The 57152-nt window shown below is 65.1% G+C and carries 50 protein-coding genes, 1 tRNA gene and 2 pseudogenes (1 of these 53 running past the window's edge); 17 read left to right on the top strand and 36 right to left on the bottom strand.

Going from position 1 to position 57152, the window contains the following annotated elements; genetic code table 11:
* The 5 genes from ftsL to dinB all read right to left on the bottom strand — a co-directional run.
* Window positions 1–305: the 5' portion of a cell division protein FtsL gene (ftsL, locus tag ABIA70_RS09710; RefSeq protein WP_354147400.1), read on the bottom strand. Its footprint begins 397 nt before the window's first position; only the first 305 of its 702 coding nucleotides appear in the window; it begins with the start codon at window positions 303–305; its stop codon lies beyond the left edge, outside the window.
* Complete coding sequence (gene rsmH, locus ABIA70_RS09705) at window positions 302–1294, bottom strand: 16S rRNA (cytosine(1402)-N(4))-methyltransferase RsmH (protein WP_354147399.1); 993 nt, start codon at window positions 1292–1294, stop codon at window positions 302–304. Before rsmH ends, ftsL begins: the two co-directional genes overlap by 4 nt.
* A 165-nt stretch (window positions 1295–1459) precedes the next feature.
* Window positions 1460–1888, bottom strand: a complete 429-nt coding sequence (gene mraZ, locus ABIA70_RS09700) for a division/cell wall cluster transcriptional repressor MraZ (protein WP_066285792.1) — start codon at window positions 1886–1888, stop codon at window positions 1460–1462.
* Window positions 1889–2312: 424 nt separating this feature from the next.
* The gene (locus ABIA70_RS09695) at window positions 2313–2687 is read right to left on the bottom strand and encodes an SCO2097 family morphological protein (protein WP_354147398.1); all 375 of its coding nucleotides are present in this window, start codon (window positions 2685–2687) and stop codon (window positions 2313–2315) included.
* A gap of 258 nt (window positions 2688–2945) precedes the next feature.
* Window positions 2946–4103 (bottom strand): DNA polymerase IV, encoded by a 1158-nt coding sequence (gene dinB, locus ABIA70_RS09690; protein WP_502917199.1) that lies wholly within the window; start codon window positions 4101–4103, stop codon window positions 2946–2948.
* Window positions 4104–4243: 140 nt separating this feature from the next.
* On the opposite strand from dinB, the gene ABIA70_RS09685 reads away from it, so the two are divergent.
* Together ABIA70_RS09685 and ABIA70_RS09680 are read left to right on the top strand one after the other, a co-directional pair.
* Complete coding sequence (locus ABIA70_RS09685) at window positions 4244–4771, top strand: hypothetical protein (RefSeq protein WP_354147396.1); 528 nt, start codon at window positions 4244–4246, stop codon at window positions 4769–4771.
* Entirely contained in the window at window positions 4768–5862 is a 1095-nt protein-coding gene (locus tag ABIA70_RS09680) for a polyprenyl synthetase family protein (protein ID WP_354147395.1), read from the top strand. The genes ABIA70_RS09685 and ABIA70_RS09680 overlap by 4 nt, the downstream gene beginning before the upstream one ends.
* Window positions 5863–5887: 25 nt before the next feature.
* Here the strand turns inward: ABIA70_RS09680 and ABIA70_RS09675 are convergent, their stop codons facing one another.
* Complete coding sequence (locus ABIA70_RS09675; protein WP_354147394.1) at window positions 5888–6241, bottom strand: Rv2175c family DNA-binding protein; 354 nt, start codon at window positions 6239–6241, stop codon at window positions 5888–5890.
* 237 nt (window positions 6242–6478) lie between these two features.
* Between ABIA70_RS09675 and ABIA70_RS09670 the strand changes: the two genes are divergently transcribed.
* On the top strand, window positions 6479–7885 hold the full coding sequence (locus tag ABIA70_RS09670) for a LysM peptidoglycan-binding domain-containing protein (RefSeq protein ID WP_354147393.1): 1407 nt from the start codon (window positions 6479–6481) through the stop codon (window positions 7883–7885).
* 108 nt (window positions 7886–7993) lie between these two features.
* Window positions 7994–10075, top strand: a complete 2082-nt coding sequence (gene pknB / locus ABIA70_RS09665; RefSeq protein ID WP_502917193.1) for a Stk1 family PASTA domain-containing Ser/Thr kinase — start codon at window positions 7994–7996, stop codon at window positions 10073–10075.
* 47 nt (window positions 10076–10122) lie between these two features.
* On the opposite strand, the gene ABIA70_RS09660 is transcribed toward pknB, so the two are convergent.
* Both ABIA70_RS09660 and ABIA70_RS09655 read right to left on the bottom strand, forming a co-directional pair.
* Complete coding sequence (locus tag ABIA70_RS09660) at window positions 10123–11517, bottom strand: class II 3-deoxy-7-phosphoheptulonate synthase (RefSeq protein WP_354147391.1); 1395 nt, start codon at window positions 11515–11517, stop codon at window positions 10123–10125.
* Window positions 11518–11585: 68 nt separating this feature from the next.
* Window positions 11586–12305 (bottom strand): lysophospholipid acyltransferase family protein, encoded by a 720-nt coding sequence (locus tag ABIA70_RS09655; RefSeq protein ID WP_354147390.1) that lies wholly within the window; start codon window positions 12303–12305, stop codon window positions 11586–11588.
* A 112-nt stretch (window positions 12306–12417) separates the two neighbouring features.
* On the opposite strand from ABIA70_RS09655, the pseudogene ABIA70_RS09650 reads away from it, so the two are divergent.
* The 3 genes and pseudogenes from ABIA70_RS09650 to ABIA70_RS09640 all read left to right on the top strand — a co-directional run.
* Window positions 12418–13164, top strand: a pseudogene (locus ABIA70_RS09650) (alpha/beta hydrolase); the annotation flags it as partial.
* A gap of 54 nt (window positions 13165–13218) precedes the next feature.
* Entirely contained in the window at window positions 13219–14058 is an 840-nt protein-coding gene (locus tag ABIA70_RS09645; RefSeq protein ID WP_354147804.1) for an alpha/beta hydrolase, read from the top strand.
* Entirely contained in the window at window positions 14051–14683 is a 633-nt protein-coding gene (locus ABIA70_RS09640; RefSeq protein ID WP_354147389.1) for a hypothetical protein, read from the top strand. Before ABIA70_RS09645 ends, ABIA70_RS09640 begins: the two co-directional genes overlap by 8 nt.
* Before the next feature lie 27 nt (window positions 14684–14710).
* On the opposite strand, the gene ABIA70_RS09635 is transcribed toward ABIA70_RS09640, so the two are convergent.
* Window positions 14711–15802, bottom strand: coding sequence for an ROK family glucokinase (locus ABIA70_RS09635; RefSeq protein ID WP_354147388.1), 1092 nt, complete (start codon window positions 15800–15802; stop codon window positions 14711–14713).
* A gap of 177 nt (window positions 15803–15979) precedes the next feature.
* Here ABIA70_RS09635 and ABIA70_RS09630 point away from each other — a divergent pair, with 177 nt between their 5' ends.
* On the top strand, window positions 15980–17788 hold the full coding sequence (locus tag ABIA70_RS09630; protein WP_354147387.1) for an AMP-dependent synthetase/ligase: 1809 nt from the start codon (window positions 15980–15982) through the stop codon (window positions 17786–17788).
* A gap of 88 nt (window positions 17789–17876) precedes the next feature.
* Here ABIA70_RS09630 and ABIA70_RS09625 read toward each other — a convergent pair whose 3' ends face one another.
* Complete coding sequence (locus ABIA70_RS09625; protein WP_354147386.1) at window positions 17877–21272, bottom strand: pyruvate carboxylase; 3396 nt, start codon at window positions 21270–21272, stop codon at window positions 17877–17879.
* Between the two features lie 307 nt (window positions 21273–21579).
* Between ABIA70_RS09625 and ABIA70_RS09620 the strand changes: the two genes are divergently transcribed.
* Window positions 21580–22401 carry a ParA family protein gene (locus tag ABIA70_RS09620; protein WP_354147385.1) on the top strand — a complete coding sequence of 274 codons (822 nt, stop codon included), beginning with the start codon at window positions 21580–21582 and terminating at the stop codon, window positions 22399–22401.
* A gap of 96 nt (window positions 22402–22497) precedes the next feature.
* On the opposite strand, the gene ABIA70_RS09615 is transcribed toward ABIA70_RS09620, so the two are convergent.
* The 5 genes from ABIA70_RS09615 to gcvH form a co-directional block, all read right to left on the bottom strand.
* Window positions 22498–23091 (bottom strand): MerR family transcriptional regulator, encoded by a 594-nt coding sequence (locus ABIA70_RS09615; protein WP_354147384.1) that lies wholly within the window; start codon window positions 23089–23091, stop codon window positions 22498–22500.
* 237 nt (window positions 23092–23328) lie between these two features.
* On the bottom strand, window positions 23329–23832 hold the full coding sequence (locus tag ABIA70_RS09610) for a bifunctional nuclease family protein (protein ID WP_108599257.1): 504 nt from the start codon (window positions 23830–23832) through the stop codon (window positions 23329–23331).
* Window positions 23832–24548 carry a transcriptional regulator FtsR gene (gene ftsR, locus ABIA70_RS09605; RefSeq protein WP_354147383.1) on the bottom strand — a complete coding sequence of 239 codons (717 nt, stop codon included), beginning with the start codon at window positions 24546–24548 and terminating at the stop codon, window positions 23832–23834. The genes ABIA70_RS09610 and ftsR overlap by 1 nt, the downstream gene beginning before the upstream one ends.
* A gap of 23 nt (window positions 24549–24571) precedes the next feature.
* Entirely contained in the window at window positions 24572–25048 is a 477-nt protein-coding gene (locus ABIA70_RS09600) for an FHA domain-containing protein (protein ID WP_354147382.1), read from the bottom strand.
* Window positions 25049–25192: 144 nt separating this feature from the next.
* Window positions 25193–25579, bottom strand: a complete 387-nt coding sequence (gene gcvH, locus ABIA70_RS09595; protein WP_354147381.1) for a glycine cleavage system protein GcvH — start codon at window positions 25577–25579, stop codon at window positions 25193–25195.
* Between the two features lie 118 nt (window positions 25580–25697).
* Here gcvH and ABIA70_RS09590 point away from each other — a divergent pair, with 118 nt between their 5' ends.
* Together ABIA70_RS09590 and ABIA70_RS09585 are read left to right on the top strand one after the other, a co-directional pair.
* Window positions 25698–26303, top strand: a complete 606-nt coding sequence (locus ABIA70_RS09590) for a hypothetical protein (protein WP_354147380.1) — start codon at window positions 25698–25700, stop codon at window positions 26301–26303.
* Window positions 26304–26307: 4 nt separating this feature from the next.
* A complete protein-coding gene (locus tag ABIA70_RS09585) occupies window positions 26308–27177 on the top strand; it encodes an Fpg/Nei family DNA glycosylase (protein WP_354147379.1) in 870 nt (289 codons plus the stop codon).
* Between the two features lie 69 nt (window positions 27178–27246).
* Here the strand turns inward: ABIA70_RS09585 and ABIA70_RS09580 are convergent.
* From ABIA70_RS09580 to ABIA70_RS09535, 10 genes are all read right to left on the bottom strand, one after another.
* Window positions 27247–27323, bottom strand: a tRNA-Pro gene (locus ABIA70_RS09580).
* Between the two features lie 147 nt (window positions 27324–27470).
* The gene (gene der / locus ABIA70_RS09575) at window positions 27471–29021 is read right to left on the bottom strand and encodes a ribosome biogenesis GTPase Der (RefSeq protein ID WP_354147378.1); all 1551 of its coding nucleotides are present in this window, start codon (window positions 29019–29021) and stop codon (window positions 27471–27473) included.
* A 10-nt stretch (window positions 29022–29031) separates the two neighbouring features.
* Entirely contained in the window at window positions 29032–29712 is a 681-nt protein-coding gene (locus ABIA70_RS09570) for a lysophospholipid acyltransferase family protein (RefSeq protein WP_354147803.1), read from the bottom strand.
* Window positions 29713–29743: 31 nt separating this feature from the next.
* Window positions 29744–30457: a (d)CMP kinase gene (gene cmk, locus ABIA70_RS09565; protein ID WP_354147377.1), complete on the bottom strand. Its 714-nt coding sequence runs from the start codon at window positions 30455–30457 to the stop codon at window positions 29744–29746.
* Window positions 30457–31566, bottom strand: a complete 1110-nt coding sequence (locus tag ABIA70_RS09560) for a prephenate dehydrogenase (RefSeq protein ID WP_354147376.1) — start codon at window positions 31564–31566, stop codon at window positions 30457–30459. The genes cmk and ABIA70_RS09560 overlap by 1 nt, the downstream gene beginning before the upstream one ends.
* A gap of 3 nt (window positions 31567–31569) precedes the next feature.
* Window positions 31570–32811, bottom strand: coding sequence for a pseudouridine synthase (locus ABIA70_RS09555; protein WP_354147375.1), 1242 nt, complete (start codon window positions 32809–32811; stop codon window positions 31570–31572).
* 109 nt (window positions 32812–32920) lie between these two features.
* Window positions 32921–33583 (bottom strand): SMC-Scp complex subunit ScpB, encoded by a 663-nt coding sequence (gene scpB / locus ABIA70_RS09550; RefSeq protein WP_354147374.1) that lies wholly within the window; start codon window positions 33581–33583, stop codon window positions 32921–32923.
* Window positions 33580–34392 carry a segregation and condensation protein A gene (locus ABIA70_RS09545; protein WP_354147373.1) on the bottom strand — a complete coding sequence of 271 codons (813 nt, stop codon included), beginning with the start codon at window positions 34390–34392 and terminating at the stop codon, window positions 33580–33582. Before ABIA70_RS09545 ends, scpB begins: the two co-directional genes overlap by 4 nt.
* Window positions 34393–34398: 6 nt before the next feature.
* On the bottom strand, window positions 34399–35298 hold the full coding sequence (locus ABIA70_RS09540; RefSeq protein WP_354147372.1) for a ParA family protein: 900 nt from the start codon (window positions 35296–35298) through the stop codon (window positions 34399–34401).
* A 230-nt stretch (window positions 35299–35528) separates the two neighbouring features.
* Complete coding sequence (locus ABIA70_RS09535; RefSeq protein ID WP_354147371.1) at window positions 35529–36878, bottom strand: cation:dicarboxylate symporter family transporter; 1350 nt, start codon at window positions 36876–36878, stop codon at window positions 35529–35531.
* 141 nt (window positions 36879–37019) lie between these two features.
* Between ABIA70_RS09535 and ABIA70_RS09530 the strand changes: the two genes are divergently transcribed.
* Window positions 37020–38660 (top strand): sensor histidine kinase, encoded by a 1641-nt coding sequence (locus tag ABIA70_RS09530; protein WP_354147370.1) that lies wholly within the window; start codon window positions 37020–37022, stop codon window positions 38658–38660.
* On the top strand, window positions 38657–39370 hold the full coding sequence (locus ABIA70_RS09525; protein ID WP_354147369.1) for a response regulator: 714 nt from the start codon (window positions 38657–38659) through the stop codon (window positions 39368–39370). Before ABIA70_RS09530 ends, ABIA70_RS09525 begins: the two co-directional genes overlap by 4 nt.
* A gap of 1 nt (window position 39371) precedes the next feature.
* On the opposite strand, the gene ABIA70_RS09520 is transcribed toward ABIA70_RS09525, so the two are convergent.
* Complete coding sequence (locus tag ABIA70_RS09520; protein WP_354147802.1) at window positions 39372–41273, bottom strand: propionyl-CoA synthetase; 1902 nt, start codon at window positions 41271–41273, stop codon at window positions 39372–39374.
* Between the two features lie 187 nt (window positions 41274–41460).
* Between ABIA70_RS09520 and ABIA70_RS09515 the strand changes: the two are divergent.
* The 4 genes and pseudogenes from ABIA70_RS09515 to ABIA70_RS09500 form a co-directional block, all read left to right on the top strand.
* Window positions 41461–42116 (top strand): annotated as a pseudogene (locus tag ABIA70_RS09515) (GntR family transcriptional regulator); the annotation flags it as partial.
* Window positions 42112–43632 (top strand): MmgE/PrpD family protein, encoded by a 1521-nt coding sequence (locus tag ABIA70_RS09510; protein WP_354147367.1) that lies wholly within the window; start codon window positions 42112–42114, stop codon window positions 43630–43632. The pseudogene ABIA70_RS09515 and the gene ABIA70_RS09510, both read left to right, overlap by 5 nt.
* Entirely contained in the window at window positions 43633–44538 is a 906-nt protein-coding gene (gene prpB, locus ABIA70_RS09505) for a methylisocitrate lyase (RefSeq protein ID WP_354147366.1), read from the top strand. It begins immediately after the preceding gene.
* A gap of 66 nt (window positions 44539–44604) precedes the next feature.
* Window positions 44605–45744, top strand: a complete 1140-nt coding sequence (locus ABIA70_RS09500; protein WP_354147365.1) for a bifunctional 2-methylcitrate synthase/citrate synthase — start codon at window positions 44605–44607, stop codon at window positions 45742–45744.
* A gap of 211 nt (window positions 45745–45955) precedes the next feature.
* On the opposite strand, the gene ABIA70_RS09495 is transcribed toward ABIA70_RS09500, so the two are convergent.
* From ABIA70_RS09495 to ABIA70_RS09450, 10 genes are all read right to left on the bottom strand, one after another.
* A complete protein-coding gene (locus ABIA70_RS09495) occupies window positions 45956–46441 on the bottom strand; it encodes an 8-oxo-dGTP diphosphatase (RefSeq protein WP_354147364.1) in 486 nt (161 codons plus the stop codon).
* Between the two features lie 55 nt (window positions 46442–46496).
* Window positions 46497–47513, bottom strand: coding sequence for a site-specific tyrosine recombinase XerD (gene xerD, locus ABIA70_RS09490; RefSeq protein WP_354147363.1), 1017 nt, complete (start codon window positions 47511–47513; stop codon window positions 46497–46499).
* Complete coding sequence (locus tag ABIA70_RS09485; protein WP_354147362.1) at window positions 47513–48175, bottom strand: NUDIX domain-containing protein; 663 nt, start codon at window positions 48173–48175, stop codon at window positions 47513–47515. Before ABIA70_RS09485 ends, xerD begins: the two co-directional genes overlap by 1 nt.
* 26 nt (window positions 48176–48201) lie before the next feature.
* On the bottom strand, window positions 48202–49947 hold the full coding sequence (pyrG, locus tag ABIA70_RS09480) for a CTP synthase (RefSeq protein ID WP_354147361.1): 1746 nt from the start codon (window positions 49945–49947) through the stop codon (window positions 48202–48204).
* A gap of 87 nt (window positions 49948–50034) precedes the next feature.
* Window positions 50035–51774 carry a DNA repair protein RecN gene (gene recN, locus ABIA70_RS09475; RefSeq protein WP_354147360.1) on the bottom strand — a complete coding sequence of 580 codons (1740 nt, stop codon included), beginning with the start codon at window positions 51772–51774 and terminating at the stop codon, window positions 50035–50037.
* 3 nt (window positions 51775–51777) lie between these two features.
* Window positions 51778–52803, bottom strand: a complete 1026-nt coding sequence (locus ABIA70_RS09470) for an NAD kinase (RefSeq protein ID WP_354147359.1) — start codon at window positions 52801–52803, stop codon at window positions 51778–51780.
* A 13-nt stretch (window positions 52804–52816) separates the two neighbouring features.
* Window positions 52817–53629, bottom strand: a complete 813-nt coding sequence (locus tag ABIA70_RS09465; protein ID WP_354147358.1) for a TlyA family RNA methyltransferase — start codon at window positions 53627–53629, stop codon at window positions 52817–52819.
* 2 nt (window positions 53630–53631) lie between these two features.
* Window positions 53632–53880, bottom strand: coding sequence for a hypothetical protein (locus tag ABIA70_RS09460; protein WP_354147357.1), 249 nt, complete (start codon window positions 53878–53880; stop codon window positions 53632–53634).
* A 9-nt stretch (window positions 53881–53889) separates the two neighbouring features.
* A complete protein-coding gene (locus ABIA70_RS09455) occupies window positions 53890–54879 on the bottom strand; it encodes an HAD-IIA family hydrolase (RefSeq protein WP_354147356.1) in 990 nt (329 codons plus the stop codon).
* Between the two features lie 6 nt (window positions 54880–54885).
* A complete protein-coding gene (locus tag ABIA70_RS09450; RefSeq protein ID WP_354147355.1) occupies window positions 54886–56829 on the bottom strand; it encodes a hypothetical protein in 1944 nt (647 codons plus the stop codon).
* Window positions 56830–57152: the final 323 nt, after the last annotated feature.

Below are 57152 nucleotides of genomic sequence, written 5' to 3'. Positions count from 1 at the left end.
TCGAAGTTCTGGACCTGCTGTGTCAGATCCTGGTTCTGCTTGGTGAGGCTGCTCTGCTTGCCCTTGAGTTCGACAAGCTGATACTGCGAGGTGGATACCGAGATGTTCAGGACCAGCACGGCCACCAGTGCAACGGCAAGCATCGCGAAGCACATCACAACGAAGGGAGCGCGGCGCTTCTTCGGGGCAAAACGCACCACGGACAACGGAGTGCGTTCCTTGCGGCTGGTCCCGGGCGCCGGGGGCCTGATGGCCGGGGCGGTGCTGCCGGAGATCACCGGGAAGTTCTTGACGGCGGTGCTCATGCTTCTCTCCTGGCTCTGATGCGTTCCACTGCCCGCAACCTTGCGGAGGCTGCGCGCGGGTTCTCTGCGATTTCGACGGCGGTGGGGACCTCGGTGCCCTTTGTCAGGGTCTTGAGGATGGCTTTGTGTTCCTCGAGTTCCACCGGGAAGCCGAGCGGTGCGGAGGATTTCGAGCCTGCCTGGAAAACAGCCTTGACGATCTTGTCCTCCAGGGAGTGGTACGACATCACCACGATGCGCCCGCCCAGGGCGAGGGCTTCGACGGCGGCCGGAACAGCACGCTCCAGCACATCCAGTTCCTCGTTTACTTCGATCCGGAGGGCCTGGAAGGTCCGCTTGGCTGGATGGCCTCCCGATTTTGCGGCGGCCGCCGGGACAACAGAGCGGATCTGCTCCACCAGCTCGCCGGTGGTGGCAAAGGGCTTGACGGCCCTCGCCGCGACGATCCTGTTCGCTATGCGGCCGGCGAACTTCTCCTCGCCCCACTTCCGGATAATCCTGACCAGGTCCTCTTCGCTGTAGTTGTTGACCACGTCGGCGGCTGTCTGGCCGCGGCTGGTATCCATCCGCATGTCCAGGGGCGCGTCAAAGGAGTAGGCGAATCCGCGCTCACGCTCGTCCAGCTGCAGCGAGGACACACCCAGGTCCATCAGGATGCCGTGGACCTCAGTGACGCCAAGGTCTTCGAGGACGTCTGCGATTTCGTCGTACACGGCATGGACGAGGTCCGTCCGTGCTGCGAAGGGAGCCAGCCTTTCCCCTGCCAGGGCCAGGGCTTCCTCGTCGCGGTCGATGCCGATCAGGTGCAGGTCCGGGAAACGCTGGAGCATGGCCTCGGCATGCCCGCCCATTCCGAGTGTTGCGTCGATGGCGATGGGTGTTTCGCCCCTCAGGCGGGCGGCTTCAAATCCTGGTGCCAACAAACTGATGCACCGGTCCCGCAGGACCGGCACATGGCGTTCAGACGTCGGCTTCGGGTTTTCATTCATGCCTTCGTCCTTCCTGCCGTTGGGGTGGTTGTTGCTTCTTAAGCCAGATCCCCATCCGCGCCTGTCATCCGGCCGGCCTGGCTCCGGGGAAGTGAGCCAGGTTGACTGTCCGATGGGCGGCTGGAGATCTCGTTCAAGAAGCGCTCTGCCGGGCCGTTCAGGTGATCACAGGATCCCCGGAATGGCGTCGTCGGTTTCAGAGAAGGCGGTTTCCTTCTCCGCGAGGTACTCGTTCCAGGCTTGGGCATCCCAGATCTCGGCGCGGGTTCCTGCACCGATGACGGCCAGTTCCCTGCCGAGGCCTGCGTACTCCCGGAGTGCGGCCGGAATGGTCACGCGCCCCTGCTTGTCAGGTACCTCGTCAGAGGCTCCAGAGAGAAAGACGCGGATGTAGTCACGGGCTTGCTTGGAGGAAATGGGCGCCTCCCGCATCTGCTCGTGAACACGTGCAAATTCCTGCTCACTGAAGACGTAGATGCAACGCTCCTGGCCCCTTGTGAGCACCAGACCGCCGGCAAGTTCCTCACGGAACTTTGCGGGGAGGATAATCCGGCCCTTTTCATCCAGACGCGGCGAGTGTGTGCCCAGAAACACTGGCCCACCGCCTGTCTGCCGAAAGGAACTGCACATCCCCTGTGTTGCAACTACCCTCTTATGTCCTCCACATTACTCCACTTTCCCCCACAGTCAACGCGGAATGGCCCCAACTTCCCCCTTTTAGCGGTCTTCGAACCCCGAAAGGCACGGAAGTGCGGGGTGGTGGCGGGTGGAGGAGATGCCGGGGGCAACCTGCGGCATCTGCGGGTTAAAAGCAAAAAACCCGCCGTAGCGGGTCTTTTGCGCAGTCAGCCTGGCCGGGGGGAGCAAAGTGGAGCAGCGGGGAATGGAGTGAAAGGGGTTCAGATCATCCCGGGGCGCGATCCCGGCGGGGCGATCCTGCCCGGTGCGTGCGCGCGCCGAGGCGCGGTGAACGTCCCTTGCACATCAGGCCGAATAACGGCCCTCTGGCATCAGGTCCTTAGGATTCGTCCCTGCGGCGCTCGTCCCAGCGCTCTTCCAGGCTGCTCATGAAGGAACTCCGTGGCTTTCCGGACTTGCCGGCGCCCGAGCCGGGGCGCTGGTTGGGCGCGGAGGCGTTACGCATCGTCGCGAAGTAGACACCGCCACCCATGACAACAAAGCCAAGAACCCCGACAAAAATATTCTGGAACGTGACGCCGACCAGGAGCAGGGCAACCCCCGCCAAGGCGCAAAGGACGCCGATGACCACGTGCCGGGTGGACCATGTGCGTCCCGGGTCCGACCCCATGGAATTCGCGAACTTGGGATCGTCCTCGTGCAGCTGCTTCTCCAGCTGCTCCAGCAGCTTCTGTTCGTGCTCCGAGAGCGGCATCACGACCTCCTTAAGTAGGCCAACGTCCGGGCTGGTCCATCCAGTACCACTGCTCCAACAACGACCGGCATGCCCAGGTGGTTCCCGCCCCGCCGACAATGGCGGAATGCGAACACCGGCATGGAGCCAATGGAGCGGCAGCACGTCTAAGAGGTCCGGCAGTAACTGAAAACTATGTACATATAAGGATAGTTTGTCGGGGGCCGTTCTGAAAGACGGCAATGACTTTCCCGGGGCCGCCGGCCCGCGCCGATCGCCTCAGTTTCCGTTTCGGGAATCCATGAGGCTGGCGGGGAGGATCGATTTGTTTCCGAACTTCCGGCTGACCTCGTCCAGCGCCTGCTCTGCGGCCCGCCAGTTGTCATCCCTGCGGTCAAGGCTCAGCTGCAGGGACGTCTGTGCGGTCTCCTCCAACTGCTCCGCGCGGATGCCCACCAGCCGGACGGTCATGGGCCGCTGTCCCAGTGACTCCAGCATCTGGAGCGCCACGGCGTGGATCAGCTGGGCGCTGTCAACGGGCGTGTGGACGGTCCGGCTCCTGGTGATGGTGGAAAAGTCCGCATAGCGGAGTTTCAAGGCCACGGTCCGGGCCACCATCCCTGAACTCCGCAACCGTCCTGCCGTTCGATGGGCAAGCCGCAGCAACTCGCGGCTGATGATGGCGTCGTCGCCGGTATCCACGGCGAAAGTCTCTTCGGCCCCTATGCTCTTTTCCAGCCTGACCGGCGTCACCGGGCGCGGATCGATCCCCCACGAAAGCCGGTGGACGTGCTCACCCGTTGCGCCCAGGACCTTCTTCAAGGAGGACAAAGGAGTGGCCGCCACATCGGCCACGGTGTTGATACCCATCCGGGCAAGGACGTCGGTGGTCTTCGCACCGATTCCCCACAGGGCGCCAACGGGGAGGCTGTGAAGGTAGGGCACTGTCTCGTCAGGTCCGATGAGCTGCAAACCGTCGGGTTTGCAGCGCGTCGAGGCTATCTTGGCAACGAACTTGCTTGCAGCGATCCCCACGGAGGCGGTGATGCCCAGCTCGGTTGCCACCTGCTGCCGGATTTGTTCACCGATTGCGCGCGGCGGGCCCAGCCGGCGGATCGCGCCCCCAACATCCAGGAAGGCCTCATCGACGCTGAGCGGCTCCACGAGGTCGGTGATGGAATGGAAAATCTCCATAAGCTGCCCGGAAACCTCGTAGTACAGCTTGTGGCGGGGTTCGATCATGACAGCCTTCGGGCACATCCGCGCCGCGACCACCATGGGCATGGCTGACTTCACGCCGAAAGCACGCGCCTCGTACGACGCCGAGAGGACCACCGAACGGTCGGCCGGAAAGCCGACAATCACGGGTTTGCCCCGCAGCTCCGGACGGGTACGCAGCTCCACGGACACAAAGAATGCGTCCATATCCACATGCATGATGCAGTTGCGCCGGAGCTCCCGAAGACCCGCTTCGGTGTACTGGTTGTTCCGCTCTGGCCCCACACCGGCAATCCTATCGGTTGGTACTGACTAAACTGGAGGCTGAATCCGGCATCAACCCCAGGAGGAAAGTCCCTGTGACGGTCATGAGAAACCTTAAGGCAACAGGATTGGCGGCTCTTGCCGCCGGTGCCATGCTGGCCGTCGCAGCCTGCACCCCTTCGGTTCCCGGGGCGACGGCGTCGTCCGGCAGCGCCCCCTCCCCGGAGTCCGGCAGCGCCAGCATCACCGCTTCCGCCAGCCCGACTGCGTCGCCCGGCACCTCCGCAACTGTAGGAAAGATCGTCGAAGGTTTTCCGGCGAAGCTGCTCCCCCTGATCCCCGGAGCCACGGTCATTTCAAGCAGTTTTGACAAGGCTGCAACGCCGGCCACCGCGGCACTGGTGGCCAGCATCCCTTCCCCGGCCGCCGCCGTCGTGGATTTCTATTCACAGCACCTTCAGGCGCAGGGATTCAAAGCCGTCCCGGGCGATGCCGTGGGCGCGGTGGCTTCGAAGGACTTTGTCCGCAATGAGACGGAGACGGTCAACGTCGCCGTAGTCGAGGCGGCAGGTGTGGCCACGTTCACCATTGGAGCCAACGTGGCAGCCGAGTCCGCCAAGTGACCGTTTCTGAGCAGCTGAGGCTCGAACAGACGGCGTTCGTGGCGGCGGTTGCCGGCGAGCTGACCGATTTCCTCACCCAGCGGCAAGCGCTCATGGCCGCGATTTCCCCGGACATCGATCCCATCATGGGCTCCATCTCCAACCTGGTGACCGGGGGGAAGAGACTCCGGGCCCTCATGTGCTACTGGGGCTGGCGCGGCGCGGGCGGCGATCCTTCGGCCGCCCAGATCGTCACGGCAGGGTCAGCCCTGGAACTGTTCCAGGCAGCCGCCCTGATCCATGACGACATCATCGACCGCTCGGACACCCGCCGGGGCGGACCCAGCGTCCATCGCCGCTTCAGCCAGCTGCACCTCGCACAGGGCTGGGCCCTGGACAGCGAGCGGTTCGGGCACGCTGCCGCCATCCTTACCGGAGACCTGTGTTTGTCCTTCAGCGAGGAGGCCTTCACCGAGATCGGCGGAAAAGCGGCGGCAGGCACGCGGGCACGGCTGATTTTCAACCTCATGCGTGCAGAGGTGATGGCAGGGCAGTACCTGGACATCCTGGAGGAAGTAGCCGGGCCGGTCCGCGACCGAGCGGGTGCGGTGACCCGTGCGCAGTCCATCATCAGGTTCAAGTCGGCCAAATATTCCACCGAACACCCGCTGGCGCTTGGCGGCGCACTGGCCGGGGCCCCGGACGAGTTGCTGCGCGGCTACTCGGCTTTCGCGTTGCCCCTGGGTGAGGCGTTCCAACTCCGCGACGACGTCCTGGGGGTTTTTGGCGACCCCGTCACCACCGGCAAACCGGCAGGAGACGATCTCCGGGAAGGCAAACGTACAGTGCTGATTGCGCTGGCATTGGAACAGGCAACTGCCGCCGAATCGGCTTTCATTGATGCCAAACTCGGCAGCCCTGAACTGGGCGAGGGCGATGTCGCCGAGATTCGCCGGATCATCGAGGAGTCCGGGGCGCTCCAGGCGACCGAAGTGCTGATCAGCGAATTCGGGTCCGAGGCCTTTGACGCACTGGAACGGCTGCCGCTGGACGACCTGCCGAAGACTGCCCTGCGCCGGCTGGCGGAAGCAACCGTCAGCCGCGCCTCCTGACCCCGCCCTGCAACCGGCTCCGGCCCTACCAGGCCAGAGTCTGGGCCCTGCGCCTTATCTCGGTTTTGCGGCCTTCCCGCAACGCGTCGATCGGCCGGCCACGCAATGAATCGTCGGCGGTGAACAGCCATACGATCAGGTCTTCATCGGAGTACCCTGCGTCAGCCAAAACCACAATCGTGCCCTTGAGGCTGTCAACAACCTGGCCGTCCTGGATGAACGCTGCGGGAACTGAACGTATCCGGCGTTCCCCGACGCGCAGTGCTGCGAGGGCCCGTTCATCTATCAGGCTGTGGACTTTCGTAATCGAAACGTTCAATAACTGCGCGACATCCGGCAGGGGCAGCCACTCGCCCACAAGGCTTTCTACGTTACTCACGGATCTAGGTTGCCATGGCCGGAGCCCTTGCGCCTAGTCAGTTTCTCCGCCGCCGGGACAAATAGGGCGACACTCCGGAAAACTCCTGAACCGGGCAAGGCTGAATTCTTGTGCTATGGAGAATTTCGTGAGAGATTCACATAGATCACATTTGCAACACGAACAACGTAAGTAACATTAGTATCAGTAGTCACACGTTCATTCCTTCCCGGCAGTTGTAAGAAGAGGATTTTTTCCATGACGACGTCCCGCTCGCCAAAGCAGCCCCCCAGGCCGAGTCTGCCCATGATTGCCGTCACGACGGCGGCACTGCCTGCGGTTGTCTTGTCGTCACTGGCGCTCGCCCAACCCGCAGCTGCCCAGGCTCCGGCACGCCCCGTTCCGGCGACGCTTGCCGCCGCCATGAAGGCACAGGCAGCCGAAGCCAAGGCGGGCCTGATTCCGGCCGCCGCCGTGTCCACCACCATTCCGGCGGCCTTCCAGCCTGCCCAGCCGGCGGCACCAGCGGAGTACACCGTCGCCCGCGGCGACACCATCAGCGCGATCGCCGGCAAGTTCGGCCTCGACACGTACGAGATCCTCAAGCTGAACAACCTTCAGCCGAACACCATCATTTACCCCGGCCAGAAGATCAAGCTCTCCGGTTCAGCCGCAGCACCGGCATCGGCTCCTGCACCGTCACCCGCGGCGGCAGCCCCGGCCGGCACCGGAGGCAGCTACACAGTTAAGTCCGGCGATACGCTCAGCGCCATCGCCGGACGGCACAACGTCAGCCTGTCGGATGTCTTCAGCTGGAACGGGCTGAATATGCGCTCCATCATCCACCCGGGCCAGAAGATCAAGGTGGGTGCGGGCGAGTCCGCCACCCCGGCCCTCCAGCCCGCCTCCGCTCCCGCAGCGCCGGCACCGGCCGCCCCCGCTCCGGCGGCCCCCGCACCGGCACCTGCGCCCGCTCCGGCTGGTTCATACACGATCAAGGCCGGTGACACCCTCTCTGCGATCGCGTCACGGCACGGCGTCAAACTTTCTGATCTCCTGGCGGCCAACCAGCTGAGCATGACCTCTGTCATCTACCCCGGCAACAAGCTGGCGATACCCGGCGCTTCGGTTCAGCCGGCATCCTCCGCCCCTTCGGCGCCTGCCGCCAACGTGACTCCCCTGGTTCCGGGCACGTTCCTGGGCTTCAGTTACCCTGCGGCCGTGGTCAGTTCAGCCAACGAGAACAAGGCGTTGCTTAACGCTTCTCCGGTCCCTTCCCGGGAGCAGATGCGCACCATCGTGGCAGACACGGCCCGCCAGATGGGCGTGGAGCCGTCCCTGGCCCTCGCATTCGCGCACCAGGAATCGGGCTTTAACCAGCGTGCGGTTTCTCCCGCCAACGCCATTGGAACAATGCAGGTCATTCCGTCCTCCGGCCAGTGGGCTTCCGACCTGGTGGGGCGGAAGCTCAACCTGCTGGATCCTTACGACAACGCGACCGCAGGGGTGGCAATCATCAAGCGGCTGATTGCCACGAGCAAGGACCAGGACACAGCAATCGCCGGCTATTACCAGGGCCAGTACTCGGTCAGCAAGTACGGCATGTACGACGACACCAAAGCCTATGTAGCAGCCATCAAGGCCCATCAGAAGAACTTCGGCTAAGCCACCCGGCAACACAGCCAAGGCCTGCTGAGCAGACATTGGCGCCCTGAAGGGTCCGGACCGCAGGTCGGTTCGGACCCTTTTTCATTGCGGGATTAGGATCGTAGGGTGCAGGAATACGTGTCTGACCGTCTAGTCGGAACGCTGGTGGATAACCGCTACGCCGTCCGCTCCAAACTCGCGCGCGGCGGCATGTCCACTGTTTACCTCGCCACCGACCTGAGGCTGGAACGCGACGTCGCACTCAAGGTGCTGCACCCGCACCTTGCCACGGATGAAACCTTTCTGGGACGGCTTGGCAGGGAAGCAAAGGCAGCCGCCAGGTTATCCCACCCCCACGTGGTGGGCGTCCTGGACCAGGGAAACGATGGCCAGACTGCCTACCTGGTCATGGAGTACATCAAAGGCCATACCCTCAGGGACGTCATCACGTCCAAGGGCGCATTGCCTCCGCGGCTGGCACTGGCGCTCATCGATCCGGTGATCGAAGGGCTGGGGACCGCGCATGCCGCCGGGATGATCCACCGCGACATCAAACCCGAGAACGTCCTCATTGCCGACGACGGCCGGATCAAAGTGGGCGACTTCGGCCTCGCACGTGCTGTCACCACGTCCACCAGCACCGGTGCGCTGATCGGCACCGTGGCCTACCTCTCCCCCGAGCTTGTGCTCGGAAAGCCGGCTGATGCGCGCAGCGATATCTACTCGGTCGGAATCATGCTCTACGAGATGCTCACCGGCAAGCAGCCGTTCGACGGCGACGTGCCCATCCAGGTCGCATACCAGCACGTGAACGGGCGGGTGGGTCCGCCGTCGGCCCTGGTTCCCGGCCTGGCCGCCGAAGTGGACGAGCTGGTGCAGTGGTGTACAGACAACGACCCGGAGAACCGCCCCGTGGATGGCAACGCGCTGCTTCAGGAACTCCGCCATATCCGGACCAACCTCACGGACCGTGAACTGGACCTCCAGCCGCCCGCAGCCATCGTCGCCGGCGCGCAGAGTCCTACGGAAATCATCGCCCGCACCAACAACCCCACCAGTGCAATGTCCCCGCTGGCTCCTCCCACGCGGCAGCCCCGGGTGCAGGAACAGGCCCGGCCGGACTGGCAACATACTTCTGTCTTCCCCGGCGTCGCGGCACCCCTGACTTCCGGCCCTCCGGCGACTGGCGGGTACGGCCCCTATCCGGATACCGACGCCGCTCCCCTCAGCAAACGAGCCCTGCGCAAAGCCGATAAAGAGGCCGAGAAGGCCAGATCACGCGCGGCAGCCACACCGCTCAGGTCCCTCCGCGAAGGAAACCCGCGAAGGCGCGGGGCCCTGTGGGTGGTGGTCCTGATTATCATCGCTCTGCTGGCTACCGGCGCAGGGTGGTTTTTCGGCATGGGCCCCGGCTCGCCTGGCACCATCCCTGCGGTTTCCAACAAGACGGTGGCTCAGGCGCAGCTGCTGCTAAGCGAGGCCGGCTTCCAGTCCAGCACCCGCGACGTTTTTCACGACGATGTTCCCTCCGGCCTGGTGGTGGGCTCGGACCCCACGGCCGGAACACAGGTCAGGCGATTCCAGCCCGTGGCCTTGTTTGTCTCAAAAGGCCCGCAACTGTTCGAGTTGCCGAAACTTACCGGCATGACGCTGGAACAGGCCAAGAATGAACTGAACCGGGCGCAGATGGCCTTGGGAACCATCAGTGAACGCTTCGACGAGGGTATTGCCGCCGGCGTGGTTCTGGCCCAGGACCCGGCATCCGGAACGGCTGCGCGGCATGGCACGCCGGTGGCTCTGACGGTCTCCAAAGGTCCCGAGCCCATTGCAGTGCCCTCTGTTATCGGGCTGGATGAGAAAAAAGCCGTTGATGCCATAGAGGCCGCCGGCCTCAAAGCAGTGGTGGCACCTGGTGAAGTCAACGACCGGAAGGTGCCCAAGGGCGCCGTGCTCAGCCAGGCGCCGGCGAACGGAACACTCACCCGCGGCGGCACCGTCACTCTGACCATCTCCAAGGGACCCAAACTCGTGAAGGTGCCCAGCTTCGTGGGCAAACAGGCCGGCGAGGCCCGCAGGGAACTGGAGAAGCTCGGCTTTGAGGTCCGGGTGAACAATATCCTCGGCGGGTTCTTTGGAACGGTCAGGGATCAGGACCCGGTTAATAAAGAGGTTGCGGAAGGCTCAGTCGTCACCCTGACCGTGGTGTAGCCGGTATCCACCGGCCGCACCACCGCCAGGTCGAAGGAGACCGGCGGTCAGTGCTTGGCCAGGGCGCCGGCCACCAGGAAGGCCATCTCGAGCGACTGCATGTGGTTCAGGCGCGGATCGCAAACCGACTCGTACTTGTCCAGGAAGGATTCCTGGTCAACAGGATCGGCGCCGCCAAGGCACTCGGCGACGTCGTCTCCGGTCATCTCCACGTGCAGGCCACCTGGCACGGTGCCCAGCGCGTGGTGCACTTCGAAGAACCCGCGCACCTCGTCAATGACGTCGTCGAAGTTGCGGGTCTTGTAGCCATTGGGCGACGTGACGGTGTTGCCGTGCATCGGGTCGGTGACCCACAGGACCTGGGCCCCGGACGCGGTGACCTTCTCGACGACGGCGGGGAGCTTCTCGCGGATGTTCCCTGCACCCATGCGCGTGATGAACGTCAGCCGGCCGGGCTCGCGCTCCGGGTCCAGCTTGTCGATGAGCCGCAGGGCGTCGTCACCTGTTGTGGACGGGCCCAGCTTGACGCCAATCGGGTTCCGGACGCGGGACAGGAAGTCGACATGGGCGTGGTCAAGCTCGCGGGTGCGTTCCCCGATCCACAGGAAATGGGCCGACGTGTCGTACGGGAACCCCGTGCGGGAGTCGATGCGCGTCAGGGCACGCTCGTAGTCCAGGAGCAGCGCCTCGTGGCTGGCAAAGAACTCCACGCGCTTGAGTGCTTCGAAGTCAGCGCCGCACGAGGCCATGAACTTAATCGCCCTGTCGATGTCACGGGCCAGGGACTCGTAGCGTGCGTGCGCGGGGTTTTCGGTGAAACCCTTGTTCCACTGGTGAACCGAGCGGAGGTCCGCGAAACCGCCCTGGGTGAACGCCCTGATGAGGTTCAGCGTCGAGGCTGAGGTGTGGTACGCCTTGAGCATCCTGGAGGCGTCGTGTGCACGGGATTCGGGGGTGAACTCATAGCCGTTGACGATGTCGCCGCGGTACGCGGGGAGCGTCACGCCGTTGCGGGTCTCGTCGTTCGAAGAACGCGGCTTGGCGAACTGGCCGGCCATGCGGCCCATCTTGATGACCGGCATGGCGGCACCATAAGTCAGGACCACAGCCATCTGGAGGATGGTCTTCACCCTGGCGCTGATCTTGTCCGCGGTGGCCGCTTCAAAGGTCTCAGCGCAGTCGCCGCCCTGGAGCAGGAACGCCTTGCCCTGCGCAGCAGCCGCAAGCCGTTCGCGGAGGATGTCCACCTCGCCGGCGAAGACCAGCGGGGGAAGCACGGACAGTTCCTTGACCGAGGCTTCGAACACGTCCTTGTCCTGCCAGCTCGGCTGCTGGGAAACGGGAAGGTCCCGCCAGTCATCAAGGCCGGGATAGTTGGCGGCTCCGCTCTGGGCGGTGCTGGACAGCGGAAAGACAGGTTTCGCAGATAGCTCAGTCACCATCTAAGACTAATGTGCGTGGCGGGCTTCGGAACACCTGTCCGTCACGCGTCCCGGGAGGGCCGTCACAGTCACCCGGCTGCAGCGTCCTTGCCCTTGGCCTCAGTTGCTGCACCGGCGAGCCGGAGCTTCACGACGGCCGCGTACTCGTCCACGTACTCCTGGCCGGAAAGCCGCATGATCTCGGACATGATCTCATCGGTGACTTTGCGCTGGATCTCGCGGTCCTCGGCCTGGTCCGCGTACTGGCTGAAATCCAACGGAGCTCCGAAGATCATGCCGATCCGGCGTATGTTCGGCATCCGCTTGCCGATGGGCTGGACCTTGTCCGTTCCTATCATGGCCACCGGGATTACCGGCACCCCCGCCTGCAGGGCAAGCCTGGCCACCCCCACTTTGCCGCGGTAGAGCCGGGCGTCCGGGCTGCGGGTACCTTCAGGGTAAATCCCCAGTAGCCCGCCGCCGGTCAGGACGTCCATGCCGGCATTGAGCGAGACCGCAGATGCCGCGCCGCCGGATCTGTCCATGGGCAGCTGGTTGGTGAGGCGGAAGAACATGGCCGTCAACCGGCCTTTAATCCCGGTGCCCGTGAAGTACTCGGACTTGGCCAGGAACACGACCGGCCTGCGGACGGTGAGCGGCATGAAAATGGAGTCGGAGAAGGAAAGGTGGTTGGAGGCAATGATCGCTGCCCCCTCCGCTGGAACGTTGTCCAGGCCCTTGACCCACGGACGGAAAAGCAGCCGGAGGACCGGCCCCAGGAAGATCCTCTTCATGACCCAATAGAACACGTGACGAACCTCTCCGAGAGCTGGCCGGCCAGCCCTTTCGTCGGGTCAGGCAGGCACTCCAATGCAACCCTACTCTAGTGAGATTTGTCCCGAACAGTGACACGATGGTGTCATGACAGAAAGCAGCATCCCGCCCCGGCCTGCTGCTTTCAGCTACCCCGGCCACGGGCCCAACGCGCGGACCGGGATCGCCATCTGCCACGGCTTTACCGGCAGCCCGCTCAGCGTCCTTCCGTGGGCCGAGCACCTCGCAGCCCAGGGCTTTGCCGTTTCCGTGCCACTCCTGCCCGGGCACGGCACTGACTGGACCCAGCTGGCCCGTTCCAGCTGGCCTGACTGGTTCGCCACTTTTGAAACCGCGTACCTGGAGCTGGCAGCCCGGACGGACCGGTGCTTTGTGGCCGGTTTGTCTATGGGTGGCGCCATCGCCCTCCTGACGGCTGCCAGGCATCCCGTGGCCGGAGTCTCGGTGGTTAATCCCGGGCTGAGCTTTTATGACCGGCGGGTGCGGGTCATTGGAGTGCTCAAGTATTTCCAGCGCACCACGTTGCCCATCCAGGAGGAACAGCCGACGGCGGCAGCAACCGAGGACGGCGACTACTCCCGGACACCGCTTGCAGCGGTGCATGAGCTGAAGAAGCTCTTCGGCGCCGCAACCCGCGGGCTTCACCGGGTGAATGCCCCGGTGCAGGTCTTCAAGTCGCGGACCGACGCCGTTGTGCCTCCCACCTCGCTGGCGACGTTGCGGCGACACCTCGGACCGAAGCTGGTGGAGGTGGTGGACCTGCACAGCAGCGGCCACGTCGCCACCCTGGATGTCGATGCGCCGGAGATCTTTGCCCGTTCCAGTAAGTTCTTTCTCGACTATTCGGCGCACAATGATGGCGCCGCCCAACATCACCTCGGAGATTCCATGGTTAGCCTTCCGGACCACAGTCCCTTCAGCAGCGCCATCCAGGGAGACGGTTCCCGGATCGGCGTCGTGCTCGCACATGGATTCACGGCCAGCCCCCACGGGCTCCGGGCGTGGGCGCAGTCGCTCGCGGACGTCGGTTTCGCTGTGCGGATGCCGCTGCTGCCGGGCCATGGAACCACCTGGCAGGAACTTGCACAGACCCGCTGGCCGCAGTGGCACGCCGCCGTGGACGAGGCCTATCTGGACCTCGATTCGGAATGTGACCACGTCTTCGTCGCCGGACTGAGCATGGGCGGCGCGCTGGCCCTGAGGATAGCGGCCACCCGGCCCGTTGCCGGCGTGGTCCTGGTCAACCCCGGACTGGTGATAGATGACCCCCGCGCGCCGCTGGCCGGCATCCTGAAACTGGTGATGAAGTCCACCAAGGCAATCTCGAACGACATCCTGAAGCCCGGCATGGATGAAGGCGCCTACCAGCGCACTCCTGTGGCAGCAGCCCACGAGGTGAACAAGCTGTTCAAGGACACCATCAGGCTCCTCCCCCGTGTCACGGCACCGGTCCTCGTTTTCCGCTCAAGCGTGGACCATGTCGTCTCGGACTCGAGCATTGCAGCGCTGCGCCGCGGACTCACGAACGCGCCCCTCACGCTGACCGCACTGGAGAACAGCTACCACGTGGCAACGTTGGATAACGACGCCGAAGAGATCTTCCGCGGGTCCGTCGAGTTCATCCGTACGGTGGTCGCCGCTGCGGCACCCCCGGAGGCATCCCCGGCAGACACCGCTGCTGCAGGTTCAGGGACTGACACACTGCAGAGGGGCATCGCCAATGACTAGGCCGGACCCGGGCTCACCGGACCAGGGCGCAAACCAGGACGACGCCGTCTGGCTTGACCTGGTGGCGCGGCTTGAGGCGGACTCCAGCACCGACTCCAGCACTGGCGGCGCCGCTGATGGCGGGCCCACCGGTCCTGGCGATTCCGCCAACTCCGGCAAAGACGGGGGTTCCGCGGACGCCCCGGGCCGTTCGGCAACCTTCCGCGACTTCGACCCCCTGGGCCTCGCGGGAACGGCCCCCACAGAACTGTCCGCGGCCGAGCGGCTCTCGCCGGCTCCGGAGGCCGGCGACAGCGGTCAGGCGGGCACGGGGTATGGCGCCAACACTCCCTGGCAGTCCGGCTCTGCGGCGGGAGGTCCCCGCGACTATGGAGTGGAAAACGACGCCGGTGAATTCGTTCCCGAAGAACCCCCCAGCCTCGCGGGAACAGATCCGCTGACCATGCTGGCTTGGCTGGGCGCCGTTGGGGCGCCGGTTGCGCTGGTGCTGGCCGCCATGTTCTGGCGGTCCGCACCTGTTCTGGCCACCGTGGGCATGGTGGCGGTGTTTGTCCTTGCCGTCATCTACCTGGTCATGAAGCTGCCGCAGGAAAAAGACGAGAACGACGACGGCGCGCGTGTTTAGCGCGCGCGTCGGGCCTGCACCGTGCCCTTAGCTGCGCATCCGGCTGCTGACGCGGGACAGGTCCGCGGCTCCGATGAGGCCGGCGTTAGGTCCGAGTGCAGCCAGTTCGATCCCCGCGGCCGGGCGGAAGCCCCTGCCCGTAAGATTTCGGGCAAACGCCTTGCGGGCCGGCTCCAGGAGGAGATCACCGGCGGAGCAGAGGCCACCGCCGATCACAAACAGGCCCGGGTCAAGGGCAGCCGCCAGGTTCGCCAGCCCCATGCCCAGCCACCCGCCCACTTCATCCAGAAGCTCACGGCAGGCAGCGTCGCCGGCCAGTGCAAGGTCGGTGACGATCGCCCCGGTAATCTGTTCCGCGTTTCCGTCCACTGCAGCCAGCAGATCCTGCGCGACCGGAGAATTGGCCCGTGCCAGGATCCTTGCTTCACGGCCCAAGGCGTTCCCTGAGGCGTACTGCTCCCAGCAGCCCCTGTTCCCACACTCGCAGCGGTGTCCGCCCGGCATGATGATCTGGTGGCCGAATTCGCCCGCAACGCCAAACCTGCCGCGCTCAACCCGGCCGTCCATGACCATGGCGCCGCCGATTCCGGTGCCCAGAGTAATGCACACCAGCCTGTCCTCGCCCTGCCCGGCACCGAAGCGCCATTCCGCCCAGGCTGCAGCGTCGGCGTCGTTCGTGAGCAGGACCGGCCGGCGCAGGAGCCGTTGCAGATTTGCCCGCAGCGGCTCATTGCGCCAGGCAAGGTGCGGGCTGAAAAGCACCGTGCCGCCGTCGAGGTCCATCCACCCGGCGGCGCCGATGCCTACCGACCAGATCCGGTGGCCGGCGCTCAGTTCCTCCACGACGTCGACGATGACCCGCTCCACGGCCCGGGGGTCACTGCCGGGGGTGGAGCGCCTGGTCTCGCTGAGGATCCGGCCTTCAGCGTCCACCACGCCGCCGGCGACCTTCGTCCCGCCGATGTCAATGCCGATCGCCAGCCCCTTGCGGCCCAGCCGGAGGTGCTCGCGGAACCCTTGCCCCGGCCGCGGCCGCGCCTGCAAGGACTGTGGCCGCCGCCGCCAGGGCGCTGGACGTCTGGGCGGACCGGCCTGGTCGCCGGAGGGCGGTGCATACATAGTCCCTCATTGTAGGCGGGCAGGTCAGCTGGCCGCGGGAGGCCCTCCGAATAGGCCTACCCCATCCTTTGACTCCTAAGTTACTGGCCAGTAGGTTTATTACTGCACGGCCACGATGCGGGCGTATTAGTCTTTAGGCATACCCTGTGCGGGTCTATGGATATCAAAGGAGCTATAGTGCGCGAATTCAGTGTTCCGCCACTGGTTGTTGTCCCCCCGGAAACCAACATCACCGATCTGCTGCTGCGGCAGGCAACCAAGCCCAGCAACCCTTCGCTGTTCTCACGGCTCGACTCCGCAGGCGCCTGGCAGGATGTCTCCGCCAAAGACTTCCTGGCCGACGTTTCCGCGCTTGCAAAGGGCCTGATCGCCAGCGGAGTAGGAGCCGGTGACCGAGTGGGCATCATGTCCCGCACACGCTACGAATGGGCATTGATCGACTTCGCCATCTGGTTCGCCGGTGCGGTTCCGGTCCCGATCTACGAAACCTCGTCACCGTCCCAGGTCGCCTGGAACCTTGGTGACTCCGGCGCCGTCGCGGCGTTCGGCGAGGCCGCACACCACGAAGACATCATCAGGCAGGCTGCCACCTCAGAAGGACTCACAGCACTGCAGCACGTCTGGCAGTTTGAAGGCGGCGGCCTGGATGCCGTCCGCCAGGCCGGCAGCGCGGTCAGCGACGCCGAGCTTGAAGCCCGCCGGACGTCGGCCAAGCTGGACGACATCGCCACCATCATCTACACCTCCGGTACAACCGGCCGGCCCAAGGGCTGCGAGCTCACCCACGGGAACTTTGTGGAGCTCTCCGACAACGCGCTGGCCATCCTGAGCGACGTCGTCAACGAAAACGCCAAGACCATCATGTTCCTCCCGCTGGCGCATGTGTTTGCCCGCTTCATCTCCGTCCTGGCAGTGGCGGGCGGCGCCACCGTTGCGCACACGCCGGACATCAAGAACCTGCTTGCCGATCTGCAGAGTTACCAGCCCACGTTCATCCTGGCGGTACCGCGCGTCTTCGAGAAGGTCTACAACTCGGCCCTGACCAAGGCGGAGGACGGCGGCAAGGGAGCGATCTTCCACAGGGCGACGGAGACCGCCATTGCCTTCTCCAAGGCCCGCCAGGCCGGCCGCGTCGGCCTGGGCCTCAAGCTCCGCCACGCCCTCTTCGACAAGCTCGTCTACGGCAAGCTGCGTGCTGCCATGGGCGGCAACGTGGCCCACGCGGTATCCGGCGGAGGGCCGCTGGGCGAACGGCTGGGCCACTTCTTCCAGGGCATCGGGCTGCAGATCCTCGAAGGCTACGGCCTGACCGAGACCACCGCACCCATTTCGGTGAACACCCCCGCGCTGATCAAGATCGGTTCAGTGGGCAAGCCGCTGCCGGGCAACTCTGTCAGGATCGCCGAAGACGGCGAGATCCTCGCCAAGGGCGTTTGCGTGATGCGCGGCTACTACAACCGTGAGGACCTCACCTCGGAGACCTTTTCCGACGGCTGGCTGCGCACAGGAGACATAGGGCGCCTCGACGAGGACGGTTTTGTCTGGATCACGGGCCGCAAGAAGGAAATCATCGTCACCGCCGGCGGCAAGAACGTCATCCCGGCCCTTTTGGAGGACCAGATCCGCGCCGATGCACTGGTGTCACAGGTCCTGGTGGTGGGTGACAACCGGCCCTTCATCGGCGCCCTGGTGACCTTGGACCAGGAAGCCCTCCCGGGCTGGCTGCAGCGCCACGGGCTGCCCGCATCCACAACCCTTGAGGAAGCGGTGGAGAATCCCGTGGTCAAGGCGGCAGTGCAGGACCTCATCACGCAGGCAAACGCGTCCGTGTCCCAGGCCGAGGCCATCAAGTCCTTCCGGATCGTCCCGTCAGACTTCACCGAGGCGTCGGGCCACCTGACGCCCTCCATGAAGGTGAAGCGGGCCCAGGTGATGAAGGACTTCGAGACGGTCATCGAAGAGATGTACGGCGCTCCCCGCAGCTGACGGCGGAAACAGCAACGCGGGGTCACTCCTCGCCCGATAAACAGAGTTTATTGGGCGAGGAGTGACCCCGCGTTGTGTGCTTAAGCGGCTACTCCACGACCAGGAGGAGGTCTCCGCCCTGGACCTGCTCGACGGCGGAGATGGCGAGGCGGGAGACCTTGCCGCCCACCGGCGTCGTGATGGAAGCTTCCATCTTCATTGCTTCGATGGTTGCCACGGTGTCACCGGCGTTGACGGTTTCCCCCGGCTTGACGGTGACCGTAACAGCGCCGGCGAACGGTGCTGCGACGTGTCCCGGCTGCGCGGGATCGGCCTTCTCGGCGGCCTTGACGTTGCTGACCACGGAGCGGTCACGCACGACGACGGGCCGGGACTGCCCGTTCAGGGTGCACATCACTGTGCGCATGCCCTTTTCGTCCGGTTCCGAGACCGCTTCGAGCGAGGCGATCAGCCGGACGCCCTTTTCGAGCTGGATTTCGTGCTCAGCACCGCGCTGGAGACCGTAGAGGTAATCGCGGGTATCCAGTACGGAGATGTTGCCGTAGATTTCCACGCTCTTGAGGTAGTCCTTCGTAGGGCCCTCGAAGAGCAGCCGGTTCAGCGTGTGCTGCCGGGTTTTGGAGTCTCCCTTGAGCGCGGCGCTGTCCTCGGGGCTGAGATCGACGTCGCGTACCTTGATGCTCCGGCCCTGCAGTGCCTTGGTGCGGAAGGGCTCAGGCCAGCCGCCCGGAGGATCGCCGAGCTCACCGGAGAGGAAGCCGATGACGGAGTCCGGGATGTCGTAGTTCTGCGGGTTCTCGTTGAAGTCCGCCGGGTCGGCGTTGAGGCCCACCAGGTGCAGGGCGAGGTCACCCACCACCTTGGAGGAGGGCGTGACCTTCACCAGGCGGCCCAGGATGCGGTCCGCCGCGGTGTACATGTCCTCGATGGCCTCGAAGCGTTCGCCCAGGCCCAGCGCCATGGCCTGCTGGCGCAGGTTGGAGAGCTGGCCGCCGGGGATCTCGTGCTGGTAGACACGGCCGGTGGGGCCCGGCAGGCCGGACTCGAACGGTGCATAGACGCGGCGCACAGCCTCCCAGTACGGTTCCAGGGAGCTGACGGCCTCCAGGCTGAGCCCGGTGTCCCGCGGCGTGTGTGCCAGGGCCGCCACCAGGGCTGAAGCCGACGGCTGGCTGGTGGTGCCGGCCAGCGACGCGGAGGCAACATCGACAGCATCCACGCCGGCGTCCACTGCTGCCAGCAGGGTGGCCAACTGGCCGCCTGCGGTGTCGTGGGTGTGCAGGTGGACCGGAAGGTCGAACCGTTCCCGCAGCGCGGCAACCAGCTTGGCGGCTGCCGCCGGACGGAGCAGGCCCGCCATGTCCTTGATGGCCAGGATGTGGGCACCCGCGTCCACGATGCGCTGGGCCAGTTCCAGGTAGTAGTCCAGCGTGTAGAGCTTCTCGTCCGGGTTCATGAGGTCGCCGGTGTAGCACAGGGCCACTTCTGCGACCGCTGTTCCGGTGGCGCGGACTGCCCGGATGGCGGGCGCCATCTGGTTCACGTCATTGAGGGCATCGAAGATCCGGAAGATGTCGATGCCGGTCGCGGCGGCTTCGTTGACGAAGGCCTCGGTCACCTCTTCCGGGTACGGCGTGTACCCAACCGTGTTCCGGCCGCGCAGCAGCATCTGCAGACAGACGTTCGGCAGTGCCTTCCGGAGGGCCGCCAGGCGGTCCCAGGGGTCTTCGCCGAGGAATCGCAGAGCGACGTCGTAGGTGGCGCCGCCCCAGGCTTCAACGGACAGGAGTTCCGGCAGGAGTGCGGTGACTGCGGGGCCTGCCGCTACGAGGTCACGGGTGCGGACGCGGGTGGCCAGCAGCGACTGGTGCGCATCGCGGAAGGTGGTGTCGGTGACGGCCACCGCTGTCTGCTCACGCAGTGCCTTGGCGAAGCCTTCCGGGCCAAGCTCCAGGAGGCGCTGGCGGGACCCGGCTGAGGGCTGCCCGTCGCCCACGGCGGGCAACTTGGAGGCCGGGTCCGAGTGGACCGTAAGTTCGCCGTTCGGCTTGTTGACGGTCACTTCAGCCAGCCAGGTGAGCAGCTTGGTGCCGCGGTCGGCGGAGACCCGGGCCTTCAGCAGCTGCGGACGTTCATCGATGAAGTTCGTCGCCACGTTGCCGGCGATGAAGTCCGCGTCGTCGAGCACGGCCTGCAGGAACGAGATGTTGGTGGAGACGCCGCGGATGCGGAACTCCGCGAGGGCCCGGCGCGCGCGTGCCACGGCCGTGGGGTAGTCCCGGCCGCGGCATGTCAGTTTCACCAGCATGGAGTCGAAGTGCGGGCTGATCTCGGCACCCGAGTAAACAGTGCCGCCGTCGAGCCTTACACCGGCCCCGCCGGCGGAGCGGTAACCGGTGATCTTCCCGACGTCGGGCCGGAACCCGTTGGCCGGGTCCTCGGTGGTGATGCGGCACTGCAGCGCCGCACCCTTGAGCTGTACGGTCTCCTGGGAGAGGCCGAGGTCCGCGAGCGTTTCGCCGGAGGCGATCCGGAGCTGCGCCTGGACGAGGTCGACGTCGGTCACTTCCTCGGTGACGGTGTGCTCCACCTGGATGCGGGGGTTCATTTCAATGAACACGTGCTGTCCGGCGCGTTCGCCGACGGTGTCCACCAGGAACTCAACCGTTCCGGCGTTGACGTAGTTCAGTGCCTTGGCGAATTTCACCGCATCCCGGTAGAGGGCCTGGCGGATCCCTTCATCCAGGTTGGGGGCGGGAGCGATCTCGATGACCTTCTGGTGGCGGCGCTGGATGGAGCAGTCGCGCTCGAAAAGGTGGATGACGTTGCCCTCGGCATCCGCCAGGATCTGCACCTCAATGTGGCGCGGACGCAGTACTGCCTGCTCCAGGAACATGGTGGGGTCACCGAAAGCGGCGTCAGCTTCACGCATGGCCGCCTGCAGCGCCTCCGGCAAGGCATCCCTGGTGTCCACGCGGCGCATGCCGCGGCCGCCGCCGCCGGCCACAGCCTTGGCGAAGATGGGGAACCCGATCTCGTCGGCGGCAGCGATCAGTTCATCCAGGTCCTTCGAGGGTTCGCTCGATTTGAGGACCGGCACGCCGGCTTCCTTTGCAGCCTTCAAAGCCGCCACCTTGTTGCCCGCCAGTTCCAGCACTTCGGCCGGCGGACCGACGAAGGTGATGCCCGCTTCCTTGGCAGCGCGTGCAAGGTCAGGGTTTTCGGACAGGAAGCCGTACCCGGGGTAGATTGCGTCGGCGCCGGATTCCTTGGCCACACGGACCACCTCGGCAACGTCCAGGTAGGCGCGGACGGGGTGTCCCTCTTCACCGATCAGATACGCCTCGTCGGCCTTCTGGCGGTGGATCGAGTTCCGGTCTTCATTGGGGAAGACAGCAACGGTCTTGGCGCCCAGCTCGTAGCTGGCGCGGAAGGCCCTGATCGCGATTTCGCCGCGGTTGGCCACCAGAATTTTGGAAAACATACTTCTCCTGCATCATTGCGGGTGTATCGGTCGGTGGTCACAGTTTCTAGGACCCGCGCAAACAAACACAAATCATTGTGGCCACAGTCACACTAACGTCCGTCATGTCCCGCGTGGTCCGACGGATGCCGGCAGGCCGCCTGGCAGTACCCACCGTTTGCGATGCCATGCCGCGTTCCCCATAAGGCGGGATTAACCGGCGCATCCACATATGATGGGTAGGGCGGCAGGAGCCGCCCGGCTTCGGCACTGCCGGAGCACACATTACCCCCAACACGGCAGCCGGCGTTAGGTTTTGGTCTCACAAGTGCAAGTAGTCAGCATCAGCAGCCTCAAGGGCGGAGTCGGCAAGACTTCCATCACCACAGGATTGGCGTCTGCAGCGCTTGCCGCCGGCATTCCCACTCTGGTGGTGGACCTCGATCCCCACGCAGATGCGACCACAGCCCTGGGTGTGCAGCCTGCGGATCAGCTGGACATAGGCCGGATGCTGAAGAGCCCGCGCCGTGCCAAGCTGACCGACAACGTGGTGGGGAGCAGCTGGACTGCCCGGGCGCACTCCAACGGATCCGGACCCGCCGTACTGGACGTTGCCGTGGGCTCGGCCTACACCGGGATCTACGACCGTCCCGATCTCGGCCGCCGTGACCTCCGCAGGCTCTCGACGGTCCTGGCCGGTGCCGGCAGCTATGAACTGGTCCTTATCGACTGCCCGCCGTCGCTCAATGGGCTGACCCGGATGGCATGGTCCGCCAGCGACAAGGTGGCCTTGGTCGCGGAGCCCGGACTCTTCTCGGTAGCAGGCACGGAGCGGACCATGCGGGCCATCCAGCTCTTCCGGCAGGAATTCGCCCCGAACCTCTCCCCCGCGGGCATTATTGCCAACCGCGTCCGTACCGGCTCCTCCGAGCACACCTACCGGCTCGCGGAGATGGAATCCATGTTCGGGGACCTGCTGCTGAGCCCGCGCATTCCCGAACAGGCCAACTGGCAGCAGATCCAGGGCGCTGCCCACCCGGTGCATCACTGGCCCGGCGAGTCGGCCAAGACATCCGCTGCCTTGTTCGACGCCCTGCTGGCCAACGTGCTGGCAGCGGGTGCCGGCTTGCGGAACCGCGCCCTGCGGTAGCCGCCGCTGGCTACCGGTAGCCAGCAAAAAAGAGGCCACCCCGTGCGCTGCTGTTCAGCGCCGGGGTGGCCTCTTCGTTTGTTACCGGGATCTATGTCAGCTGATCTTGCGGGCCCGCCGTTTGCTCAGCTCGTCGTCGGGAAAGGACTGCTCGACGGCGTGTTCGCTGGGCAGGGACGCCAGGCTGCCCTCCACCTCGCGCCAGACACGGCCTACTGCGATGCCGAAAACGCCCTGGCCACCCTGGACAAGATCGATGACTTCGTCGGCGGAAGTGCATTCGTAGACACTCGCGCCATCACTCATCAGCGTGATCTGCGCCAGGTCCTCCACACCGCGTTCACGCAGGTGTTCGACGGCAGTGCGGATCTGCTGAAGGGAAACACCCGTGTCCAGGAGCCGTTTGACCACCTTGAGGACGAGGATGTCCCGGAAGCCGTAAAGCCGCTGCGAGCCGGAGCCTGCGGCGCCGCGGACGGCCGGTTCAACCAGTCCGGTGCGCGCCCAATAATCCAGCTGGCGGTAGGTAATGCCGGCCGCTTTGCAGGCGGTGGGACCGCGGTACCCGGCGTCCTCATCCAGGACAGGGAGGTCCTCGGTGAACAGGAGGCCCTGGGCACCGCTCGCGGGCACAGCCACACCAGCCGTTGTGGGCTGCTTCAGTCCGCCTGCTTCGCCTTTGGGACTCACCTGGATCCTCCTTGTCAGAAACTCCCGGGGAACACTGCAACAGCCTGTCCAGGCATGAAGTCCATGCATGTAATTTCGCGGGAGTCGTAATCTACAGTGTGACTTGCGCGGCTGCTGTAAGCAATGGGAGCTTGATACCTTCGACGTTAGGCCTGCCGCGGCCCAAGGTCAAAGATCCGGGGCGTTAGGCGGGGGCGTGTCGGAAGTTTCAGCCTCAACTTTAACCTTAACGTGACCTCAGCCGTCGAAATCCTCGGGTTCCACGTCGTCCAGGAACTCCCGGAAGCGCCGCAGTTCCTTCTCTTCGTCCACGATGGGTCCGGGCTCGGCGTCTTCACCCTCATCGTGCTCAGTGATGCGGACTCCGGCTTCGTCCATCACCGAGTCAGCACACCAGATGCGGCATTTGGCCCGCAGTGCGATCGCCAGGGCATCCGATGCCCTTGAGCTGACGGTGGTGCCGTTCTCGAACTGAAGCTGGCCGTAGAAGATGTTGTCCTCGACGGCAACGATGTTCACGCTGACAACTGAGTGGCCCAGGGTCTCCACCACGTCCACCAGGAGATCGTGGGTCATGGGGCGCGGAGGCACAACCCCTTGCTGGGCCAGGGCGATTGCACTCGCTTCCGGTGTGCCGATCCAGATGGGCACATGGCGCTCACCGTGAATCTCACGCAGGAGGACCAGTGGCTGGTTGGAGGGCAGTTCAATCCGAACGCCTACGATTTCGACTTCGATCATCAGATGTCCATACGGGAGATATGGTCCTGGACCAGTGCCCGGTGCAGGGTCAGGCAGAGGTCGCTGATTTCGCGGGCCGCTTCCGCAGCACGCGCCTGGGACGCGGAGTCCTTCCGGGACGCAAGAGGGGCTACTGCCCGCTCCACCAGCCCGAATTCGCGCTCCGCGGCCGCCTGGAAAGGACGCAAATGGCGCGGCTCCAGGCCATGGCTTTCCAATTGCACGCAGGCACGGGCGACCTGCAGGGCGTGCTCATCGAAACTGCCATTGCTGTGACTGATCAACCCGAAGCTCAACAGCGACTGGAGCAGCGGCACGCTGGCGCCGGATTCTGTCCGCAACTGCTCCTCGCTGAGTTTCCGTCCGCGGCTTTGGAGCTCCGCGGCCAGCTCATCGGAGACAATCCGTGGGGAAACCACGACGCCGGGCGGCAGGTTCTCCGGGCGCTCTCCCCTGTCGATGGCATCGAGGTAGTCCTTGATGACTTTCAGGGGAAGGTATTGGTCCCGCTGAAGCGCGAGCACGAAGCGGAGGCGCTCAACATCACCCTCGGAGTATTGCCGGTAACCCGCCGGCGTGCGGCGGGGATTGATCAGGCCCTTTTCCTCAAGGAACCTGATCTTGGACGCGGTCATGCCCGGGAAGTCGCCGCTGAGTTGGGCGAGGACTTCCCCAATGTTCAGAACCTGGGGTCCCCGGCGTTCCGGCTGTGCCATTGCCACAGGCAAGAGTCCCCGGATCAGGCGCGGCCTGCTGCGCGGGCAGGGCTCAGGTAGAAGGTGAGGCGGAACTTGCCGATCTGGACTTCGTTCCCGGACTTGAGCTCAACGCTGTCCACGCGGTCGTGATTAACGTACGTGCCGTTCAGGCTGCCGGTATCGACGACTTCGAAGCTCCTGGCCGTGCGGCGGAACTCCACATGCCGGCGGGAGACGGTTACATCATCAAGGAAGATATCCGCATCCGGGTGACGGCCCGCCGTCGTGACGTCGGTATCCAGCAGGAAACGGGCACCCGCGTTGGGGCCGCTGTGCGCGACAAGGAGCGCCGAGCCGGCAGGCAGAGCCTCCACGGACAGGCGTTCCTCCGCTGACAGCCGGGGGGCGATGGTGGGTTCGTCCGTGACGGGGGTGAGGTGGATCGAGGTGGTCTCCGAAGCCCTGGCCGCACCGTTGCCGTATCCGCCTTCGGCAGGGTCCTGTTTGTGGCCGGCCATGGAATCCTCCTCTTTCGCTGCAGTTCTCACGCCTGCAATCAACAATTACCCTGACGGATGCACCTCGCAGATCCGTGACGGGGAACCGATCCGGCCACTGACGTGCGAAGACATTAGTCGGCCGGACCCGATGACCCGTTACGTTCAGCCTACCTGCTGTTCGTACTCGGATGCACTGAGCAAGGACTCCATGGCGTCGGCTTCTGCCAGTTTGACTTCCATGAGCCAGCCATCACCGTAAGGATCCGTATTGATCAGCGCCGAATCGGTGTCGAGGGACTCGTTGCGGGCCACTATTTCGCCGCTGACGGGCGCATAGATGTCGCTGACGCTCTTGGTGGACTCAACCTCGCCTATCACTTCATTGGCGGTCACCTTGGTGCCGGCCTCCGGCATCTGGGCATAAACAACGTCCCCGAGTGCGTCCTGGGCGAAATCCGTGATGCCCACTCGGACCACGCCGTCGGCGTTCGGTGCGGATACCCATTCGTGCTCGGCGGTGTAGGACAGGTCTTCGGGAATGTTGCTCATCAGGGGCCTTTCATCGGGTCAAACACCAATGTCAACGGGGCCAGGAAAACAAGCCGCCGCTGAAAGTATAGGCACAAGTCCACAGGCGTTCGAGGAGGATTCTGACATGATGGGACCCATGAGAGAACGTGGACAGGAAACGCCCAGGAAGAAGGGCAATTGGGCTGCCCGGATCATTCTTGTCGCTGCGGCTTTGCTGGTCCTCGTGATCGCCTATTTTGCTTTGGCCGCAATCCTGCCGGTCTGGTGGGCAAACGTCATCCGCAACCAGGTCCAGGGCAACCTCGGGGCCGGGATCCTGGTCGGCATGTTCTACGGCTTCATTTTCACACTGGTACCCCTGATGGCCGCCTGGCAGGCCACGCGCAAATCAGTGGGCTGGGCGTGGAAGTTCGCCATTCTGCTCCTCGCCGTGGCCCTCGCGACTCCCAACCTCCTGACCGCCGGGATCATGTTCGGCAACTCCGAGGCGGCTCACAACGGCCAGCGCATCCTTGGCACCGAGGCAACCTGGTTTGCGCTGTGGACGCAGATCTCGGCCATCGCCGCCGTCGTCATTTTTGCCGTTGGAGTGATCCTCTGGAGGATCTGGCGGCAGCGTGGCAGGAAGGTCAAGACGCTGAAGAAGTCCGAGGCCGAGCGCCTGCTTGCCGCCAAGGCCGCCGCCGCCGCGACGAATCCTGACGCGGGGGCAGAGACCGACAGCACGGCCAACCGCAGGTAGCGCCATGCCGGAACTTCCCGAGGTTGCAGGCCTTGCCGGATTCCTTGACAGGCATTTGCGTGGATCAGTCATCAGCAAAGTCCAGATTGCTTCCTTCGCTGCGCTGAAGACGGCGGATCCGCCCTACACCGCACTGGAGGGCAGCACGGTCGCCGGTGTACGGCGGTTCGGCAAATTCATCAGCATAGACACCGACGGGCCGTCCTTCGTCTTCCACCTCGCAAGGGCGGGATGGGTCAGGTTCACCGACTCCCCCACCGGCACGCAGGTCAGGCCGGGCAAGAGCCCCATCGCTGTTCGGCTGGCATTCAACGGTCCTGACGGCCACCACGGCATGGACCTCACCGAGGCGGGCACAAAGAAGGGCCTGGCGGTTTACGTTGTGCGCGACCCGCAGGACGTTCCCGGCATCGCTGCCCTGGGGCCTGACCCGTTCAGCGACGGGTTCGACGCCGACACGCTGGCGGAAATCCTGGGATCCAGTTCCCAACAGGTCAAGGGCCTCCTGCGGAGCCAGAGCGTCATTGCCGGAATCGGGAACGCGTACAGCGACGAGATCCTGCATGCCGCCAAAATCTCGCCTTTTGCCATAGCCAAGTCGCTGGACCGCGGCACCGTGCAGATGCTTTACGACGCCATCCACAGCATCCTGGGAACAGCACTGGCCGAGGCGGACGGCAAGCCGCCCAGTGAGCTCAAGGATGTCAAGCGCAGCCATATGAGGGTCCATGCCCGGACGGGGCAGGCGTGCCCGGTATGTGGCGACACGGTCCGGGAAGTGTCCTTCGCGGACACGGCCCTGCAGTACTGCCCCACCTGCCAGACCAAGGGAAAGGTGCTCGCGGACCGCCGGACTTCGAAGTTCCTGAAATAATCAGCCGCGCGCTTTACCGGCACAAAACAGAAGCGCCCCGGAGAAGATTCTCCGGGGCGCTTGCCGTTTTGGTCGGGCTGACAGGATTTGAACCTGCGACCCCTTGACCCCCAGTCAAGTGCGCTACCAAGCTGCGCTACAGCCCGTCAGTTCCGCCGTTCTCCGCTGCGTTTGATCCAAATGTTAGCCAGGATTTCCACTCAGCAGTCCGGCTGAACCACCTTGAAAAGCTTACACGATTCCGGGGCTTGCCGATGACACTTTGCGGTCGGTCCGGCCCCGGTGTGTCGGAATTAACGCTTCTTGCCGCGCTTTTCGCGTACCCGCATGTTGACCTCGATGGGCGTGCCCTCGAAACCAAACGTTTCGCGGAGCCGGCGGGTGATGAAACGGCGGTAGCCGGGGTCCAGGAAGCCCGTGGTGAACAGGACGAACTTCGGCGGCCGGCTGGAGGCCTGCGTGCCGAAGAGGATGCGTGGCTGCTTTCCGCCGCGGACCGGGTGCGGGTGCGCGGCCACGAGCTCGCCGAGGAACGCATTGAGCCGGCCTGTGGGGATGCGCTTGTCCCAGTTCTCCAGGGCCAGGTCAAGGGCAGGGACCAGGCGGTCCTTATGCCAGCCGGTCAGCGCAGAGATGTTGACCCGGGGCGCCCATGCCACGTGGGCGAGGTCCTGTTCGATTTCGCGTTCCAGGTAGATGCGGCGCTCGTCGTCCAGCAGATCCCACTTGTTGAACGCCAGTACCAGCGCCCGGCCTGATTCGATGGCCAGCTGCAGGATGCGGACATCCTGCTCGCTGAGGACCTCGTCAACGGCCAACAGAACGACGGCGACCTCCGCCTTTTCGAGGGCGGCCTGGGTCCGGAGGGAGGCGTAGTAGTCGGCGCCCTGTGCCATATGCTGGCGGCGGCGGATGCCTGCCGTGTCGACGAAGCGCCAGGTGCGGCCACCGAGTTCAATGAATTCATCCACCGGATCGCGGGTGGTGCCGGCGGTGTTGTCCACTACGACGCGCTCGGAGCCCGCCAGCTTGTTCAGCAGGGAGGACTTGCCCACGTTCGGGCGGCCGATCAGGGCGATGCGGCGCGGACCACCGGAGCGCTCCAGACCCTCAATGGTGGAGAACTCCGGAAGGGTGTCCATGACGTGGTCCAGGAGGTCGGCCACACCGCGTCCGTGCAGGGCCGATACCGGGTACGGCTCGCCGAAACCGAGGCCCCAGAGGGTCGCGGAGTCCGCTTCCTGGGCGAAGTCGTCCACCTTGTTGGCCACCATGATGACCGGCTTCTTGCTGCGGCGGAGCATCTTCATGACGCCCTCGTCGGTGGCTGTGGCGCCGACGGCCGAGTCAACAACGAACAGTACGGCGTCTGCCAGTTCCACGGCCATTTCGGCCTGCTCGGCAACGCGGGCGTGGATGCCGCGGGCATCGTGCTCCCAGCCGCCGGTGTCCACAACAGTGAAGTTGCGCCCATTCCAGGTGGCGGAATACATCACGCGGTCCCTGGTCACGCCCGGGGTGTCCTCAACCACGGCTTCGCGGCGGCCCAGGATACGGTTCACCAGGGTGGATTTGCCCACGTTGGGCCTGCCGATGATGGCCAGGACGGGATCGAGCTTGACCGGACCGCTGAAGTCCTCGTCTTCGTAGTCGCCGCTCAGGAGGGCGGCATCTTCCTCATCGAGGTCGTAGTCTTCCAGGCCGGCGCGGAGTGACGCTGCGCGCATCTCCGCTTCGTCATCGTCAATGGCGGCCAGCCGTTCGGCCACATGGTCCGTGCCGGTGGGCGTGTATTCGTCTTCGCCGGCGCCGGAGTGGCCGGAGGTTTGAGTCGTATCGCTCATTGCGCTTTCCTTAGTGGTCATCTGCCGGCGGCCCGGCTACTGCTGTGAAATTTGTGCTGAAATCCGCATGGGGCAAAGGCTGCCCACTGTGGTGGATTGTTTCCTGGACGTGCCCCGCCAGCGCAGTGCGGATTTCCATTCCCGCCCTGTCCATTGAAGCACGGCCTGTTTCGCCGGGGTTGCGGCTCAGTGTCAGTGCGTTGCCGAAGCTGACGTGGAACCGGCGCCCCGGCCTGGGGACCGTATCGAGGTGCTCTTCACCGGTCCTGGTGCCAAGAATCGCCACGGGAACCACAGGGGCTCCCGAGTTCAGGGCCAGCCAGGCGACCCCGTTGTTGATGTCCGCTGCCTGCCCGCTCCCCCGGGTACCTTCGGGGAGGATCCCGACGCAACGGCCGGCGTCGAGCATGTCCTTGCTCAGCAGCAGCGCCGCCCGGTCACCGGAACGGTCCACCGGGAGCTGCCCTGAGGCACGGAGGATCCGCCCCAGGGATCCTTTGAACATCTCCTTCTTAACGAGGATGTGCATGGGCCGGGGCGACGCGCCGAACATCACCGGGCCGTCCAGGAAGCTGATGTGGTTGCCGGCAAAAATCACCGGGCCTCCCGTAGGGACGTTGTGCTTGCCCGTGACGGTGGTCCGGTACACCACGTGGTCCAGGATCCAGCCGACAGGCCGGCTCCAGGTCATGGTCCAGCCGGACGGCAGTTTTGCGCCGCCGTCAGTCACGGTTCAGCACCTTGGTCACGATGACGAGGGCTGCATCCACGGTTTCCGCGAAGTCCAGGTCGGAAGAATCCAGGGTGACCACGCCATTGGCGGCCTGGGTGAAGTTCACCACCGTCGAATCCTTCGCATCGCGCTGGGTCACCTGGGCGGCGAGCTGTTCCGCGTCCTGGGTGCCGCCGAGCTGGATTCCGCGGCGGCGAAGCCTGGCTTCTTCGCTGGCGGTGAGCAGCATCCGCACCTCTGCGCCGGGCGCGACGACGGTAGTGATGTCGCGGCCCTCCACCACCATGCGGCGGTGGTGCTTTTCGATCAGTGCACGTTGCCGCCGGATGAGTTCGGTCCGCGCGCCCAGCGTTGTTGCCACCGAGCTGACGGCCGACGAGATGGCAGGTTCGCGGATGGCATCCGTGACGTCTGCCCCGTCTACCCGCACGTACTCCTGCTGGGGACTGGTGCTCAGCTCAAGGACAAGGTCCCTGGCCGCCTGCTCAACAGAGGCGGCGTCGCTGAGGTCGATGCCGCTGTTGACGCAGAACCAGGTAAGCGCCCGGTACATGGCCCCGGTGTCCAGGTAGGCCAGGTGCAGCCGCCGGGCCACTTCCCTGCTGACGCTGGACTTCCCGGATCCGGATGGGCCGTCGATGGCCACCACGAGCGGCCTGCCGACGCGCAGGGCCGGAAAGGTGTCAAGAAGTTCCTGTGTCATTACTGGAGTACCCGCCATCCGCGGTCGTTGAGTGCTTCGATCAGGTGGTCGTGCTTGTTGGGCAGCACCGAGAGTTCCACCATGCCCACGTTCTGGCCCGAGGAATGGTCCAGGCGCAGGTCTTCCACGTTGACGCCGATTTCACCGATCTCGGTGAGGAGCCTGGCGATCTGGCCCGGCTTGTCGTCAACAAGGACAGTCAGCCACGAATAGGCCTGCGGAGGGCCACCGTGCTTGCCCGGGATACGGGCCTGCCCAGCGTTGCCCTCAGCGATCAGCTGCGCCAGGTCAAGCCTGGCACCCGGCGCCGCGGGGTCCTCCAAGGTGCCGATGAGGCGGTTCAGGTCCTCGCGGACACCATAGAGGATTTCGACGACCCTGCTGGCGTTGCCGCCCAGGATCTGGACCCACAAGGTGGGGTCGCTGGCGGCGATCCGTGTGACATCCCGCAGGCCGTTCCCGGCAAGGGACAGCGCATGAAGGGGGGTCCCCTGCAGGCGGCTGGCCAGCAGTGAGGACATCACCTGTGGCAGGTGCGAAACCAACGCCACTGCCTCGTCGTGTTCCTCCGGGCTGAACTGCGAGACCACGGCTCCGAGGTCCGTTGCCAGCGACCGCGCCGTCTGGACAGCGGTTTCGGACGATGCCGGGCCAGGGCAAACCACCCACGGCATGGACGTGAAAAGCTCACCGCGGGCAGCGACGGGGCCGGACTTTTCGCGTCCGGCCATCGGGTGGGTGCCCACGTAACGGGTAAGGTCCGTCCCCCGGCTGCGCAGCTCGGCCAGGATCGCTGCCTTGACGCTTGCGATGTCCACCACAACTGAAGCGGGATAGTCGGCCAGGGCCTTGGCGACGACGTCGGCAGTCACGTCAGGCGGCGCCGCCACCACCACCAGTTCGGGCCTCTCATTACCGAGGTGCTCCAACGGCTGGCCTGCACCGATATCGACGGCGACAGCCTGGTTGGTGGGCGACGGGTCAGAGAGGAACACGGGCACGCCGCGTCCCCGCAGGCCAAGCCCGATGCTGGCACCGAGCAGGCCGGTGCCAATCACCACCACCGGACCGTTGAGGTGTCCACGCCCATGCGAGCGGAATGCGGACATGCCTCAGAGCCCTACGGATGCCAGCAGGTGGCCGACTTCCTGCTTGCCAAGGTTGCGGATGCTGCCCTGGCGCTGGTCACCCAGCCCGATGGGACCCACCTTGACGCGCACCAGGCGCAGGACAGGGAAGCCAACGGCGTCGAAAAGTCGCCGGACAATCCGGTTCTTGCCGGAGTGCAGGACTACCTCGATCAGCACGTGCCCCGGTGTGGAGTCCACCAGCTTGAACGAGTCAACGGACGCGATGCCGTCCTCCAGTTCCACGCCCTCCCTGAGCTGCGCGCCGATTCCCTGCGGGAACGGACCGCGGACCTGGACCAGGTAGGTCTTGGGGACCTCGTAGGACGGGTGGGTGAGCCGGTTGGCCAGCTCGCCGTCGTTCGTCAGGAGCAGCAGGCCCTCGGTGGCGACGTCCAGCCGGCCAACGTGGAAGAGCCGCTCACCCTGGTGCGTCTTCCGCACAAAATCACTGATGCACGGACGGCCGTCCGGGTCCTCCATGGTGGAGACAACACCCTTGGGCTTGTTGAAGACCATATAGACAAGGTTGTCATCGAGCTGGATACGCAGGCCGTCCACGTGGATGATCGCAGTCTTGGGGTCGACGCGGACACCGAGCTCGGTGACCACCTGGCCATCGACTTCGACCCGGCCCTCGGAAATCATTTCCTCGCAGACGCGCCGTGATGCCACGCCGGCCTGTGCCATGACCTTCTGCAGCCGGATACCGTCAGCATCGTGCATTTCAGACTGCGGGACAGCGCCCCGCGGGCCCCGCTTGCGCGACGGCTTGCGGACCGGGCCAAGGTTCTGCCCGAACCGTTCGCTGCCGAAGGCGCGCGATGCTGCCGCCCCGGGCCTGGCCGAGCGTGGCTTGGGCTTGAGGGCACCGGGAGTTCCGGGCTCTTTCTTGGCGCCCGGTTTGCGGGCTGCCGGCTTCCGGGAAGACGGCCCGGCGGGCTTCCACTCGGACCCCTCGCGGCCTGCCGGCGATACGGGGGCGTCGCCGGGATCGACGAACGGCTCCTCGCGCGGTTTGGGTGCCTTGTATGGGCGGTCGCCGTACGGACGGTCACCGCCAGCTCCGGCGGTGCGCTTTCCGGCGCCGGCGCGGAATCCGCCGGCCTGTGCCGGATTGCGGCCGGCAGATGCACTGCGGCTCGCGCCGCCTTGTCCTGCATTGCGTTCTGAACTGTTGCGTCCCGAACTGTTACGTGGTGAACCCTGGCGTCCCGCCTGTGTCATGACCCGTCCTTCGATATGTTGGCCGGCAAGTTGTCCAACAACAACCCTAGCCAGCCATGCAGAAATTATCTGCCCTTATGAATACTCTTGTGCGCAGGCGGTTGCCCGCCTACATTCTGTCGGCGTCGTAGAACTCCGCGATGCCCTCAAGCCCCGGAAGATGGGGTGAGAGCTGGGGCAGTTCCGCCACTGAGCCGATTCCCATCCGTTCCAGGAAATACGACGTGGTCCGGTAGAGGATGGCTCCCGACTCGGGATCGGTACCCGAATCCTCGATCAGCCCGCGCTGGACCAATGTCCGCACGACCGAATCGACGTTAACTCCTCGAATTGCAGAAACCCTGGCTCTGGAGACAGGTTGCCGGTACGCAATGACAGCGAGTGTTTCCAGCGCTGCCTGCGTGAGCCTGGCCGTCTGTCCCTCCAGCACGAACCGTCCGACGATGTCGGCGAATTCCGTGCGCGAGTAGATCCGCCAGCCACCGGCGATGTTCCGCAATTCAAAACCCCGGGGGCTGGCACTGAAACCAGCATCGCTGGCGTCGTCCATGTCCGGGGCTTTAACAGTATAGCCGCTATACTCCCGCTGCAGTTCCGCCAGCAACTCTTCGACGACGGCGACCGTCAGGTTCAGGCCGGCAGCCAGGTCGGTTGCCGACGCCGGCTGGTCCAGGACCATAAGGACAGCCTCAAGCGCGGACCTGGCTCCGCCCGGAAGGTCATGAAGGTCCACAAGCACCTCAGCCTCGGGGTCCGGAGTGTGGTTGGTCACGGTTGCTCCTCGTATTCTTCGCTCAGGTTTTCTGTTGACCATTCCGGCCCGTCCACGGCCCAGTGCACGGTGAGGTCGCCCAGCGGCGAAACCTGGTCAAAGGACACTGCTTTGTCGCGGAACATTTCCAGCAATGCCAGGAATCTGGCCACCACCACCAGGGTGGACTCGGCGTCGGCTATCAGGGCCCGGAACGAGAGCGGCCTCCCCAGCTGAAGCCGCAGGCCCAGGATTTCTGCCTGCTCCTTCACACTGACGGTGCCGCCGTGCAGGTGGGCAAGACCTACTTCGGTGGGCGCCGGCGTCCTGGGCTTCAAAGCAGCCTCGGCGAGCCGGGCGAATTGGTGGGGCGAGTGCTTCCACACCAGTTCCGGAAGCATGGCCGCGAAGTGCTCCTCCATGGCCACCTGCCGGGGGAATCGCTGGGCTTCCTGCTCGAGGGTCTCGGCCATCAGTCCGGCCACCTGTTTGAACGCCTTGTACTGGAGGAGCCTGGCGAAGAGGAGGTCCCGCGCTTCGAGCAGGGCAATGTCCTCGTCGTCCTCCACTTCGCCGGCCGGCAGGAGCCTGGCTGCTTTCAGGTCCAGGAGCGTGGCGGCGATGACCAGGAATTCACTGGCTTCATCCAGCGCCCAGTCCTCACCCAGCTTCTGGAGGTTCCTGATGTATTTGATGAACTCATCCGTGACGGTGGCGATCGCCACCTCGGTGATGTCCAGCTGGTGCTTCGCGATCAGGCCAAGAAGGAGGTCGAACGGCCCCGTGAAGTTGGCCAGCCGCACTTCAAAGCCGGGTTTGGACTCGGCCACGGGTGGTTAGGGCGCACCGCCGCGGGAAATCAGCTCTTTGGCCAGGCGGCGGTAGGCGTCGGCGCCGATGTGATTTCCTGCATACGAGGTGATCGGCTCCGCGGCAACCGTGGCGTCCGCGAACTTGATGGAGCGCTTGATGACGGTCTCAAAGACCTTGTCACCGAAGGCTTCCACGAGCCGGGTAATGACTTCGCGGCTGTGCAGGGTGCGGGCGTCGTACATGGTGGCAAGGACCCCGTCCACCTGAAGGCGGGGGTTCAGCCGGTCCTGGACTTTGTCGATGGTCTCCACCAGGAGGGCGACGGCGCGAAGGGCGAAGAATTCGCAGATCAGCGGAATGATCACGCCGTGGGCGGCGGTCAGCGCGTTGACGGTCAGCAGGCCCAGGGACGGTTGGCAGTCGATGAGAACGACGTCGTAATCGTCCTCCACTTTCTTCAGGGCCCGGTCCAGGACCTGCTCACGGGCAACCTCATTGACCAGCTGCACCTCGGCGGCGGAGAGGTCGATATTTGCCGGCAGCAGGTCAACGTTTTCGACGCCGGTGTGGTGGATGGCATCCCGGATGTCCACTTTCCGGTCCATCAGCACGTTGTAGACCGTGAGGTCCAGTTCGTGCGGATTGATGCCCAGGCCAGCGGAAAGGGCGCCCTGGGGATCGAAATCCACCAGCAGCACCTTGCGTCCGTATTCGGCCAGGGCCGCGGCGAGGTTGATGGTGGACGTAGTCTTGCCGACGCCACCCTTCTGGTTGACCATGGCTATCACGCGCGCCGGACCGTGGGAGGACAGCGGCGCAGGTTCCGGGAATTCGCGGTACGGACGCCCCGTGGGGCCCATCACGGCGTCTTCCAGGTCGAGTTCCGTGCCCTCCAGAGTTGCCGAACCCTGTTCGCTGCTCACGTATCTATCCACACTTTCGATGACGGTGATTTCCCGCCGCTGACTGCCCAGCGCCGTTCCTTCTTCCCCCCAAGGCTACAGGCCCCGACACGGTAAACGAGGGAACTTGACTTTCCGCGGATGTTGAGCCTCGACCTTCTGGTTGAGGTCGAAGGTTGGCTCCCCGCAACCCGAAATGCCCGTCCAGCCTGGGGCTGAACGGGCATTTCCGGTCTTGCTGCTGAAGCTTCCTAGATGGCTGCGCCAACCGGCTTTGCCTCGACGGAACCGTGGCCTGCAGCCTCGCCGTGGCCGGCGATCATGGTCTGCTCGTCGAACGGAATCTCACCGGAGAGAACGCGGTCCACCTGCTCGCCGTCGATCTCCTTGACCCAGGTCCCGATCAGCAGGGTGGCAACGGCGTTGCCTGTGAAGTTGGTCAGGGCACGGGCCTCGGACATAAAGCGGTCGATGCCGACGATCATGCCCACGCCGCCCAGGAGTTCGGGCTTGTGTGCCTGCAGACCGGCTGCCAGCGTTGCCAGGCCTGCACCGGTTACACCGGCAGCGCCCTTGGAAGCAATGATCATGAAGATCAGCAGGGACACCTGGGCGCCAAGGTCCAGCGGCGTGCCCATAGCGTTGGCCACGAACAGCGAAGCCATGGTCAGGTAGATGGCCGTGCCGTCCAGGTTGAAGGAGTAGCCCGTGGGGACGGTGACGCCGACAACCGGCTTGGAAACTCCCAGGTGCTCCATCTTGGCGATGAGGCGGGGAAGGGCAGCTTCGGAGGAGGAGGTGGAGAAGATGAGGAGGTACTCGCGGGCCAGGTACTTCATGAGCTTGAAGATGTTGACGCCGGTGACAACCTTAAGCAGGCCGCCCAGGATGACGATGATAAACAGGGCGCACGTGATGTAGAAGGCGGCCATCAGGGTAAACATGCTCACGATTGCCTGGAAGCCGGTAGCTCCCACGACGGCGGCAATGGCACCGAAGGCACCCACCGGGGCAAGCCACATGATCATGATCAGGATACGGAAAACGAGAACCTGGCCGTGGCCGATGGCCTTAAGGATCGGAGCGGCCTGGGGGCCCATCTTCTGCAGGGCGAAACCGACGAGGATGGCGGCGAAGAGTGTGGGCAGGACGGGGATGTCGGACGGGATGATTCCGAGCAGGAAGTCCACGGTGCTGTCCGTGGCCGCCTTTTTGTTGGGATCGTAGGGCGCCAGCTTGAGGCCTTCGCCCGGGTGGATCAGGTTGCCTACCACCAGGCCGATGGCCAGTGCGAAGGTGGACATGACCAGGAAGTAACCGAGGGCCAGGCCTCCGACCTTGCCCACGGTGGCGGCCTTGGCGATGGAACCGATGCCCAGGACGATGGTGCAGAAGATGATCGGCGCGATCATCATCTTGATGAGCTTGATGAACCCGTCACCGAGGGGCTTGAGGGATTTGCCGACCTCGGGGAACAGCAGACCGACAACCGCACCAAGGATAACGGCGACGATAACGGCGATGTAGAGGTAGTGGGATTTGTCGAGTCCCTTGCGGGCGGCCTTGGCCGGCGCTGCTGACTCTCCTCGTTGAGAGGCCATGATGTGTCTCCTTTATGGATAATCTGGTAGACGCTGCGGCACAGTCTCTGGGCTCATCGCGTCGGTCCGTTGTGATATCCATCATTAGGTACGCCGTGACCTGGCTCACCGTTGCGTTCATATTGGTCGTGGAAGGTACTGATGATCCACCGCTGGAGTATCGCCCGAAGGCTGTTTGTGGCCAACCTCCTGATCGTCGTGGCGTTCATAGCCATCGTCGGCACCGCGACCTTTGTTGACGCCCGCGACCGCGCCTACGACGAGGCCGGACGGCGCATGGCCGGGGTGGCGGCGGCAGTGGCCGCGAATCCCCTGGTACTTCAGGCAGCCGGCGAACAGGATCCGTCGGCCGTACTGCAGCCTTATGCCCTGAAGGTCATGGACGGGGCCGGCGCCGATTTCGTCACCATCATGGCGCCGGACAGGACCCGCTGGACGCACCCGCGCAGCGAGGAACTTGGCAGGCCCTACATTGGCTCGATCGATGCCGCACTGCGTGGTGAAGTCTTCACGGAGGTCACCGCGGGAACCCTGGGACCATCGGTCAGGACCATCGTTCCCGTCATGGATCCGGCCGGCGCAGTCAAGGCGCTGGTTGCTGCCGGCATCACCGTCCGGACTGTCGATGTCGCGTTCTCCAGCCGGCTGCCTGCACTGTTGGCCATAGGCTTTGCCCTGCTGGTGGGTGGGTCGCTGGCCTCCTGGATGCTGGGCCGCTACCTCCGCCGGGTCACCCGCGGCTGGGGTCCCGAGCAATTGGCCCAGCTTTTCGCTTACTACGAGTCGGTCCTCCATTCAGTACGGGAGGGACTGATCCTCATCGACACCAAGGGGCGGGTGGTCATGTTCAACGACCAGGCGGCCGAGCTGCTGGGACTGGCGGAACGGAGCAGCAACGATCCCACCCGGCCGCCTTCCCTGGCCGACCTCCCCCTGGATGACCAGTTGCGTGGACTCTTCGAATCCGGGCGGACCGCCCACGACGAGATCGTGCTGACCGGATCCCGGATCCTGGTGATCAACCAGGGCCCGGCCAAGGGGCCTGGAGTCCCCGGCTCGCGCGGTAAAACCCCGGTGTACGGAACGGTTGCCACCCTGCGCGACCGCACCGAGATTGAAGCCCTGGGCAGCGAACTGGAGACGATGCGGACACTCTCGGACGCACTGCGGGCGCAGACGCATGAGCACGCCAACCGGCTCCACACGATGGTTTCGCTGCTGGAGCTGGGCCGCACCGGCGAGGCGCTGGAATTTGCCACCAAGGACCTGGAGCTCAGCCAGCAACTGACGGATGAGATGGTCAGTTCCGTCAATGAGCCGGTCCTCAGTGCCCTGATCATGGGGAAGGCAGCCGAAGCCAACGAACGCGGAGTGAAACTGACACTCGCCACCCAGGGATCGGCATCCGTTGCCGGCCTGGCAATCCAGGACCTCGTCACCATCCTTGGCAACCTCCTGGACAACGCCATCGACGCTGCGGCGGACGGTGCGGCACCCAGGAAGGTGGAGCTGACCGTGGAGTCGGATGCCGAGGGACTGGACATCATCGTCAAGGATTCCGGCCCCGGGGTGGACCCCGCCGCCGTCGACGATATTTTCCGTCACGGCTTCAGCACCAAGGAGGCGGGCCCGTTCGGGCGCGGTATCGGACTGGCCCTCGTGCGGCAGGCAGTGCAGCGCCTGGACGGTACCATGACGATCACGGGCACGGACGGTGCGCAGTTCCATGTTTTCCTGCCCGCAGTGGCAACCGGCACCGACAAAGAGGAGCAGTTCCAGTGAGCGATATCCGCGTCCTCGTCGTCGAGGATGAGCCGGTGGCCTCCGCGGCGCACGCGGCGTACGTGGGCAGGCTGCCCGGTTTCAAGCTCGCCGGAACAGCACCGGACGGGCAGTCCGCGCTGCGGCTCCTGTCCGAATTCCAGGCCTCCGGAGACCCTGTGGAGCTCGTTCTGCTCGACATGAACCTGCCCGATCTGCATGGACTCGACATCGCCCGCCGGATGCGTGCGGCAGGGATCCTGGCGGATATCATCGCCATCACTGCTGTCCGCGAACTGGCCATTGTCCGCAGCGCCGTGGCCATCGGCGTCGTCCAGTACCTGATCAAGCCCTTCACCTTCGCCACATTCGCCGACAAGCTGGGAAGCTACCGCCTGTTCCGCCAACAGCTTGCCTCGCCGGAATCAGGCGCCGGCAGGACAGGTGCTTCCCAGAGCGAGGTGGACCAGGCGTTTGCGAGCCTCCGGGCGCCCTCTGAACTGCCGCTGCCGAAGGGGCTCTCTGTCTCGACCCTGGCATCAGTCCAGGACTATCTGAAGCAGCAGGCCGACGCCGTCTCCGCGACGGAGGTCATGGCGGCGCTGGGCATGTCCAGGGTTACCGCCCGGCGCTACCTTGAATACCTGGCCGACGCCGGGACGGTCTCGCGGACGCCGCGGTACGGCACTCCGGGCCGGCCGGAGAACGAATACCGCTGGAGCGGCCGCTGACTCAGTGCCCGGCGGCACCCGGGCGCAGCGTGCCGATCAATTGATCGATCACTCCGGCGTCCTCGATGGTGGAGGGCACCACGTACTCCTCGCCGTCGGCAATCTGCCGCATGGTCTTGCGGAGGATCTTGCCCGAACGGGTCTTCGGCAGGGCATCAACCACGGCCACGTGCTTGAAATCCGCGACAGCTCCGATGTCCCGGCGGACCAGGGCGATCAGGTCCTTGACCAGGATGTCCTCTTCCACCTCTACCCCTGACTTCAGCACCACGTACCCGCTCGGCCGCTGGCCCTTCAAAGGATCCGCGAGCCCGATCACCGCGCACTCAGCCACGGCCGGGTGCTGGCCGATGACCTGCTCCATGGCGCCCGTGGACAGCCGGTGACCGGCCACGTTGATGATGTCATCAGTACGGCCCATGACGAAGACATAACCGTCCCCGTCCCGGTAGCCGGAGTCGCCGGTGGCGTAGTAGCCCTCGAAAGCCTGGAGGTAGGAGGAAACGTAGCGTTCGTCGTCGCCCCAGAGGGTGGTCAGTGTTCCTGGCGGCAAAGGGAGGCCGAGCACGATGTTTCCTTCGGTTCCGGCTTCAACTTCCTCCCCCAGCCCGTCGACGATCTTGAGCTGGAACCCCGGCATGGGAACACTCGGCGAGCCTGCCTTGATGGGGAGCTGGTCCAGCCCGCGCGGGTTGGCGCAGATGGCCCAGCCCGTCTCGGTCTGCCACCAGTGGTCCACCACCGGCACGCCCAGGGTCTGCGATGCCCAGTGGAAGGTATCCGTATCCAGCCGCTCCCCCGCGACGAAGAGCGTCCGCAGGCTGGAGATATCGTAGTCCTTCAGGAGCTTCGCGTCGGGATCGGCTTTTCTGATGGCGCGCAGGGCCGTGGGCGCGGTAAACAGCACATTGACTTTGTGCTCCTCGATCACGCGCCAAAAAGCACCGGCGTCAGGAGTTCCCACCGGCTTTCCTTCATAGAGGACGGTGGTGGCACCGGCCAACAACGGTCCGTAGACGATGTAGGAGTGCCCCACCACCCAGCCGACGTCGGAGGCTGTCCACATCACGTCCCCGGGACCGATGTCGTAGATGTTTTCCATGGTCCAGCTGAGCGCCACGGCATGGCCGCCGTTATCCCGTACAACCCCCTTGGGAGTTCCGGTGGTTCCGGAGGTGTAGAGGATGTAGAGCGGGTCCGTTGCCTTGACCTCCACGGGAGCCGCCGGCTCCGCGGAGGCCATCTCAGTGTCCCAGTCCAGCCACCCGGCGTGGTCCGCGGTTGTGGAGGAGAACCCCTCCCGCGACCTGACAATCACCGGAAGTCCGGGGGCTCCGGCCAACTGCAGTGCTTCCTGCACCGCAGGGAGGTATTCGATCCGGCGGGAGGGTTCGATGCCGCCGGATGCCGTGACCACCAGCGCCGGAGCGGCGTCCCTGATGCGGGCCGCCAGTTCCTTGGGCGCAAACCCGCCGAACACCACAGAATGCACCGCTCCCAGCCGTGCGGTGGCCAGCATCGCAATGGCGGCCTCGGGAATCATCGGCATGTAGATCACCACTCTGTCGCCCTTGCCAACTCCGTGCCGGCGGAGCACACCGGCGAAGCGGGCCACAAGGCCGGTGAGTTCCGCGTAGGTGAACCGGCGCCGGGTCCCGAGCATCGCGGAATCGTAGATGAGCGCATCCTGGTCTCCGCGCCCCGCCTCCACATGCCGGTCAAGGGCGTTGTAGGAAGTGTTCAGGATGCCGTCAGGAAACCACCGGAACAGCGGCGTACTGCTGGAGTCGACGCCCTGCCGGGGCGGTTTAGCCCAGGAGATCCTGGCTGCAGCATCCAGCCAGAAGTCCCCGGGGTTGGCCAGGCTCTGTGTGTAGCTGTTCGGATAGCTCTTGGTAACCATGAAATGCATCCCGTCCACGACGTTGTGATGGGGCCATGCTAGCCCGGTGGGTGAGTTTTCCACAAGAGCTATGTATACAGAGCCCCGCTGCCAGGGTCTTCTCATAGCCAAATCTATCTATTTTCGAGTGCTGTGTATACACTGGGTCGAAGAGTTGTTGTTCAGCCAACCAATGAAGGAGGCAGCGATGCGAGCCAGCGACAAAGCCTACGCCGCATTGCGCGATGACATCGTTGAATGGCGGCTGGCACCGGGTACCGTCCTGGCTGAGGTTGAGCAGGCTGAGCGTCTGGGAGTTTCACGCACGCCGCTCCGGGAGGCGCTCAGCCGGCTGAGTGCAGAGGGACTGACGACGGCGGCGGGCGGCCGCGGCGTCGTCGTCACCGACATCTCACTCGATGACATCGACGAGATGTTCGAACTGCGCGAAACCCTGGAGGGCAAGGCGGCGGCGCTGGCCGCCGAACGCGGCGAGCGCGCAGTGTTCGCCCAACTGCACGAGGACCTCCTCCGCGCCCCGGAACTGATCTCCGGCTCGGATCCCGCCCGGCACGACTACTACGCCCTGGTGGCCAGGCTGGACGAGGCGATCGACTCCGCAATCTCCAATTCCTACCTCGCCCAGGCGATGCGAAGCCTGCGCGTTCACCTGGTCCGGGTACGCCGCCTCGCGGCGGACGACGCCCTCCGCCTTCACGCGGCAGCCCTTGAGCATGCGGCGATTGCCGAAGCCATTGCCGATGGCAACGCCAAGCTCGCTGCAGCCGCCACCACCGTGCATCTGCACCGCAGCCTTTCCCACGTCAAAGCAACCCACACACCGCACTAAAGGAGCACCATGGTCAAGCTCAACCACGTCCGTGTCTACAAGAGCGAAGAAAACCTCCCCCGCGAGGACCAGTTGGCCCACAAGATCGCCGTTGTCGCTGCCGACCCGGTGGAAGTGACCCCGGAGGTCACTGAAATGGTGATCAACCGGGTCATTGACAACGCCTCTGTTGCGATCGCATCGCTGAACCGCGGCCCGATCGTGGCGGCCCGGGCCCAGGCCCTGACTCATTCGCCGACCACCAACGGCAAGGGCGCCAGCGTCTTCGGCATCACTGACCGTGTTGCCCCGGAATGGGGAGCGTGGGCCAACGGCGTCGCCGTCCGCGAACTGGACTACCACGACACCTTCCTTGCCGCCGAGTACTCCCACCCCGGTGACAACATCCCGCCGATCCTTGCGGTGGCACAGCATGTTGGCGCCGGCGGCAGGGACCTGATCCGCGGCATCGCCACCGGCTACGAGATCCAGGTAAACCTGGTCAAGGCAATCTGCCTGCACAAGCACAAGATCGACCATGTGGCGCACCTTGGCCCCTCCGCCGCGGCCGGCATCGGCACCCTGCTGGGGCTCGACGTCGAGACCATCTTCCAGTCCGTCGGCCAGGCGCTGCACACCACCACCGCCACGCGGCAGTCCCGCAAGGGCGAAATCTCCACATGGAAGGCACACGCACCGGCGTTCGCGGGCAAGATGGCCGTGGAGGCCGTGGACCGCTCCATGCGCGGCCAGACCTCGCCTGTACCGATCTATGAGGGCGAAGACGGTTTCATCGCCTGGATGCTCGATGGCCCGGAGGCCTCCTACGAGGTCCCGCTGCCGGAGGCCGGCGAGGCCAAACGCGCCATCATGGACACCTACACCAAGGAACATTCGGCCGAATACCAGGCCCAGGCCTGGATCGATCTGGCCCGGAAACTCCACAGGGAACACCCGGAAACCACAGACCCGGCCAACGTCAAATCCATCCTGATCAAGACCAGCCACCACACCCATTACGTGATCGGCTCCGGCGCCAACGACCCCCAGAAGTACAGCCCCACCGCCAGCCGCGAAACCCTGGACCACTCGATCCCGTACATTTTCACGGTGGCACTCCAGGACGGTTCCTGGCACCACGTTGACTCGTACTCCCCCGAGCGTGCAGGCCGGCCGGACACCGTGGAGCTGTGGCACAAGGTCACCACCCGGGAGGATCCGGAATGGACCCGCCGCTACCACTCCGTGGACATCGCGGAGAAGGCCTTCGGCGGCTCCGTGGAGATCACCCTCAACGACGGCACTGTCATCACCGACCAGATCGCCGTCGCCGACGCCCACCCGCTCGGCGCCCGCCCGTTCGCGCGGCACCAGTACCTGACCAAGTTCCGCACCCTGGCTGCCGGCCTGGTTGAAGAACAGGAGATCGAGCGTTTCCTTGCAGCCGCCGAAGGCCTGGCCGATCTTGGTCCGGGCGAGCTGGACCAGCTGAACATCACGGCAGCCCCCGGCGTCATCGACCTCAGCAATGCACCCCAGGGGCTGTTCTAAATGCTCTACTCCAGCACCACGCCCGAACAGAAGCGGATCCGCCTCCGCGAACTCCTGGCCTCCGGCACCATCGCGCAGTTCCCGGGCGCCTTCAACCCGCTCTCTGCCCGCCTGATCGAGGAGAAAGGCTTCGCCGGCGTCTACATCTCCGGCGCCGTCCTGGCCAACGACCTTGGGCTGCCGGACATCGGCCTGACCACGCTGACCGAAGTGGCCACCCGGGCAGGGCAAATCGCCCGGATGACCGAACTGCCGTGCCTCGTCGACGCCGACACCGGCTTCGGTGAGCCCATGAACGTTGCCCGCACCATCCAGGAACTTGAGAACGCAGGCCTCGCCGGACTGCACATCGAGGACCAGTTCAACCCCAAACGCTGCGGGCACCTGGACGGCAAGAACGTGGTGGACCTCGATACCGCCACCAAACGCATCCGTGCCGCAGCGGATGCCCGCCGCGACCCGAACTTCCTCATCATGGCCAGAACAGACATCCGCGCCACGGACGGGCTGGAAGCGGCGCAGTCGCGGGCGAAGGCGCTGGTTGAGGCCGGGGCTGACGCCATCTTCCCGGAGGCCATGCGGGACCTGAGTGAGTTCCAGGCCATCCGCGATGCCGTGGACGTGCCGATCCTGGCCAACATGACTGAGTTCGGGAAGAGTGACCTTTTCACGGTGGAACAGCTCGCCGGCGTCGGCGTGAACATGGTGATATATCCGGTGACGCTGCTCCGTAGTGCCATGGGGGCCGCGGAGCGTACGCTGGAATCGATTAAGGCAGACGGAACACAGGAGGCGCAGGTCTCACACATGCTGACCCGTGCGCGTTTGTACGACCTCGTTGATTATGAGGCCTACAACCGCTTCGACACCGGGGTGTTCAATTTCCAGATCCCCGGAACCAACTGACCCAACCACACCCACAGCTCCGGCTCCGGCCGGCACAACAGGCGACAGGAACAAAGGAGTTTCAGCATGGCTGAACAGGACATCAAAAAGGGTCTCGCCGGCGTCGTGGTGGATTACACCTCCGTCTCGAAGGTCAACCCCGACACCAATTCCCTGCTTTACCGGGGCTATCCGGTGCAGGAGCTTGCCGCCAGGTGCAGTTTTGAGGAAGTGGCGTTCCTGCTGTGGAACGGAGAGCTCCCCACGGCCGAGGAACTGGCCGGGTTTACGGCCCGGGAACGGGCCGGGCGCGCCCTGGACCCGGTGGTGAAGCAGGTCGTCGATACCCTGCCCACAAGCTCCCATCCAATGGATGTCTGCCGGACCGCAGCGTCCGTGATGGGTGCGCGTCACCCGCTGGCCGAGGACTCTTCACGGGAAGCCAACATGGCCAAAGCAGTGGACCTTTTCGCTGCGATGCCTGCGGTAGTGGCCTATGACCAGCGCCGACGCCATGGGCAGGAGGCCGTGGAACCCAGGGATGACCTGGGGTATTCGGCCAACTTCCTCTGGATGGCCTTTGGTGAGGAACAGGTACCGGAGGTCGTGGAGGCCTTCAATGTCTCGATGATCCTGTACGCCGAGCACTCCTTCAACGCCTCCACGTTCACCGCCCGGGTAATAACGTCCACACTCTCGGACCTGCATTCAGCGGTCACCGGTGCGATCGGTGCTCTGAAGGGCCCACTCCACGGCGGGGCCAACGAGGCTGTCATGCACACGTTCGATGAGATCGGGATCCGGTCCGAGGAATCACTCGACGAGGCCGCTGCCCGCGCAAAAACGTGGATGGAGGAAGCCCTGGCCCACAAGAAAAAGGTCATGGGCTTCGGGCACCGCGTCTACAAGCACGGCGACTCCCGCGTGCCCACCATGAAGGCCGCCCTGGACAAAATGATCGCCCACTACGGCCGCCCCGAGCTACTCGGGCTGTACAACGGCCTCGAATCCGCCATGGACGAGGCCAAGGGGATCAAGCCGAACCTCGACTATCCCGCCGGCCCCACGTATCACCTCATGGGGTTCGATACGCAGACGTTCACTCCCCTGTTCGTCGCCAGCCGCATCACCGGCTGGACGGCGCACATCATGGAGCAGCTCGACTCGAATTCGCTGATCCGTCCGCTGAGCGAATACAACGGCGTTGAGGAGCGGCACGTTCCCTGATCGCGGGAAAGATACGAGGGCGGGACTTACGACGGCGGGCCGGTCACCCTGCGAGGTGACCGGCCCGCCGCCGTCGGCGTTCTCCGGGAAGTGCGGGCGGGCGGTTCGGTCTACCGCAACGCGGGGTCACTCTTGGCCCGATGATCCCGGTTTATCGGGCCAAAAGTGACCCCGCGTTGCATTAAAGAGGCGGGCATCCTGGGAGGCAGGCTCAACGGTTTGAGTAGTCGAGCACTTCCCTGACGGTTTCATTGTCACCGTTCAGCACCACCGTGAGGCGCAGTACGGTCCCGTTCAGGGCCAACGGCAGCCAGTGCGCCGCATCCTGCCACATCCGCTCCACGGGCAATGCTTCGACGTCGAACCATTCCGGCCGGATCTCCGCGCTTTCGGCCGGTTCCCCGGCCCAGCGGGCAGCGACGAACAACCGCGAGGTCATGTTCCATTCGGGGCGGGCCGGGAAGTCGAAGGTGACCACGCCGGCGTCACTGAGGTCCTCCTGCAGGACGATGACGCCGGATTCCTCCAGGACTTCACGGCATGCAGCTTCGGCTTCGGATTCCCCCGCTTCCACATGGCCGCCCAGGCCCACCACTTTGCCGCGGCCGAACCCTGTCTTCTTCAGCCCCAGCAGGACCTGTGCCACGCCGTCCGATTCGCGGGTCAGGAAACACAGCGTGACAGGAGTGAAAGTCATGCCCTCAACCTTATAGCTGTAGCCGTGTCCGGCGGCGGTCCCCGGTGGAATCCCTTCAGCCCAGCGCCCGGGGGTGGGCGGCGGCGTAGATCTCGCGGAGGGTGTCAGCCGTGACAAGTGTGTAGACCTGGGTGGTGGTGACCGAGGCGTGGCCCAGCAGTTCCTGCACCACGCGGACGTCCGCGCCGCCCTCGAGCAGGTGCGTTGCGAAGGAATGCCGCAGGGTGTGCGGTGAGACGTCCTTGGTGATGTTGGCTTTCTCCGCCGCCGCCTTCAGGATGGTCCACGCACTCTGTCGGCTGATCCTCCCGCCGCGGGCATTCAGAAACAGCGCGGGCGTGCCCTTGCCCTTTGCCGCCAGCAACGGCCGGCCGCGTACCAGATAAGCATCCAGTGCCCGCGCCCCGTAGGATCCGAGCGGTACCAGCCGTTCCTTTGAGCCCTTGCCGAACAGCCGGACGATCGCAGGGCCGGATTCCGCTTCCTGCAGTGAGATATCGTCAACGTCCAGGCCCACGGCTTCACTGATCCGCGCGCCGGTGGAGTAAAGGAACTCCAGAAGGGCACGGTCGCGGAGGCCGGTGGCCGTGTCCGTTCCCGCTGCCTCCAGGATCCTGGTGACTTCATCCACGCTGATGGCCTTGGGCAGTCGCTTGCCTGGCAGCGGCGGGTGGACGTCGCTGGCCGGGTCCGTGGTGGTGACGCCCTCAAGGGCCCAGAATTTGTGCAGTCCCCTAACCGCCACGACGGTCCTGGCCGCGGACCTGACACCCAGGGCCGTGCCGCCGTCGGATCCGTCCGTGAGGGCCATGACGTAGCCGGTGACGTGGTGGCGGGTGATCTGGTCCGGCGTCCGGCAGCCCTCGGCTGCAAGGTAACGGGAGTACCGGGTCAGGTCCCGGCGATAAGCGGACAGCGTGTTCAGGGCCAGCCCCCGTTCGACGCCCATGTGTTGAAGGTACTCAGTGATGGCGCGGTCGATGGCGGTGGGCGGCGCGGCTGGGGCCACCGCTGCAGGCGCGGCTGCAGGCGTGTCCGCAGGGGACGCTTTGAGGGTAGGTTCTGCCGACATCAGCGCTGGCTGGGGTGCGCGGGCCAGGGCGCATCCGCGGGCCGCAACCCGGCAAAGCCGTCAGCGCGTGCTGCTGCGGCAGCCAGGATTCCGACGACGGCGGAAGGGTTGTGCAGCCGGCCGGCCAGGACGGACGCCACCGCATCGTCAAGGCTGATCCAGTGGAATTCGATCTCGGCTTCCTCGTCGGTACGCTCGTGAAGCTCGTGGTGCGGAACGTCCGTAAGGCCGCGGGCCAGATAAATCCGGATTGCTTCGCTGGAGGAGCCCGGTGAGTTGAAGAAGTCTGCCAGGACATTCCACTGTGCGGCTGCAAGGTCCGCCTCTTCGGCAAGTTCGCGGGCGGCACCGACCACAAAATCCTCACCCTCCACGTCCAGGAGGCCGGCTGGGATTTCCCATAGATCCATGCCCACCGGATGGCGGTACTGCTTGATGAGCAGGATCTCACCGGCGGCATTCATCGGCAGGACTGCTACGGCGCCCGGATGGTCGATGTAGTCGCGCGTTAAAGCCTCGCCGGACTCGCTGAGCTTGAAGCTGTCACTGACGACGTCCCAGATCCGGCCTTCGTAGACTTTCTCGGTAGAAAGAAGACGGCGCGGGCTCGGTGCATCCGAAACCCTCCGCGCTGCAGAGGGGGTTTCAGGAATTCCGGGCATCGCGCCGTCCTCAGATTCGTCGTTGACTAGTTGGCGGCAACCGTGCGTACGGGCTTGATTGCCAGCACGTCCTGCGCGTTCTGGTGGTCCAGGGCAGCCTTGACCAGCCCGGCGAACAGCGGGTGCGGCCGGGTGGGGCGCGAGCTGAGCTCCGGGTGTGCCTGGGTGGCTACATAGTACGGGTGCACTTCGCGCGGCAGTTCGACGTACTCCACGAGCTTGCCGTCCGGCGACGTTCCCGAGAAGACCAGCCCCTGGGCCGCAATCTGCTCGCGGTACTTGTTGTTGACCTCATAGCGGTGGCGGTGCCGTTCGCTGACCTCGGTAGTTCCGTAGGTCTCGGCGATGACTGAACCTTCATCCAGCTTGGCTTCGTAGAGCCCGAGGCGCATCGTGCCGCCCAGATCGCCCTTGCCCTCGACGATGTCCAGCTGTTCTTCCATGGTGGCGATGACCGGGTACTTCGAATCAGGTTCGAATTCGCTGGACGATGCACCCTCCAGGCCCACTACGTTCCTGGCGTATTCGATCACCATGCACTGCAGGCCCAGGCACAGCCCCAGGACAGGCAGCCTGGTTTCGCGCGCATACTTCAGGGCGCCCAGCTTGCCCTCGAGGCCGCGGATTCCGAAGCCGCCGGGGACGCAGATGGCGTCCACGCCGTCCAGGGACGCGACGGCGCCCTCGTGGGTTTCGCATTCGTCTGACGGGACCCAGCGGATCTTGACCTTGGTTTCGTTGGCGAATCCGCCGGCGCGCAGGGCCTCGGTGACCGAAAGGTAGGCGTCGGGCAGGTCGATGTACTTGCCCACCAGCGCGATTTCGACGTGGTGCTTGGGGTTGTGGACTGCTTCGAGCAGCTTGTCCCAGCTGGTCCAGTCAACATCCTTGAACGGCAGGTCCAGGGCGCGGACGATGTAGGAGTCCAGGCCCTGGGTGTGCAGGGTCTTGGGGATGTCGTAGATGCTGGGGGCATCCGGGCAGCCGATGACCGCTTCGATGTCGACGTCGCACATGCGGCCGATCTTGGCGCGCATGGGCTCGGGGACTTCGCGGTCCGAGCGGATCACGATGGCTTCGGGCTGGATGCCGATGGAGCGCAGGGCTGCGACGGAGTGCTGCGTGGGCTTGGTCTTCAGTTCCTGGGACGGTCCGATGTACGGGACCAGGGAGACATGGACGAAGAAAACGTTGCCGCGGCCGATGTCCTGGCGGACCTGGCGGGCTGACTCGAGGAACGGCTGGGACTCGATGTCGCCCACGGTGCCGCCGATTTCGGTGATGATGACGTCCGGCGCGTTCTTGCCCTCGGCGGGCAGCCGCATGCGGCGTTTGATTTCATCGGTGATGTGCGGGATGACCTGAACCGTGTCCCCCAGGTACTCGCCGCGGCGTTCCTTGGCGATGACCGTGGAGTAGACCTGGCCGGTGGTCACGTTTGCCGAGCCCTCAAGGTTTTCATCAAGGAAGCGCTCGTAGTGCCCGATGTCCAGGTCCGTCTCGGCGCCGTCGTCGGTGACGAAGACCTCACCGTGCTGGAAGGGGTTCATCGTGCCCGGATCCACGTTCAGGTAGGGATCGAGCTTCTGCATAGTTACAGACAGACCGCGGGCCCGCAGCAGGTGGCCGAGGCTTGAAGCCGTCAGTCCCTTACCGAGCGAGGACGCCACACCACCGGTTACGAAGATGTGTTTGGTCGTCTTGGATGAACCCGGGAACCGGGAATTTACACGGGAATTTGATCGCTGCACCACGGAATTTGAGCCTATCATCAATTGAGCCTTTCCCGGATCAGGAACTGTTCCCCAAATGCTCCAGTGTGCAGGGCACGACCCACTGCGATCAAGGGGCAACGGCCTTTAGGCCCGCAGCGGCAGCGGCTTGGCGTCGTCCAACAGCTCCTGGGCGTGGGCCTGGGCGGATTCGGAGTCCTCCTGGCCGGCGAGCATCCGGGCGAGTTCCTTCACGCGTTCCGGGCCGTCGAGGAGGCGGACATCACTGGAGGTGAAGCCGGTGGCGGTGCCGCCGTCGGCTCCCCTGACCGAGGTTTTGGTGACGGTGATGTGCTGGTCCGCGAACGCGGCGACCTGTGGAAGGTGCGTGACCACGAGGACCTGGACGTGCTGTGCCAGCATGGCCAGCCGCCGGCCGATTTCAACGGCCGCCCGCCCACCGACGCCGGCGTCGACTTCGTCGAAGACGAAGGTGGGCACCGGATCCACGGCGGCAAGCACCACTTCGATGGCGAGCATGACGCGGGAGAGTTCGCCGCCCGAGGCACCCTTGCCCAGCGGACGGGCCGGGGCACCTGAGTGCGGCTGGAGCAGGAAGGAGATCTCATCCGCTCCGTGGGGGGTCAGCGAGGCGGCCGCCTCGCGGGTGATCACTAACGTTGCATCCGCCATGGCCAGCGCCTTCAGCTCCGCACTGACGCGGCCGGAGAGGTCCTTGGCAGCCTTGGCACGGATCTTGCTGACCGCCGCGGCCTGCTTCTGGAGCTCCGCTTCGGTCCGGGCCACGTCGGCCTCAAGTGCCTCGATCCGGCTGGAATCGTCCTGCAGTTCATCGAAACGGACCCGGGCATTTTCGGCCCAGAGCAGGACCTCGTTGATGCTGGGGGCGTACTTGCGGACCAGCTTGGCCAGGTCAGCCCGCCGGCCTTCGATTTCGGCGAGCCGCTCCGGACCCTCCGAGTCCAGGCCGGCCTGGTAGCTGGCCAGCTCAGTGGCGATGTCGTTGAGCAGGAAGCCCACTTCGGCCAGCCGCGCGGCGGCCTGCCCCAGCTCGGCGTCATGCTCAGCCACATGTTCAAGCGTGCGTTTGGCGGCGTCCACCAATGTGGTTGCGTCCCCGGCGTCCCCGTAATCCTCGGCAATGAGCGCCTGATGGGCCGTGTTTGCCGCGATTCTCAGCTCTTCGACGTTGGCCAGCTTAACGGCCTCGGCCTTGAGGGATTCGTCTTCCCCCGGCTGCGGATCCACGTCGTCGATTTCGGCCAGGGCGGCTTCCAGTGACTCGGCTTCCCGAAGCCTGTCGCGCGCGGCGCTGCGGAGGGTTGCCAGTTCCGCCTGGCTGGTCTTCCAGTGGCTGTACAGCCCCTGATAGGTTCCCAGCGGGCCCGCCAGCGCGTCGCCGGCAAACTTGTCCAGGGCGCCGCGCTGGGCGGCGGCCCCCTTCAGCCGGATCTGGTCCGACTGTCCGTGGACCACCACCAGCGTTTCACCGATCTCCGCGAGGACGCCCACCGGGGCGGCACGCCCGCCCAGGAATGCACGGCTGCGCCCGTCCGCCCCCAACCTGCGGGCGAGGATGAGTTCAGCGCCGCCGTCGTACTCCTCCACGTCTGCCCCGGCCTCCAGCGCCCGGGCAACCGCCGGATGCCCGGCGTCGAGCCTGAGCACGGCTTCAGCGGTGGCGCTCTTCGCACCGCTTCGGACGGCCCCGGCGTCGGACCTCGCCCCGAGCAGGAGGCCGACGGCGGTGACCACCATCGTTTTGCCGGCCCCGGTCTCACCGGTCACGACGCTCAGGCCGGGGCCCAGTGGAAGGGTGGCGTCGGTGATGACGCCCAGATCGCGGATTCTCAGTTCTTCAAGCATGGTTCACTTTGCAGTCGCGGGATCGGTTTCGTCGTCTGGCTGGTCTCCGGAGGGCACCTGTAGCGGCGGCATGGGCCGGGGCGTCCGGACGATGGGGATGGGGCCGGTGTGGATGGCCTCCGCCTGGGGAACCGGCCCGCGCCAGCCATGGATGGGGAGCTGGAACTTGCGGACCAAACGCGCGGAAAAAGGCGTCTGATGCGTCCGGGCCAGCCGTACAGGCGTGGCCGACTTCGTCACTTCCACACGCGCGCCGGGCGGCAGGTCAACCGAGCGCCGGCCATCGCACCACAGGACGCCCTGGGCATCGGTGCGGTTAAGGACCTCCACCGCCAGCCGCGATCTGGGAGAGACCACCAGCGGTTTGGCGAACAGGGCATGGGCGCTGATGGGAACAATGAGCAGCGCTTCCACCTCAGGCCAGACCACCGGCCCGCCGGCCGAGAAGGCGTAGGCGGTGGAGCCTGTGGGGGTGGCCAGAACCACGCCGTCGCAGCCGAAGGAGGTCAGTGGCCGCTCATCCACTTCGGTCACCACTTCAAGCATCCGTTCGCGGTTGCCTTTTTCGATGGCGGCCTCGTTCAGTGCCCAGGTGTGCCAGATCTTCTGGCCGCGGACCCAGACCTGGACGTCGATGGTCATGCGCTCTTCCACCGTGTAGTCGCGGCGGGCAATCCATTCCACCGTCTGGGCGAGGTCGGCGCGCTCGCTTTCGGCCAGGAAGCCCACGTGGCCGAGGTTAACGCCGAGCAGGGGCACGTCCACTTCCCGGACCAGCTCCGCGGCGCGCAGGATGGTGCCGTCACCGCCGAGGACCATCACCAGTTCAACATCCGGCAGCTTGACGTGATCGTGCAGGACCTCCACGGGCTGCGTGAGGTGCCCGAAGAACCTTTCCATGTCGGCCAGCTCGGATTCCTGCATGACCGGGACTATGCCGGAGTCGTGCAGCTGGGCGCAGGCCTCCCAGGCAGCCTTCAGTGTTTCCTCGCGGCCAGTGTGGGCAAGGACAAGTACTCGCCTGCTCATCGGGTTCCGCTTTCTAGTGGTTCGGCCAGATTGTGCCAAGCAGCCTCTCGATGGCTGCTTGGCGCTCTTCGATCTTAGGCAGGTCTTGGGTCATCCTGCGTGTTATCCACAGGAAGTATTCGACGTTTCCGTCCTGGCCCGGCAGCGGACTGGCCGCCAGGCCGCGTAAGTCCAGCCCGGCGTCGAGCGCTGCATTGGCGACTTTTTCCACTGCCATCCGGCGTTCGCGCTCGGAATTCACCACCCCCGTGCGCCCCAGGCGGTCCTTGCCGATCTCGAACTGGGGCTTCACCATCAGCACCAGATCACCCCCGGGCCGGGTACATAGCGCCAGTGGCAGGACCACCAGGGTCAGCGAGATGAAGGAGAGATCGGCAACTGTCAGTTCGGCCAGTCCGCCAATGTCCTCCGGCGTCATGTACCGGACGTTCAGGCCTTCGTGCACGGCCACGCGGTCATCGCTTCGCAGCTGCGGTACCAACTGGTCATGTCCGACGTCGACCGCCACCACGTGTGCTGCGCCCCGCCGCAGCAGCACCTCGGTGAAACCCCCGGTGGAGGCACCGGCGTCCAGGCACCTCTTGCCCGCAACAGTGACGTCCGGAAAAGCATCCAGTGCCCCGGCCAGTTTGTGTCCGGCCCGGCTGACGTAGCTGTCTTCCTCAGTGTGCTGGACGGCGAGTTCCTTGTCCTCAGTCACCTGGAGGGATGCCTTGGAAAGAACCTTCCCCGCGGAACTCACTTTGCCGTCGGCAATAAGGGCGGCGGCGTGGGTCCGGGACCTTGCCAGGCCGCGGGCCACCAGCGCCTGGTCGAGTCGCGCCACGCTCAAGCCCTGCCCTCGCCCGTCGGGGCGTCTTCGTTCAACGCGTGGTCTTCGTTGAGCGCGTGGAGCAACGCATCGTGCAGCTCACTGTAGACAGTCTCGTGCTCAGCCACAGGCAAGGCCCGGACCCCGTCCAGCGCCGACACGATGGCCGCGACGGAAGGATCGTCGATGCCGTCCGGGGATGCCTCGGGCCAGACCGGGGTTGGCTGGGCTGTTTCGGGTTCCTGCTCGTGGTTCAGCTCAGTCATTGGACCAGTCTAATGAGTGCGCCATTCGAGTTTGGGCGCACGCGGTTCGGCGGTTTCCGGGACCGCGGCCCACCAGGCCGCGCACGCGGCGCGCCACGAGTCCAGGTCATCCTCGGCCCCCTGGATGCAGACAGTTTCACCGTTGACCTGCGCCGAGGCATCGCCGCAGCGGTAGACGCCGTCAATCTGGGCAACGTCAGGGTAAGGGCGGTGGAGGTCGCTCAGCGAAGCAATGAGGTAGTCCGGCCGCTCGTCGGTCCGCGCGGCCAGGATTGTTTCCCGCGTGTCGACGCCGGTCAGGACGGCCACCGTTGAAAAACCCGCGTTGTTGCCGCCCAGGATGTCCGTGTCCAGCCTGTCGCCGACCACCAGAGGGCGGTCCGCGGCGAGCCGTTTGGCGGCAGCGTGGAAGAGCGGCGCCTCGGGCTTGCCCGCAACCCGCGGATTCTGGCCCGTGGCGGCCGCGACAGCCGCCACGAGTGTGCCGTTGCCCGGGGCGATCCCCCGGGCCTGCGGAATGGACATGTCCGTATTCGTGGCCACCCAGAGCGCGCCGGCAGACACAACATACGTAGCCTCCGCCAGGTCTTTCCAGCCGACCTCAGGACTGAAGCCCTGCACTACGGCCACCGGGTTCTCCGCCTGGCTCCGGACCGCGGTCAGGCCCACCAGCTCGATCTCCTCTGCCAGCGCCGGGCTGCCGGTGATCAGGACCTTCGCTCCGGGAGGCAGCAAAGAAGCAAGAAGTTCCGCCGCGGCCTGTGAGGAACTGACCACCTGGCTGTCCTCCGCCGGTGCGCCAAGCTCGCGAAGATGGGCCGCGACCTGCGCCGGTGAACGGGAGGCGTTGTTGGTGACGTAACCCAGGCCAATGCCCAGACCAGCCAGTTGCTGAAGCGAGTCCACGGCACCCGGGATGGCGTGCGGGCCGGCGTAGACCACGCCGTCCAGGTCCGCCAGGAGGGCATCGAACAGCGAAATCAGGGGAACTGCTGTCATGGCGGGCTAGCTTTCCCGTTCTTCGGTGTGCTCTGCATAGTTGTCATCGCCGCGGTCCGATTCTGCTGGGGCCTCTTCACCATGTACGTCTTCGCCTGGTTCGAGCTCGTCGTTCTCCACGGAATCCTCATCGGACTCCGCATCGTCAGACTCGAAGTAGTCGGACTCCGCGTCGTCAGTGGCAGCGTCCACGCCTGTTGCAGCAACCTCCGGCTCCGGGCCGGCTGTCTCCGCGACGGCTGCTGTTGTGGATACACCGGCGGAGGGGCCGGTTTCGGGGCCACTGGCGGCACGCTCGAGCAGGCGACGGCGCTGTGCTTCCTCGCGGGCCTCCTCTTCCTCGTCCCAGCCCAGGTCCACGATGTCCGGTTCCTCATCCACGGCGAGGCCCAGGGCGTTTTCAGCCACCACAGCCTGCTTCTGCCATTTCTCGGCTTCTTCCTCACGGCCCACGGCGGACAACGCGTTGGCGTAGGCGCGGAACAGGCGGGGGCTGTAGGAGAACGCCCGGTTGATGTCCAACTGGGGAATCTCAAGTTCCGCCACGGCAGCATCGAGCTGGCCGAGGTCGGTCCGTGCGCCGGCCGCCACGATGGCGAGCTCGGCCTTACCCGGGGCGTCAAGGTCCTTGGCTTCCTCGGAGCGCACGACGTCCAGTGCACGGTCAGGACGGCCGAGCCCGCGTTCGCAGTCCGCCATGACAGGCAGGTGGACGTTCGAGCCGCTGATCCGGCGGTAGGTCCGGAATTCGCGGAGGGCTTCGCCGTAGTGCCCTGCCGCATAGGCCGTGAGGCCGACGGCTTCACGGACGGCGGCCAGCCTGCCACCACGCCGGCTGGCAGCAAGGGCGTGCTGGAAAGCGAGCTCGGGCTCGTCGTCGATGAGGCGACCGGCCATCACCAGGTGGCGGGCCACCCACTCGGCGCTGTTGTCTTCCAGCGTTTTGATCTGGTGCTGGGTGGCGCGGTCGAGCTCCTTGCCCGTGACGTCCTCGTCGATCTGGGGTGAACGTTCGCGGTCGGGACGGTTGGCACTGCGGAGGTCGCGGGCGTTGGGAACGCGGGCCGGGCGGTCTTCTGCGCGGTCCCTTCCGAATTGACGGGGGCCTGAGTCGCTGCGGTCAAAGCTGCGGGGGGCACGGTCCTGGCGGTCGCCGAAAGGTTTGCGGTTCTCGCCTCCGGAGAAGCTGCGACGCTCGCCGTCGCCTTCGCGGCGGGGACGGTCACCAAAGGACTTGTTGTCCCGGTCCCCGTAAGGCTTCCGCTCCCCTCCGCCACCGAAGGGCTTGCGGTCGCGGTCACCGAAAGGTTTGCGCTCTCCCCCGCCGAAGCTGCGACGCTCGCCGTCCCCCTCACGGCGCGGACGGTCACCAAAGGATTTGTTGTCGCGGTCCCCGTACGGCTTCCGCTCGCCACTGCCGCTGAAGGGCTTGCGCTCTCCCCCGCCGAAGCTGCGACGCTCGCCGTCCCCCTCGCGACGGGGACGGTCACCAAAGGATTTGTTGTCCCGGTCGCCATAGGGCTTCCGTTCCCCTCCGCCGCTGAAGGGCTTGCGGTCCCGGTCACCGAAAGGTTTGCGCTCCCCAGTGCCGAAGCTGCGACGTTCGCCGTCGCCTTCGCGGCGGGGACGGTCACCAAAGGACTTGTTGTCCCGGTCCCCGTACGGCTTCCGTTCCCCTCCGCCGCTGAAGGGCTTGCGATCGCCGCCACCGAACGTGCGACGTTCGCCGTCGCCTTCGCGGCGGGGACGGTCACCAAAGGACTTGTTGTCGCGGTCGCCGTAAGGCTTCCGCTCTCCTCCGCCGCTGAAGGGCTTGCGATCGCCGGATCCGGGCGCCCGCTTCTGGCCTTCGCTGTCCTTGCCCTCGCGGGAGCGGAATCCGCCGGAGTTGTTTGTTCCGCGGAACGGGCCGCGGTCATTACCGCGGTTGCCGCCGTTGTGCTCAGCCATGGGGATTCCTCCTGTTGTGAGCCGACCACTGGCGCAATCGCAGCCGCTCGTTCCGTGTTTCGTTATCCTACGTAACCCGAAATCAAGCGCTTCGAAGTCCGTACATCTGAAGTCAATTCTAGGCGAGAGCACAACGTCCCATAACACGAATCCGAACCTGGCCCGTCGCCGTGGGAATCTTCACACTCCCCAACACGACGCTCTGGCAGCTCCTGCAGTGCCGGGGCCGACGCTCTGGCAGTTGATGTGCTGTTCCGCCGGACGCTCTGGCAGTTGAGGCGGTCTTCAGGGACGCCCGACGGCGGCTGGTTGGTGGGGCGGTG

It is taken from the genome of Arthrobacter sp. 754 (genome assembly GCF_040548695.1).
Lineage (GTDB): Bacteria > Actinomycetota > Actinomycetes > Actinomycetales > Micrococcaceae > Arthrobacter.
Note: the sequence above shows the minus strand (reverse complement) of the source record. Positions and strands in the feature narration are given on the sequence as shown.

What these genes read in the sequence shown, in the direction of transcription:
- dinB (WP_502917199.1), bottom strand. Translation starts at nt 4,103, where the DNA reads ATGCATGTGGATATGGACGCATTCTTTGTGTCCGTGGAGCTGCGTACC.
- der (WP_354147378.1), bottom strand. Translation starts at nt 29,021, where the DNA reads ATGAGCGATACGACTCAAACCTCCGGCCACTCCGGCGCCGGCGAAGAC.
- ABIA70_RS09600 (WP_354147382.1), bottom strand. Translation starts at nt 25,048, where the DNA reads ATGGCCGGCCACAAACAGGACCCTGCCGAAGGCGGATACGGCAACGGT.
- ABIA70_RS09455 (WP_354147356.1), bottom strand. Translation starts at nt 54,879, where the DNA reads ATGACAGCAGTTCCCCTGATTTCGCTGTTCGATGCCCTCCTGGCGGAC.
- ABIA70_RS09570 (WP_354147803.1), bottom strand. Translation starts at nt 29,712, where the DNA reads ATGACCTGGAGCCGGCCTGTCGGCTGGATCCTGGACCACGTGGTGTAC.
- gcvH (WP_354147381.1), bottom strand. Translation starts at nt 25,579, where the DNA reads ATGAGCAACATTCCCGAAGACCTGTCCTACACCGCCGAGCACGAATGG.
- rsmH (WP_354147399.1), bottom strand. Translation starts at nt 1,294, where the DNA reads ATGAATGAAAACCCGAAGCCGACGTCTGAACGCCATGTGCCGGTCCTG.
- recN (WP_354147360.1), bottom strand. Translation starts at nt 51,774, where the DNA reads ATGCTTGAAGAACTGAGAATCCGCGATCTGGGCGTCATCACCGACGCC.
- ABIA70_RS09535 (WP_354147371.1), bottom strand. Translation starts at nt 36,878, where the DNA reads ATGGCCTCTCAACGAGGAGAGTCAGCAGCGCCGGCCAAGGCCGCCCGC.
- ABIA70_RS09450 (WP_354147355.1), bottom strand. Translation starts at nt 56,829, where the DNA reads ATGGCTGAGCACAACGGCGGCAACCGCGGTAATGACCGCGGCCCGTTC.
- ABIA70_RS09560 (WP_354147376.1), bottom strand. Translation starts at nt 31,566, where the DNA reads ATGTCCGCATTCCGCTCGCATGGGCGTGGACACCTCAACGGTCCGGTG.
- ABIA70_RS09625 (WP_354147386.1), bottom strand. Translation starts at nt 21,272, where the DNA reads ATGTTTTCCAAAATTCTGGTGGCCAACCGCGGCGAAATCGCGATCAGG.
- ABIA70_RS09610 (WP_108599257.1), bottom strand. Translation starts at nt 23,832, where the DNA reads ATGATCGAAGTCGAAATCGTAGGCGTTCGGATTGAACTGCCCTCCAAC.
- ABIA70_RS09555 (WP_354147375.1), bottom strand. Translation starts at nt 32,811, where the DNA reads ATGACACAGGCGGGACGCCAGGGTTCACCACGTAACAGTTCGGGACGC.
- xerD (WP_354147363.1), bottom strand. Translation starts at nt 47,513, where the DNA reads ATGTCGGCAGAACCTACCCTCAAAGCGTCCCCTGCGGACACGCCTGCA.
- ABIA70_RS09635 (WP_354147388.1), bottom strand. Translation starts at nt 15,802, where the DNA reads ATGTATGCACCGCCCTCCGGCGACCAGGCCGGTCCGCCCAGACGTCCA.
- prpB (WP_354147366.1), top strand. Translation starts at nt 43,633, where the DNA reads ATGCTCTACTCCAGCACCACGCCCGAACAGAAGCGGATCCGCCTCCGC.
- ABIA70_RS09640 (WP_354147389.1), top strand. Translation starts at nt 14,051, where the DNA reads ATGACTAGGCCGGACCCGGGCTCACCGGACCAGGGCGCAAACCAGGAC.
- ABIA70_RS09645 (WP_354147804.1), top strand. Translation starts at nt 13,219, where the DNA reads ATGGTTAGCCTTCCGGACCACAGTCCCTTCAGCAGCGCCATCCAGGGA.
- cmk (WP_354147377.1), bottom strand. Translation starts at nt 30,457, where the DNA reads ATGACACAGGAACTTCTTGACACCTTTCCGGCCCTGCGCGTCGGCAGG.
- ABIA70_RS09520 (WP_354147802.1), bottom strand. Translation starts at nt 41,273, where the DNA reads ATGGTTACCAAGAGCTATCCGAACAGCTACACACAGAGCCTGGCCAAC.
- ABIA70_RS09485 (WP_354147362.1), bottom strand. Translation starts at nt 48,175, where the DNA reads ATGCCCGGAATTCCTGAAACCCCCTCTGCAGCGCGGAGGGTTTCGGAT.
- ABIA70_RS09495 (WP_354147364.1), bottom strand. Translation starts at nt 46,441, where the DNA reads ATGACTTTCACTCCTGTCACGCTGTGTTTCCTGACCCGCGAATCGGAC.
- ABIA70_RS09585 (WP_354147379.1), top strand. Translation starts at nt 26,308, where the DNA reads ATGCCGGAACTTCCCGAGGTTGCAGGCCTTGCCGGATTCCTTGACAGG.
- ABIA70_RS09660 (WP_354147391.1), bottom strand. Translation starts at nt 11,517, where the DNA reads ATGGTGACTGAGCTATCTGCGAAACCTGTCTTTCCGCTGTCCAGCACC.
- ABIA70_RS09670 (WP_354147393.1), top strand. Translation starts at nt 6,479, where the DNA reads ATGACGACGTCCCGCTCGCCAAAGCAGCCCCCCAGGCCGAGTCTGCCC.
- ABIA70_RS09590 (WP_354147380.1), top strand. Translation starts at nt 25,698, where the DNA reads ATGAGAGAACGTGGACAGGAAACGCCCAGGAAGAAGGGCAATTGGGCT.
- ABIA70_RS09530 (WP_354147370.1), top strand. Translation starts at nt 37,020, where the DNA reads ATGATCCACCGCTGGAGTATCGCCCGAAGGCTGTTTGTGGCCAACCTC.
- ABIA70_RS09500 (WP_354147365.1), top strand. Translation starts at nt 44,605, where the DNA reads ATGGCTGAACAGGACATCAAAAAGGGTCTCGCCGGCGTCGTGGTGGAT.
- ABIA70_RS09510 (WP_354147367.1), top strand. Translation starts at nt 42,112, where the DNA reads ATGGTCAAGCTCAACCACGTCCGTGTCTACAAGAGCGAAGAAAACCTC.
- ftsR (WP_354147383.1), bottom strand. Translation starts at nt 24,548, where the DNA reads ATGGCACAGCCGGAACGCCGGGGACCCCAGGTTCTGAACATTGGGGAA.
- pyrG (WP_354147361.1), bottom strand. Translation starts at nt 49,947, where the DNA reads ATGATAGGCTCAAATTCCGTGGTGCAGCGATCAAATTCCCGTGTAAAT.
- ABIA70_RS09695 (WP_354147398.1), bottom strand. Translation starts at nt 2,687, where the DNA reads ATGCCGCTCTCGGAGCACGAACAGAAGCTGCTGGAGCAGCTGGAGAAG.
- ABIA70_RS09470 (WP_354147359.1), bottom strand. Translation starts at nt 52,803, where the DNA reads ATGAGCAGGCGAGTACTTGTCCTTGCCCACACTGGCCGCGAGGAAACA.
- ABIA70_RS09460 (WP_354147357.1), bottom strand. Translation starts at nt 53,880, where the DNA reads ATGACTGAGCTGAACCACGAGCAGGAACCCGAAACAGCCCAGCCAACC.